This window comes from Promicromonospora alba, from assembly GCF_042654905.1.
Lineage (GTDB): Bacteria > Actinomycetota > Actinomycetes > Actinomycetales > Cellulomonadaceae > Promicromonospora > Promicromonospora alba.
The window spans coordinates 134,277-191,947 of the sequence record NZ_JBHSFI010000010.1 but is presented as its reverse complement, the minus strand read 5'-3'; the positions used below and the strand labels follow the sequence as shown (position 1 = coordinate 191,947).

General features: G+C 71.8%; 51 protein-coding genes and 1 pseudogene (2 of these 52 cut by a window edge). 36 read left to right on the top strand and 16 right to left on the bottom strand.

Going from position 1 to position 57,671, the window contains the following annotated elements:
* Positions 1-557, bottom strand: partial view of a glycosyltransferase gene (locus tag ACFO6V_RS27665; protein WP_377142282.1) — the 5' portion only. It extends 625 nt beyond the left edge of the window; the window shows 557 of its 1,182 coding nt (coding positions 1-557); it begins with the start codon at positions 555-557; the stop codon falls past the left edge of the window.
* Between the two features lie 352 nt (positions 558-909).
* Between ACFO6V_RS27665 and ACFO6V_RS27660 the strand changes: the two genes are divergently transcribed.
* Positions 910-1,893 carry an alpha/beta fold hydrolase gene (locus ACFO6V_RS27660; protein WP_377142279.1) on the top strand — a complete coding sequence of 328 codons (984 nt, stop codon included), beginning with the start codon at positions 910-912 and terminating at the stop codon, positions 1,891-1,893.
* 85 nt (positions 1,894-1,978) lie between these two features.
* Positions 1,979-3,169, top strand: coding sequence for an acyltransferase family protein (locus ACFO6V_RS27655; RefSeq protein WP_377142276.1), 1,191 nt, complete (start codon positions 1,979-1,981; stop codon positions 3,167-3,169).
* Positions 3,170-3,220: 51 nt separating this feature from the next.
* On the opposite strand, the gene ACFO6V_RS27650 is transcribed toward ACFO6V_RS27655, so the two are convergent.
* The gene (locus ACFO6V_RS27650) at positions 3,221-4,048 is read right to left on the bottom strand and encodes an RDD family protein (protein WP_377142273.1); all 828 of its coding nucleotides are present in this window, start codon (positions 4,046-4,048) and stop codon (positions 3,221-3,223) included.
* A 67-nt stretch (positions 4,049-4,115) separates the two neighbouring features.
* On the opposite strand from ACFO6V_RS27650, the gene ACFO6V_RS27645 reads away from it, so the two are divergent.
* The 6 genes from ACFO6V_RS27645 to ACFO6V_RS27620 all read left to right on the top strand — a co-directional run bounded on the left by ACFO6V_RS27645 (position 4,116) and on the right by ACFO6V_RS27620 (position 10,801).
* Positions 4,116-5,105 (top strand): stage II sporulation protein M, encoded by a 990-nt coding sequence (locus tag ACFO6V_RS27645; protein WP_377142270.1) that lies wholly within the window; start codon positions 4,116-4,118, stop codon positions 5,103-5,105.
* Between the two features lie 131 nt (positions 5,106-5,236).
* Positions 5,237-6,448: a DUF7544 domain-containing protein gene (locus ACFO6V_RS27640; RefSeq protein ID WP_377142268.1), complete on the top strand. Its 1,212-nt coding sequence runs from the start codon at positions 5,237-5,239 to the stop codon at positions 6,446-6,448.
* Between the two features lies 1 nt (position 6,449).
* Positions 6,450-7,073 (top strand): DUF4129 domain-containing protein, encoded by a 624-nt coding sequence (locus ACFO6V_RS27635; protein ID WP_377142265.1) that lies wholly within the window; start codon positions 6,450-6,452, stop codon positions 7,071-7,073.
* Positions 7,070-8,356 carry a DUF4350 domain-containing protein gene (locus ACFO6V_RS27630; RefSeq protein WP_377142262.1) on the top strand — a complete coding sequence of 429 codons (1,287 nt, stop codon included), beginning with the start codon at positions 7,070-7,072 and terminating at the stop codon, positions 8,354-8,356. The genes ACFO6V_RS27635 and ACFO6V_RS27630 overlap by 4 nt, the downstream gene beginning before the upstream one ends.
* Complete coding sequence (locus ACFO6V_RS27625; RefSeq protein WP_464718978.1) at positions 8,353-9,438, top strand: AAA family ATPase; 1,086 nt, start codon at positions 8,353-8,355, stop codon at positions 9,436-9,438. Before ACFO6V_RS27630 ends, ACFO6V_RS27625 begins: the two co-directional genes overlap by 4 nt.
* Positions 9,439-9,448: 10 nt before the next feature.
* Positions 9,449-10,801 (top strand): DUF58 domain-containing protein, encoded by a 1,353-nt coding sequence (locus ACFO6V_RS27620; protein WP_377142259.1) that lies wholly within the window; start codon positions 9,449-9,451, stop codon positions 10,799-10,801.
* On the opposite strand, the gene ACFO6V_RS27615 is transcribed toward ACFO6V_RS27620, so the two are convergent.
* The 4 genes from ACFO6V_RS27615 to ACFO6V_RS27600 all read right to left on the bottom strand — a co-directional run bounded on the left by ACFO6V_RS27615 (position 10,708) and on the right by ACFO6V_RS27600 (position 15,254).
* The gene (locus ACFO6V_RS27615) at positions 10,708-12,027 is read right to left on the bottom strand and encodes a glycosyltransferase (protein ID WP_377142256.1); all 1,320 of its coding nucleotides are present in this window, start codon (positions 12,025-12,027) and stop codon (positions 10,708-10,710) included. The two genes, ACFO6V_RS27620 and ACFO6V_RS27615, sit on opposite strands and share 94 nt — an antisense overlap.
* Entirely contained in the window at positions 12,024-12,947 is a 924-nt protein-coding gene (locus ACFO6V_RS27610; RefSeq protein ID WP_377142253.1) for a hypothetical protein, read from the bottom strand. Before ACFO6V_RS27610 ends, ACFO6V_RS27615 begins: the two co-directional genes overlap by 4 nt.
* 217 nt (positions 12,948-13,164) lie before the next feature.
* A complete protein-coding gene (locus ACFO6V_RS27605; protein ID WP_377142250.1) occupies positions 13,165-13,866 on the bottom strand; it encodes a response regulator in 702 nt (233 codons plus the stop codon).
* The gene (locus tag ACFO6V_RS27600; RefSeq protein ID WP_377142247.1) at positions 13,863-15,254 is read right to left on the bottom strand and encodes a sensor histidine kinase; all 1,392 of its coding nucleotides are present in this window, start codon (positions 15,252-15,254) and stop codon (positions 13,863-13,865) included. Before ACFO6V_RS27600 ends, ACFO6V_RS27605 begins: the two co-directional genes overlap by 4 nt.
* Before the next feature lie 194 nt (positions 15,255-15,448).
* Here ACFO6V_RS27600 and mtrA point away from each other — a divergent pair, with 194 nt between their 5' ends.
* The 3 genes from mtrA to ACFO6V_RS27585 are packed head-to-tail and all read left to right on the top strand — an operon-like array spanning position 15,449 to position 19,634.
* Positions 15,449-16,129, top strand: a complete 681-nt coding sequence (mtrA, locus tag ACFO6V_RS27595) for an MtrAB system response regulator MtrA (RefSeq protein ID WP_377142244.1) — start codon at positions 15,449-15,451, stop codon at positions 16,127-16,129.
* The gene (gene mtrB, locus ACFO6V_RS27590; protein ID WP_377142242.1) at positions 16,129-17,904 is read left to right on the top strand and encodes an MtrAB system histidine kinase MtrB; all 1,776 of its coding nucleotides are present in this window, start codon (positions 16,129-16,131) and stop codon (positions 17,902-17,904) included. The genes mtrA and mtrB overlap by 1 nt, the downstream gene beginning before the upstream one ends.
* Positions 17,904-19,634: an LpqB family beta-propeller domain-containing protein gene (locus ACFO6V_RS27585; protein WP_377142239.1), complete on the top strand. Its 1,731-nt coding sequence runs from the start codon at positions 17,904-17,906 to the stop codon at positions 19,632-19,634. The genes mtrB and ACFO6V_RS27585 overlap by 1 nt, the downstream gene beginning before the upstream one ends.
* A 91-nt stretch (positions 19,635-19,725) precedes the next feature.
* Here ACFO6V_RS27585 and hpf read toward each other — a convergent pair whose 3' ends face one another.
* Both hpf and ACFO6V_RS27575 read right to left on the bottom strand, forming a co-directional pair.
* A complete protein-coding gene (gene hpf / locus ACFO6V_RS27580; RefSeq protein ID WP_357511599.1) occupies positions 19,726-20,400 on the bottom strand; it encodes a ribosome hibernation-promoting factor, HPF/YfiA family in 675 nt (224 codons plus the stop codon).
* A 252-nt stretch (positions 20,401-20,652) separates the two neighbouring features.
* On the bottom strand, positions 20,653-21,414 hold the full coding sequence (locus ACFO6V_RS27575; protein ID WP_377142235.1) for a ComF family protein: 762 nt from the start codon (positions 21,412-21,414) through the stop codon (positions 20,653-20,655).
* Between the two features lie 208 nt (positions 21,415-21,622).
* Between ACFO6V_RS27575 and ACFO6V_RS27570 the strand changes: the two genes are divergently transcribed.
* Positions 21,623-22,846, top strand: coding sequence for a winged helix-turn-helix domain-containing protein (locus tag ACFO6V_RS27570; protein ID WP_377142232.1), 1,224 nt, complete (start codon positions 21,623-21,625; stop codon positions 22,844-22,846).
* A gap of 25 nt (positions 22,847-22,871) precedes the next feature.
* Positions 22,872-24,602 carry a cation:proton antiporter domain-containing protein gene (locus tag ACFO6V_RS27565; protein ID WP_377142230.1) on the top strand — a complete coding sequence of 577 codons (1,731 nt, stop codon included), beginning with the start codon at positions 22,872-22,874 and terminating at the stop codon, positions 24,600-24,602.
* A 21-nt stretch (positions 24,603-24,623) separates the two neighbouring features.
* On the opposite strand, the gene mnhG is transcribed toward ACFO6V_RS27565, so the two are convergent.
* The 6 genes from mnhG to ACFO6V_RS27535 are packed head-to-tail and all read right to left on the bottom strand — an operon-like array spanning position 24,624 to position 31,236.
* Positions 24,624-24,971, bottom strand: a complete 348-nt coding sequence (mnhG, locus tag ACFO6V_RS27560) for a monovalent cation/H(+) antiporter subunit G (protein WP_377142227.1) — start codon at positions 24,969-24,971, stop codon at positions 24,624-24,626.
* Positions 24,968-25,321, bottom strand: coding sequence for an MrpF/PhaF family protein (locus ACFO6V_RS27555; RefSeq protein WP_377142224.1), 354 nt, complete (start codon positions 25,319-25,321; stop codon positions 24,968-24,970). Before ACFO6V_RS27555 ends, mnhG begins: the two co-directional genes overlap by 4 nt.
* Positions 25,318-25,977, bottom strand: coding sequence for a Na+/H+ antiporter subunit E (locus ACFO6V_RS27550; RefSeq protein ID WP_377142221.1), 660 nt, complete (start codon positions 25,975-25,977; stop codon positions 25,318-25,320). The genes ACFO6V_RS27555 and ACFO6V_RS27550 overlap by 4 nt, the downstream gene beginning before the upstream one ends.
* The gene (locus ACFO6V_RS27545; protein WP_377142219.1) at positions 25,974-27,641 is read right to left on the bottom strand and encodes a Na+/H+ antiporter subunit D; all 1,668 of its coding nucleotides are present in this window, start codon (positions 27,639-27,641) and stop codon (positions 25,974-25,976) included. The genes ACFO6V_RS27550 and ACFO6V_RS27545 overlap by 4 nt, the downstream gene beginning before the upstream one ends.
* Entirely contained in the window at positions 27,638-28,153 is a 516-nt protein-coding gene (locus ACFO6V_RS27540; protein WP_377142216.1) for a Na(+)/H(+) antiporter subunit C, read from the bottom strand. Before ACFO6V_RS27540 ends, ACFO6V_RS27545 begins: the two co-directional genes overlap by 4 nt.
* Complete coding sequence (locus tag ACFO6V_RS27535) at positions 28,150-31,236, bottom strand: Na+/H+ antiporter subunit A (protein WP_377142214.1); 3,087 nt, start codon at positions 31,234-31,236, stop codon at positions 28,150-28,152. The genes ACFO6V_RS27540 and ACFO6V_RS27535 overlap by 4 nt, the downstream gene beginning before the upstream one ends.
* Before the next feature lie 299 nt (positions 31,237-31,535).
* Here ACFO6V_RS27535 and secA point away from each other — a divergent pair.
* From secA to nucS, 22 genes and pseudogenes are all read left to right on the top strand, one after another.
* Positions 31,536-34,061, top strand: a pseudogene (secA, locus tag ACFO6V_RS27530) (preprotein translocase subunit SecA); the annotation flags it as partial.
* Positions 34,050-34,520, top strand: a complete 471-nt coding sequence (locus tag ACFO6V_RS28790; protein WP_417715012.1) for an SEC-C metal-binding domain-containing protein — start codon at positions 34,050-34,052, stop codon at positions 34,518-34,520. The pseudogene secA and the gene ACFO6V_RS28790, both read left to right, overlap by 12 nt.
* 214 nt (positions 34,521-34,734) lie before the next feature.
* Positions 34,735-36,027, top strand: a complete 1,293-nt coding sequence (locus ACFO6V_RS27525) for a homoserine dehydrogenase (protein WP_377142355.1) — start codon at positions 34,735-34,737, stop codon at positions 36,025-36,027.
* Between the two features lie 16 nt (positions 36,028-36,043).
* Positions 36,044-37,159 carry a threonine synthase gene (thrC, locus tag ACFO6V_RS27520; RefSeq protein WP_377142353.1) on the top strand — a complete coding sequence of 372 codons (1,116 nt, stop codon included), beginning with the start codon at positions 36,044-36,046 and terminating at the stop codon, positions 37,157-37,159.
* Positions 37,159-38,175 carry a homoserine kinase gene (thrB, locus tag ACFO6V_RS27515; RefSeq protein ID WP_377142208.1) on the top strand — a complete coding sequence of 339 codons (1,017 nt, stop codon included), beginning with the start codon at positions 37,159-37,161 and terminating at the stop codon, positions 38,173-38,175. The genes thrC and thrB overlap by 1 nt, the downstream gene beginning before the upstream one ends.
* Before the next feature lie 299 nt (positions 38,176-38,474).
* On the top strand, positions 38,475-40,406 hold the full coding sequence (rho, locus tag ACFO6V_RS27510; RefSeq protein ID WP_377142205.1) for a transcription termination factor Rho: 1,932 nt from the start codon (positions 38,475-38,477) through the stop codon (positions 40,404-40,406).
* Positions 40,407-40,543: 137 nt separating this feature from the next.
* Complete coding sequence (gene rpmE, locus ACFO6V_RS27505; protein WP_116676698.1) at positions 40,544-40,762, top strand: 50S ribosomal protein L31; 219 nt, start codon at positions 40,544-40,546, stop codon at positions 40,760-40,762.
* A 182-nt stretch (positions 40,763-40,944) separates the two neighbouring features.
* Positions 40,945-42,036 (top strand): peptide chain release factor 1, encoded by a 1,092-nt coding sequence (gene prfA, locus ACFO6V_RS27500; protein WP_377142202.1) that lies wholly within the window; start codon positions 40,945-40,947, stop codon positions 42,034-42,036.
* 96 nt (positions 42,037-42,132) lie between these two features.
* Positions 42,133-43,098: a peptide chain release factor N(5)-glutamine methyltransferase gene (prmC, locus tag ACFO6V_RS27495; protein WP_377142199.1), complete on the top strand. Its 966-nt coding sequence runs from the start codon at positions 42,133-42,135 to the stop codon at positions 43,096-43,098.
* Between the two features lie 202 nt (positions 43,099-43,300).
* A complete protein-coding gene (locus tag ACFO6V_RS27490) occupies positions 43,301-44,008 on the top strand; it encodes an L-threonylcarbamoyladenylate synthase (protein WP_377142351.1) in 708 nt (235 codons plus the stop codon).
* On the top strand, positions 44,005-45,327 hold the full coding sequence (locus ACFO6V_RS27485) for an MraY family glycosyltransferase (protein WP_377142196.1): 1,323 nt from the start codon (positions 44,005-44,007) through the stop codon (positions 45,325-45,327). The genes ACFO6V_RS27490 and ACFO6V_RS27485 overlap by 4 nt, the downstream gene beginning before the upstream one ends.
* Entirely contained in the window at positions 45,324-45,782 is a 459-nt protein-coding gene (locus tag ACFO6V_RS27480; RefSeq protein WP_377142193.1) for a hypothetical protein, read from the top strand. Before ACFO6V_RS27485 ends, ACFO6V_RS27480 begins: the two co-directional genes overlap by 4 nt.
* A gap of 224 nt (positions 45,783-46,006) precedes the next feature.
* Complete coding sequence (atpB, locus tag ACFO6V_RS27475; protein ID WP_377142190.1) at positions 46,007-46,813, top strand: F0F1 ATP synthase subunit A; 807 nt, start codon at positions 46,007-46,009, stop codon at positions 46,811-46,813.
* Positions 46,814-46,928: 115 nt separating this feature from the next.
* Positions 46,929-47,162 (top strand): ATP synthase F0 subunit C, encoded by a 234-nt coding sequence (locus ACFO6V_RS27470; protein WP_377142188.1) that lies wholly within the window; start codon positions 46,929-46,931, stop codon positions 47,160-47,162.
* Complete coding sequence (locus ACFO6V_RS27465) at positions 47,162-47,740, top strand: F0F1 ATP synthase subunit B (protein WP_377142349.1); 579 nt, start codon at positions 47,162-47,164, stop codon at positions 47,738-47,740. The genes ACFO6V_RS27470 and ACFO6V_RS27465 overlap by 1 nt, the downstream gene beginning before the upstream one ends.
* Positions 47,740-48,552 carry a F0F1 ATP synthase subunit delta gene (locus ACFO6V_RS27460; RefSeq protein WP_377142186.1) on the top strand — a complete coding sequence of 271 codons (813 nt, stop codon included), beginning with the start codon at positions 47,740-47,742 and terminating at the stop codon, positions 48,550-48,552. Before ACFO6V_RS27465 ends, ACFO6V_RS27460 begins: the two co-directional genes overlap by 1 nt.
* 56 nt (positions 48,553-48,608) lie before the next feature.
* On the top strand, positions 48,609-50,237 hold the full coding sequence (gene atpA, locus ACFO6V_RS27455) for a F0F1 ATP synthase subunit alpha (protein ID WP_116676691.1): 1,629 nt from the start codon (positions 48,609-48,611) through the stop codon (positions 50,235-50,237).
* A 3-nt stretch (positions 50,238-50,240) separates the two neighbouring features.
* Positions 50,241-51,134: a F0F1 ATP synthase subunit gamma gene (locus ACFO6V_RS27450; protein ID WP_377142182.1), complete on the top strand. Its 894-nt coding sequence runs from the start codon at positions 50,241-50,243 to the stop codon at positions 51,132-51,134.
* A 58-nt stretch (positions 51,135-51,192) separates the two neighbouring features.
* Positions 51,193-52,668, top strand: coding sequence for a F0F1 ATP synthase subunit beta (atpD, locus tag ACFO6V_RS27445; RefSeq protein WP_357511484.1), 1,476 nt, complete (start codon positions 51,193-51,195; stop codon positions 52,666-52,668).
* 103 nt (positions 52,669-52,771) lie between these two features.
* The gene (locus ACFO6V_RS27440) at positions 52,772-53,032 is read left to right on the top strand and encodes a F0F1 ATP synthase subunit epsilon (RefSeq protein ID WP_377142179.1); all 261 of its coding nucleotides are present in this window, start codon (positions 52,772-52,774) and stop codon (positions 53,030-53,032) included.
* Between the two features lie 12 nt (positions 53,033-53,044).
* Positions 53,045-53,470 carry a DUF2550 domain-containing protein gene (locus tag ACFO6V_RS27435; RefSeq protein WP_377142176.1) on the top strand — a complete coding sequence of 142 codons (426 nt, stop codon included), beginning with the start codon at positions 53,045-53,047 and terminating at the stop codon, positions 53,468-53,470.
* Positions 53,470-54,165, top strand: a complete 696-nt coding sequence (nucS, locus tag ACFO6V_RS27430) for an endonuclease NucS (protein WP_377142173.1) — start codon at positions 53,470-53,472, stop codon at positions 54,163-54,165. Before ACFO6V_RS27435 ends, nucS begins: the two co-directional genes overlap by 1 nt.
* 61 nt (positions 54,166-54,226) lie before the next feature.
* Here nucS and ACFO6V_RS27425 read toward each other — a convergent pair whose 3' ends face one another.
* A complete protein-coding gene (locus ACFO6V_RS27425; RefSeq protein ID WP_377142170.1) occupies positions 54,227-56,254 on the bottom strand; it encodes a beta-galactosidase in 2,028 nt (675 codons plus the stop codon).
* Positions 56,255-56,326: 72 nt separating this feature from the next.
* Entirely contained in the window at positions 56,327-57,253 is a 927-nt protein-coding gene (locus tag ACFO6V_RS27420) for an aldo/keto reductase (RefSeq protein WP_377142168.1), read from the bottom strand.
* Between the two features lie 174 nt (positions 57,254-57,427).
* Here ACFO6V_RS27420 and ACFO6V_RS27415 point away from each other — a divergent pair, with 174 nt between their 5' ends.
* A protein-coding gene (locus ACFO6V_RS27415; RefSeq protein WP_377142165.1) for an N-acetylglucosamine-6-phosphate deacetylase crosses the window boundary here: on the top strand, positions 57,428-57,671 show its beginning. Its footprint extends 1,010 nt past the window's final position; 244 of the gene's 1,254 nt are visible here — the first part of the coding sequence; it begins with the start codon at positions 57,428-57,430; its stop codon lies beyond the right edge, outside the window.

Sequence of the window (57,671 nt, the reverse complement as noted above, 5' to 3'; positions counted from 1 at the left end):
TGCGTCAGGCCAGCGTGCTGCGCCAGCAGGTCGACGGCGCGGGGGGTCGGCGCCGTGACGACGTCGGCCTTCGCGTAGACCCGGCCGATGTCCCGCCAGAGCCAGCGGCCGACCGTGCGGTGCATCGAGCTGGGCACCAGCATGTAGCCGACCAGGTTCTCGGGCATCAGGTGGTTGGTGGCCACCAGGGGGATACCCGCCCGGTGGGTGGCGGCGACCAGCGAGCGGCCGACGATGAAGCTGCCGTTGGTGTGCACGACGTCGGGCCGTACCTCGTCGATGATCTCCGAGACCGCGCGGTGCGTCTCCCACGGCAGCGAGATCTGCAGGTTGTGGTGCGTCGGGTACCGGCTCGAACGCAGGCCGTGCAGGACGACTCCGTCGTGCACCTCGCGCACGGGGCGGCCGGTCGGCGAGGGGGCGACGACGTGGACCTCGTAACCCCGGCGGGCCAGGCCCGTGGCCAGGCTGCCGGCGAACCGGGCGGCTCCGTTCACAGCGGGCGGGTAGGTGTCCGCGCCGATCAGGATCGTGCGGCGGGTGTCGGGCAGGTTCACTGAGCTGTACCTCTCGATGGTCCGGTAAGTCTCGAAGTGGTCGTGCGCGCCGCGCGGCCCGTGTCGGAACTGGGGATCCGTCGAGCTCGGTGGCGCAGGAACAGGAAGCGGTCGCGGTGGGGCGACGGGCGGTGGAGGTCCGTGCCCACACGGTCCCTCACGACGGCGGTACCGGCGAGCGGTACGGTGCCGGGCCCGTCCAGGGCGACCGCTGTGGCTTGCATGGACCAACCGTGGCGCAAGAAGGGTCTTCACCGCCACCGGGTTTACCCCCGGAAACGAGATGGGGGTTTACCCCCATCTTTCGTGAACGTGTACCCCGGATGTCGTCACCATGCTTAAGGTCAGCGCGATGAACACCGACACGCCTTCGCAGCGCCCGGCGCCGCTGCCGTCCAGCAACCCGGACCGGGCGGCGGACGAGGCGCCCTACGCGGCCCTCGTCGCAGGCACGCCCGTGCGCGACGCGGACCGTGAGATCGGCGGGGTCCAGGCCCACGTCCGGGTGTACGGCGACCCTGCGGCACCGCACCGGCTGGTCTTCCTGCACGGGTTCCGGGGCGATCACCACGGCCTGGAGCTGATAGTGGCGCACCTCCTGCGGCAGCGCCCTGACCTGCAGGTTGTGGTGCCTGACCTGCCCGGATTCGGTGCTTCGGCACCGCTCGGGGAAGGGCGCCACGACGTGGCGGGCTACGCGGCCTGGACCGCCGAGCTGCTGGCCGCCGTCGCGCCGGAGGGCGATGCGGTGCTGGCCGGGCACTCCTTCGGGTCGATCGTCGCGTCCGCCACCTTGGCCGGCGACGACGCGCCCCGCGTGCGCGGGCTCGTGCTGGTCAACCCGATCGCCACGGCGGCGCTCGAGGGGCCGCGACGCGCGCTGAGCGCCGTGACGGTCGGTGTGCACCGGCTGGCCGCCGCGCTGCCGGAGGCCGTGGGAACCGGGCTGCTTCGTCACCCGATGTTCACCCGCGTAGCGAGTGTGGCGATGGTCACTACGGACGACCGGGTCCTGCGGCGCTGGATCCACGCCGAGCACGACAGGTACTTCTCGGGGTTCGCCGACCGGCGCACGCTGCTCGAGGCCTTCCACGCCTCGGTGGGGACCGACGTCGCCGGTTACGCGCCCGCCGTCGACGTGCCGACGCTCCTGATCGCGTCCGAGAACGACGACGTCGCCCCGCTGGCCTCCCAGCGCGTGCTGGAGCAGATGTTCCCGCGTGCCCGGCTCGCCGTCGTCCCGCGGGTGGGGCACCTGGCCCACTACGAGGCGCCCGACGTCGTCGCGGACCGGACCGCCGAGTTCCTCGCCACGCTGGAGGCCGCGCCGCGCTGACCGCCCGGGGTAGGGATGAGAGCTGAGCGCCAGTTTGATAAGGTGAAATTGACCGTTATCTTTCTGTGACCTAGGGTCTGCGGCGATGACGACGAGCAGCCAGCCAGCCACCGTGTCAGAAGCAACCCCCGTAACGACGAGCGACGAGAGCCGGAAACCGCCCGGCCGGCTCGTGGGGATGGACGGCCTGCGCTTCGGGGCGGCGGTCGCGGTGCTGCTCTACCACTTCACGGCGACGTCGACGGTGACCTCGTACTGGGGCGTCGACCCGGCCGACGCGTTCCCGCTGCTCAACGAGGTCACGCGGTACGGCTGGCTCGCGGTCGAGCTGTTCTTCATGATCTCCGGGTTCGTGATCCTGCTCAGCGCCGACGGCCGCGGCATCGCGGGCTTCGTCGCCTCTCGCGTGGGCAGGCTCTTCCCGGCCTACTGGGCGTGCATAGTGCTGACGGCGGGCCTGCAGCAGTTCTGGTCGGGCGGACGCCAGACGTCGCTGACCGAGACACTGGTCAATCTCACGATGGTGCAGGACCTGTTCGAGGTGACGGGCGTCCAGGTCGTGTTCTGGACCCTGCTGGTGGAGCTCAAGTTCTACCTGCTCGTGTTCGTGGTGCTGGCGTTCGGTCCGCTCACCCGCAACCGGGTGCTCGCCTTCGCGACGCTCTGGCCGCTGGTGGGCTGGGCGGCGCAGGATCTCGGCGCGCACTGGCTCGCCGACCTGCTGGTGCCGAACTACGCCCCGTACTTCGCCGTCGGCATGCTGCTGTACCTCGTGTACCGCGACGGCATCGACCTGCTCAGCAGCGTGCTGCTCGCCGGGGGAGTTGCCCTGTGCGTGGTGCGCGTCCTCGAGGCGGCCGGCCGGGCGTCCGACCTGCAGGGCGTGCCGGTGAGCCCGGTGATCACCGTGGTGCTCATGCTGGCGTGCGTCGCGGCCGTCTGGGCGACCACGCTCCCGGGCCGCACGGTCCCGCCCCGGCGGCTGGCGGCGGCGCTCGGCACCGTCGGCGGCCTGACGTATCCCATCTACCTGGTGCACACGCAGTTCGGGTACGCCGTGATCGACGTGCTGGCCCACGAGACCACCCGCACCGTCGCGCTCTTCGCCGCCGGCGCGCTGAGCCTCGGCCTGGCGGTCGCGATCCACTACGGCGTCGAGCGGCCGACGTCGGCCCGGCTGCGCCGGGCGGTGCAGGCCGGGCTGCTCCGCGCCGGAGACGCGGTGCGCTCGCTGTTCTCGAGGCTGTCGGACGCTCAGGCCACTCGTCTCACCTGACTCCGCCTCGTCCGGAGAGGGGGCCGACGAGGGGTCGGACGAGGTAACGGCTCAGCGCGGCGGGTCCGGCACGGCGAACGGCAGGCGGTGCAGCAGCTCCGACTGCTCCTCTGCCCGCTTGCGCTCCCGCTGACCGGCGACGAGCTCGCGCTCGCGGCGTTCGGCGAGGACGGCGTGCAGGAACGCCTCCGGGTGGGTGCCGGGCGGAGGCCCGGGCGCCACGTAGCGCTCGATCCGCCCGGCGAGGTCGTCGCCGAGCCGGGCCCGCGACTCGGGTGCGAGGCGGGCGGCACGGCCCAGGAGCTGGCGGGCGGCCAGCGCGAGACCGTCGGGCAGACGGCGCATGTCGGCGGTGTGCGCCCACGCGGCCAGGGACTGGGGCATCACTATCGGGGCCGACGGCTGCTTGCCGCCGCGCACCCGCACCGCGTACGTGCCCGCGGCGATGTCGCCGAGGCGCTTGCCCTTCGCGTTGGCCAGCGACGCGATGGCGGCGACACCGCCGAAGGTGAGCCACAGCTCGATCACCCCGACGAGGGCACGCACCAGCGCGTGCCGGAACCGGACCGGGCCACCGTCGTCCCGCACCACGCGGATGCCGCACGCGAGCTTGCCGATCGACCGGCCGCGCGACAGCGTCTCCACGGTGACGGGTATGCCCACCATGACCGTGACGGTCGTGAGGATGTAGACCACCGTCGCGATGTCCTCGCCCAGCACGGCGTTCTCGAGGAACCAGATGCCGCCGATGACCAGTGCGGCGACGACGACCGCGCCGATCACCAGGAAGTCGAGCATGGCGCCCATCGCGCGCGTGATGAACGACGCCGGGCGCGCATCCAGCACCACGCCCTCGCCGATGACTATGCCGTCCTGCACGGTTCCTCCGGTCGGGTTGCAGGGCCTTCGAGGTCACGCCGTAACTCCTGTGCGGCAGACTACCGCCGTGGACATCGACGCCTTCACCGCCGTGCACGCCGCAGAGTGGGACCGCCTCAAGGAGCTCTCGTCCCGTCGCCGCCTGGACGGCGCCGAGTCCGACGAGCTGGTGCGCCTGTACCAGTCGGTGGCCACGCACCTCTCGACGGTCCGGTCGGCCGCGCCCGACCCGGCGCTGGTCACGCGGCTGTCGGACGTGCTGAACCGGGCACGCACTCGCATCGCCGGGACGCACGAGCCGGCCTGGCGCGAGGTGGTGCGGTTCGCGGTGGTCTCGCTGCCCGCCGCGTTCTACCGGATCCGCTGGTGGTCGCACGCCGTGACGGCGGCCTGCCTGCTCGTCGCGATAGTCGCCGGCGTCTACATCGCCACCGATGTCGACGCGCTGAACGCGATGAGGACGCCGGCGGAGCAGGAGGAGTACGTGAACAACGCGTTCGCCTCCTACTACGAGCCGGGCATCGGGTTCGCCGCCGTGGTGGGGGTCAACAACGCGTGGATCGCCGCGCAGGCCATCGGCGGCGGGATCACCGGGTTCTTCCCCCTGATGGTGCTCTGGCAGAACGCGGTCCAGATCGGCGCCACCGGCGGCATGATGGCAGCCCACGGCGAGCTCGACCTGTTCCTCACGCTCATCGCTCCGCACGGTCTGCTGGAGCTGACCTGCATCTTCGTCGCGGGAGCCGCAGGCCTGCGGCTTTTCTGGACCCTGATCGATCCGGGGCACCGCAGGCGGTCCGTCGCGATGGCCGCCGAGGGGCGTGCCCTGATCACCATGGCCATCGGGCTCGCGGCGGCGCTCGGCGTCTCCGCACTCGTGGAGGGCTTCGTCACCGGATCGGCGATGTACTGGTGGCTCAAGATAGTGATCGGCGCGATCGTGCTCGCCGGGTTCTGGACCTACGTGTACGTCCTGGGCCGCCGGGCCGTCCGCGCCGGGGCCACCGGCGACCTCGCCGAGCACGAGGCGGGCGCCACCGTCGTCACCGCCGGCTGACGGTGGTCACGGCTGGGTGACAGTTGCGCGGCGCCCCGCCGTACCGACCGAATTCGGGGCCCGCTGTCAGCGACGCGTACTAGGGTTGCGGCGCAGGCACGACTTGAGACGACACCCGGGAGCACGCCCCCATGACGACGCCCGAGAGCGCACCCGACCAGCCGGCGCAGCCGACGCCCCCGCAGCCCGGCGCTTCCCAGCCCGCCGGCTGGGGCGAGCCGCCGCGGTACGGGCAGTACGCGCCCGGGTACGACCCGGCAGCGTCCCCCGCGCCGGCCCAGCCGCAGTACGGGACACCGCAGACGCTGCAGGGTGGGCCGGCGGCGCAGTACGGTCAGAGCCAGTACGGGCAGCACTCCCCGTACTCCGCGCAGATCCCGGGCTACCGCCCGCCGGCGGACAAGCCCGGCATCGTGCCCCTGCGCCCGCTCAGCCTCGGCGAGCTGTACGACGGCGCGTTCGGCGCCGTCCGGCACAACCCGGGGGTGACGCTGGGCCTGACAGCGGTCATCGTCGTCGCGGCCGTCGCGGTCGGCACGCTGATCAGCATCCCGCTCACCACGCTCTTCACCGACCTGTTCGGCGGCCTGTTCGCCGAGATCGGGACCGACCCCGCCTTCGAGGACCTCGGCTTCACGCAGGAGATCCTCGGCGTGACCTACGGTTCGGCGATCGGGACCGGAGTGCTGCTCACGCTGGCCACCCCGCTCGCCATGGGCGTCATGGCGATCTCCGTCAGCGACTCCGTCATCGGACGCAAGATCTCCGTGTCCGACGCGTGGAGCCGTACCGTCAAGCGCGCGTGGTTCCTGATCGGGTTCTCCCTCCTGAGCATGCTCGTGGTGCTCGTCGCCTACGCCCTGGCCGCCGGCATCGTCGTCGGCCTCTTCCTCGTCGACCCGACGGTCGGCGTGATCGGCCTCTTCCTCGTGATGGCGGCGCTCCTGGTGGGTGCCGTGTGGGTGTTCACCCGCGTCATCCTGATCCCGCCGGCGCTCGCGGTGGAGGGCGGCGGATTCTGGGAGACGTGCCGGCGCGCGTGGAAGCTGACCCGCGGCACGTTCTGGCGGGTGCTCGGCATCTACCTGCTGACCTCGGTCATCCTCGGGATCATCGGCCAGGTGGTCGCGGTGCCGGTCGGCCTCCTCATGAGCGTGTTCATGGTGATGGAGAGCGGAGCCGGCCTGGCGGTCAGCTACGGCGTCACGTACGTCATCACGGGCGGTATGAGCGTGCTGTTCCTCGGCGGTGTCATCGCCCTGCTCTACATCGACACCCGGATGCGACGCGAAGGACTGGACGTGCAGCTGCAGGCCGCGGCCGCTGCCGCGGCGGACAAGTGACATGAGGGCTGATCTGCCCGTCGTCCCGGACCGGGACACCGCACGTGAATGGCTCAGCAGCGAGCTGCAGCGGCCCGAGTACGCGGAGCGTGAGTCGCTGCTGCAGCGCCTGATCAACTGGGTGCTGGAGTGGTTCACGAGCATCGAGTGGCCCGCCACGTCGATGTCCGGCCCACAGCTGGGCATCGTCGTCGCGGTGATCGCTGCGGTGGTGCTCCTGATCGCCTGGCTGATCGCCGGGCCGGTGCAGCTCGGGCGCAACCGCGCGCGTTCGGCCGAGGTGCTCGACACCGACGACGCCCGCACGGCCGCGCAGATGCGTGCGGCGGCCGACGCGGCGGCTTCGTCGGGCGACTGGCGGACGGCGTCCGTCGAGCGCTTCCGGGCAGTTGTCCGCTCCATGGAGGAACGAGTGATCATCGAGCCGCGACCCGGCCGCACGGCCCAGGAGGCCGCGGCCGATGCGGGCCTGCGCCTGCCGGCCCAGGCCGCCGGCCTGCACGCGGGCGCGGACCTGTTCGACGGCGTCGAGTACGGCGACCGGGTCGCCACGGCGGCGGACGACGCCGACCTGCGCGCGCTCGACGCCGCGGTCACCGCCGCTCGCCCGGAGGTCGCCGCATGACGTCGCTGCCGCCCGACCTCGCGCCCGCACCGCCCACCCCGCCCACGGCGGTGTCCGGCGCGCCTGCCGGCCCGACGAACGACGCTCCGGTGATCATCGGCGACGACACGACCGGCCGGTCCCGCGCCGCGAGCAGGTGGCGCCGGATGCGCTGGCCGCTGACGGTCCTCTTCGTGATCGTCCTGCTCGTCGCGTTCCTCGCGGTGGTGCGCCCGGCGACGTCGGCCGACTCGTACGCCCCGGACAACCCGGAGGACGACGGCGGCATGGCCGTGGCCGAGGTGCTGAAGGACCAGGGCGTGCGGGTCACCCACGTGACCAGGGTGGCCGACGCCGTCTCTGCCGCGGGTCCGGACAGCACCCTCCTGATCGCGCCGAACCCGTCGTTCTTCGCCGACGACCAGATCTCCGCGCTGAACCGCACGGGCGCCGACCTCGTGGTGCTCGAACCGGACTTCGACATGGTCGGGTCGATCAGCCAGGACACGCTCGAGGCCACGTACGGCGAGTCGGGCGATCCTGTCGCCCCCCAGTGCGACGACCCGACGGCGCGCGCGGCGGGTGAGCTCGCGCTGCGGCCCGGCCTGACCGAGACGTCCACCGGTGCCGACGGCGTGCGCCCCGCCCTCTGCTGGCCCGACGGCCTGGGCGGCTACGCCTACGCACGCCTGGAGTTCCCGGACCGGTCGGTGACAGTGGTCTCCGACGCCGCGGTGCTCCGCAACGGCACGGTCCTGGACGAGGGCAACGCGGCGCTCGCCCTGCGCATGCTGGGCGAGCACGAGGACCTGGTGTGGCTGGTGCCGGACCCGATGGACGTCAGCACCGGAGACGACGAGCCCACGCCCGCCCAGCGCGGCCAGGTCAACGCGCTGATGCCGCCGGGTTCCGCGCCCGTCGCCCTGATTGCCGTGCTGGCGGCGGTCCTGCTCGCGCTGTGGCGCGTGCGACGCATGGGGCCGCTGGTCGTCGAGGACCTGCCCGTTCTCGTGCGGTCGGCCGAGGCCACCCGTGGCCGCGCCCGGCTGTACCGGGCGGCCCGCGCCCGCGGGCACGCCGCCGCAGGGCTGCGCGCCTCGGCCGCCGACCGGGTCGCCACACGCCTCGGCCTTGCCCGCTCGTCCGATGCCAACACCGTGGTCGACGCCGTAGTGGCCGCGACCAACCGCCCGTCGCAGCAGGTGGCAGACCTGCTCTACGGCCCACCCCCCGCTGACGACGCCGCGCTCGCCGAGCTCGCGCGCCGACTCGACATCCTGGAGAGCGAGGTCCACCGACCGTGACCGAACCAGCCGTCCCCCACCAGAGCGCACCTGCGCCCACGCCTCAGACCGCTGAGCCGGCTCCGCAGCCGAGTGCCCAGCAAGCCCCCGCAGCACCGGCCCCGGCGGCACCCGCTCCACCCACCGCCCCGTCGCAGGAGCTGCGTGCCGCCCTAGCGGCGGTTCGTACGGAGGTGGGCAAGGCCGTCGTCGGGCAGGACGCGGCGGTGACGAGCCTGCTCATCGCGCTGCTGTGCCAGGGCCACGTGCTCCTGGAGGGTGTGCCGGGTGTCGCGAAGACACTGCTGGTCCGCACCCTCGCGGCGGCCCTGAACCTGGACACCAAGCGCATCCAGTTCACGCCCGACCTCATGCCGGGCGACGTGACGGGCTCGCTCGTGTACGACGCGCGGACCGCCGAGTTCTCGTTCCGCGAGGGCCCCGTGTTCACCAACCTGGTGCTGGCGGACGAGATCAACCGCACGCCCCCCAAGACCCAGGCGTCCCTGCTGGAGGCGATGGAGGAGCGGCAGGTGTCGGTGGACGGCACGCCGCGGCCGCTGCCCGACCCGTTCCTGGTGATCGCCACCCAGAACCCCGTCGAGTACGAGGGCACCTACTCGCTGCCCGAGGCCCAGCTCGACCGGTTCCTGCTCAAGCTCGTGCTGCCCCTGCCCGAACGCGAGCAGGAGGTGGAGGTCCTCGCCCGGCACGCGGCCGGCTTCGACCCGCGCAACCTCGCCGCCGCCGGCGTCACGCCGGTCGCCGACGCCACCGTCCTGGAGCGGGCGCGTGCCGAGGTGGCCCGCGTCCAGGTGTCGCGCGAGGTGCTCGGCTACGCGGTGGACGTCTGCCGTGCCACCCGCTTCTCGCCCTCGCTCTCGCTCGGCGTCTCGCCGCGTGGCGCCACCGCGCTGCTGCGCACGGCGCGCGCGTGGGCCTGGCTGTCGGGCCGCTCCTTCGTGACCCCCGACGACATCAAGGCGCTCGCCCACCCGACGCTGCGGCACCGCGTGCAGCTGCGCGCGGAGGCCGAGCTCGAGGGTGTCACCGCCGAGGGCGTGCTGGACACGGTGCTGGCCTCCGTGCCCGTGCCGCGCTGAGGCCGCGCGCATGGTCGTGACGTGGCGGGCCGCCGCCCTGATGGGGCTCGGCGTGGTTCCGGTGCTGCTCCTCCCGGCGAACGGGACGGTGCTCGTATGGGCGACGGTGGTGGTCCTTGCCTGCGTCGTCGACGCCGTGCTGGCCGCCTCGCCGCGACGGGTGGCGGTGCAGCGGCGGGTGCCGGGTTCGGTCCGGCTGCGCTCCGAGGCCACCAGCGAGCTGGTGGTCCGGAACGCCTCCGGACGGCGGCTGCGTGCAGTGGTCCGGGACGCGTGGGGGCCGTCGGCCGGCGCGGGTCAGGGCAGGGGGACGACCGAGCGGGTACGTCCGGCGTCGGGCGGATCGGGTCGCCACCACGTGGACCTGCCCGACGGTGAGGCGGCACGCCTGCCCACCACTCTCGTGCCGACCCGACGCGGCGACCGCACGGCCGGCGGGGTGACGATCCGCAGCCTCGGCCCGCTCGGTCTGGCGGGCCGCCAGGTGACCCTGCCCGTGCCGGGCCGACTGCGGGTGCTGCCGGAGTTCGCGAGCCGCAAGCACCTGCCGTCCCGCCTGGCGCGGCTGCGGGAGATGGACGGCCGCGCGGCGGTGCAGATCCGCGGCGAGGGTACGGAGTTCGACTCGCTGCGGGAGTACGTGGTGGGTGACGACGTCCGCTCGATCGACTGGCGCGCCACCGCCCGCCGCCGCGAGGTCGTGGTGCGCACGTGGCGTCCCGAGCGGGACCGGCGCGTGCTGATCGTGCTGGACACGGGGCGTACGTCGGCCGCTCGGGTGGGCGCCGCCGACTCCACCGGCGCACCCCGGCTGGACGCCAGCATCGAGGCGGCGCTGCTGCTCGCGGCGCTGGCCGGCCATGCGGGCGACCGCGTCGAGCTCGTGGCGTTCGACCGCACGGTGCGCTCCCGCGTGGTGGGAGCTGCCGGTCCGCGGCTCATGCCCGCCATGGCGGAGTCGCTGGCCACCGTCGAACCGGTGCTGCTGGAGACCGACTGGCCGGGCGTGGTGGCTCAGGTGCGCACGCGCATGACGCAGCGCGCGCTCGTGGTGCTGCTGACGACCCTCGACCCGGCGGCGGTGGAGAACGGCCTGCTGCCGGTGGTCGACCAGCTCGCGCGCGACCACACGGTGGTCGTCGCCTCGGTCGCGGACGAGGAGGTGGCCGGGCTGCGCGCCGGCCGCGACACGGTCGCCGAGGTGTACGACGCCGCGGCCGCCGCGCGCGGGGACCTGGAGCGCACGGCGGTGACGACGATGCTGCGCCGCTACGGGGCCGACGTCGTCGAGGCGTTGCCGGACGACCTGGCCCCGCGCCTCGCGGACGAGTACCTGGCGCTCAAAGCGGCGGGACGGCTCTGAGAGCGGGCTGTACCCAGGGCCTCCGCGTAGACCGCCAGCAGTCGCTCGGTCTGCGCCGACTGGAGCAGCCCGGTCGAGAACGAGCGCGGAACCCGTGGGCCGTCCTGCGCACGGACGGCCCGCGCGGCGGTGCCGAGCGCGTCGGCCAGCGAGCCCGGCTCGGGGCCCTCGGCGCACCAGACCCACGGCGCGTCGTCCCCGCCCAGCTCGTCGGCGATCGCGCGGTCGCACACCACTACCGGGACACCGAGGGCGAGGGCTTCGTAGACCGTCATGCCCTGCGTCTCGAACCCGCGGGACGTCTGGACCAGCAGGTCTGCTGACGCGATGGCGCGGAGCGCCTCCGTGTGGTCGACGGCGCCGTGCAGCCGGACCCGGTCCGTCAGCCCGAGCGCCCGCACCTGACGTTGCGCGCGGTCGAACAGCGTGCCGGTGCCGTACAGGTCCGCCACTGTGCGCTGGTCGGTGGCCGCGATCGCCTCGATGAGCTCCAGCGGACGCTTCTCCGCGCTGAACCGCCCGAGCCACACGAGGCTGACCTGATCGTCCTGCCGGGAGTGACCGTCCTGCCGGGGGCCGCGGCCGGCGGAGGCGGCGACGTCGTCGTCATGGACCCCCGTGGGTATGACGGCGGTGACGGGCAGGCCCGCCTCGCGGAGCCGTGCGGCGAAGTGGCCGCTGGGCGCGACCACGGCGTCGGCGCCGGAGGCGAGCGCGCGCAGGTAGTCGTATCCGCTGCCGTGGCCGGACCGCCGGGCGCGGTCTCCGGTCGCCTGGCGCTGCCATGCGGCGACGGTGCGGAGGCCGAGCCCGGCCGCCGGCCCGGCGACCGCCCGGAACGAGGCGTCGACGTTGGTGTGCGTGGTGAGCACGAGCGGGAGCCGGTGCCGCGCCGCGTACCGCTTGCCGAGCCAGGCGCCCCAGAAGTCGCCCTGCAGGTGCACGACGTCGACCGGGCCGCGGGCCTCGAGCGCGTGGTCCACCCTGGCGTCCATCCTGCTCGAGGGCAGGACTGCGGAGTACTGGCCCTGCGCGACGGTCAGCGCGGGCAGGGCGACGACGCCGGGGTCGTCGCTGCCGCCTGCCGGATCCCGCGGGGCGACGATCGTGACGGTGTGCCCGGCGCGTTCCAGGAAGGTGCGCTGGAGGAGGACCGACGCCTGGGCGCCCCCGAGCGTGCGCGGGTGCTGGTCGGTGAAGAAACAGACGTGCAGGCCGTCCGTCACGGCCGGCTCGCCTCGAGGAGGACCTCGACCGGTGTGGCACGGGTGGTCGCGTCAGGGTGGTGCTTGGCCAGGGTGATGACACCGGCGACGGCCGCAGCGGTCGCGGCGCCCATCACGAGCCAGAGACCGAGCGGGGTGTGTGCGCCCTCCCCGAGCAGCACCGCGCCGAGCAGCACGGCGACGATCGGGTCGACCACGGTCAGGGAGGCGACGACGACCGCGGGGGCGCCCGCCGCGTAGGCCTGCTGGACGAGCCAGCCGCCACCCACGGTGACAACGAGGATCACGGCGCCGGCGAGGAGCGTCCCGGTGTCGAGCAGCTCGGCCTCGCCGGATGTGACGCTCAGGGAGACGGCTCGGACCAGGGCCGAGACGAGGCCGAAGGCGGTGGCCGCCGCGGTGGCGTAGGCGACGCAGCGCAGCCAGCCGCGTGAGGCCAGCCCGGCGAAGGTCAGCAGCACCACCAGGGCGGCGACCACCAGGCAGGCCGCCACGACCGCCGAGCCCCTGGGCGGGTGGCTCGTCACGGAGCCGGCGGAGACGATCACGAACGAGACGACGCCCGTCACGGCGAGGGCCGCGCCGAGCACGACCCCGCGGGGCGGCCGGAGCCGCACGCGGGCTGCGGTGAGCAGCACGGCGATGGGGACGGCGAGCACGCCGACGGGCTGGACCACGCGGAGGGGCGCGAGCAGCAGGGCGATCGCGTGCAGCAGGACCGCGAGACCGCCGAGCGCTATGCCCGCCTGCCAGCGTCGTTGCTTGACGACGCTGAGCAGGCCGCGCATCGTCAGGTGTCCGTCCGCCTGCTTGTCCGACACCGCGTGGTGCTGCAGCGTGGCGCTGGCGGCGAAGAGCATGGCGTCGATGAGGGCCAGGCCGACGGCGATGCCCGTGACGAGCGTGACGGTGTCGTTCACGCTCCGCTCCGGGTGCGGGGTTCCTGGTTCATGGCCGATAAGCCTATGGGCTCGATACGGGCGTCCGGCTTCGCACTGGTGAACGTGGGGTGTCGATCCGGGCTCAACGCGGTCATGGGAAAACTATGGCGGACCCTCACCGGGCCCGATATCGGGTGAACCCCCGAGCCCACCCCCAGACAACCCGACCCCGACGGGGGGTAAACCCCCATCGTCGTCATACCCCGAGGTGCCGGAGCACCGCCAGGACGCGGCGGTGGTCCGCGGCGTCCTGGGGCAGGTCCAGCTTGGTGAAGATCGCCGCCACGTTCTTCTCGACGGCGCCGTACGACAGGTGCAGCAGCTCTGCGATCGCCCCGTTGGACCGGCCCTGGGCCATGAGGCCCAGCACCTCCCGTTCGCGGGCGGAGAGGCGCTCCAGGTCGTCGTCCTGCCGGGCGGAGCCCATGAGCTGCGAGACGACCTCGGGGTCCAGCACCGTGGCGCCGCCGGCCACGCGCCCGAGGGCGTCGACGAAGTCGCGCACGTCCGCCACCCGGTCCTTGAGCAGGTAGCCGACGCCACGCGCGTCGCCGGCCAGCAGCCGGCTCGCGTACCGCGTCTCGACGTACTGCGAGAACAGCAGCACCGGCAGGCCCGGGTGCCGGGTCCGCAGACCCAGCACCGCACGCAGGCCCTCGTCGGTGAAGCTCGGCGGCATGCGGATGTCCGCGACCACGACGTCGGGCAGCTTCTCCTCGCGTGCGAGCTGCACGACCGCACGCTCCAGGGCCGCGCCGTCCCCGACGGTGGTCACGGTGTGGCCGCGCCGGGTCAGCAGGGCGGCGAGCCCGTCCCGGAGGATCGCCGAGTCCTCCGCGAGGAGCACACGCAGGCTCGGCGCCGGCGGGTCCGACACAGGCAGGTTCGGCCCGGTCATGCACGGTCCGCCGGGCTCGTGGTCGGCAGGATCACGGTCACTACCGTAGGCCCGCCGACAGGGCTGGACAGGTCGAACGTGCCGTCGACGGAGCGCACCCGCTCGGCAAGACCCGCCAGCCCGGAACGCAGGCCGGAACCGTCGGGCGACACGACGGTCGCGCCGCCGCGGCCGTCGTCCCGCACGCGGATCCGCACGGAGCCACTCGTGTCGCCGAGCGGCTCGACCAGGACGTACACCCCGGTGGCGCGGGCGTGCTTGGCGGCGTTGGTCACGAGCTCGGCGACGCTGAAGTAGGCGATCGACTCGAGGGCCGGGGCCAGGCGGCCGTCCGCCTCCACAGCTGGGTCGACGTCCACGTTGACCGGCAGCGCCGAACGCGCCGCGAGCGTCTCGAGCGCGACGGTGAGGCCGCTGTCGAGCGCGGGCGGGTGGATGCCCCGCGCCAGCTCGCGCAGCTCGACGAGCGCCTCCTTGGTGGAGGAGTGCGCGGTGTCGACCAGCTCGGCGGCCTGCTCGACGTCGCCGCCGTCGGCCAGGTGCTCGCGTGCCTCGCCGAGCTGCATGGCGACGGCGACCAGCCGGGCCTGCGTGCCGTCGTGCAGGTCCCGCTCGATGCTGCGCAGGCGGGCGTCGGCGTCGTCAACCGTGCCGGTGCGGGACCGCTCGAGCTCGGCGACGCGCAGGCTCGCACGGGTCGGGCTGAGCAGGCCACGCGTCAGCGCGCCGAAGAGCATCGTGAACATGCGGGTGATCCACGGCCAGCACAGGACGAAGCCGAGGCCGACCAGCGCGGCCAGCGCGAGGCGCGGGGGCGTGTCCAGGAAGTACGACGAGCCGAACTGCGCGCCGCGGTGCAGCTCGCCGTCGGAACCGAGCTGCAACGGCAGGAACCGGTACCAGAACCAGTAGGTCAGGCCGCCCAGGCCGGTCGCGAGGAACGTGATGCTCACGACGAACGACAGGATGGAGAGGGGGAACGCGATGAACATGAAGAGCAGGGCGCGCCAGCCGGTGGAGTCGCCGAGCATGGACCCGATGGTCCGCCAGAAGCCGCGCGGCCGGACGTACGAGGTGGGCGCCGCGACGTCGAGGTCGAGCAGCTCGCGGGCCAGGCTGCGGTAGGCCGCACCCCAGCCGCGCGCGCCGAGGACCACGGCACCGGCGACGAAGAGCCCGACCACGGTGACGGCGATGCTCGCCGTGAAGCTCACGGCGAAGATCGTGTAGGTGAACGCGAACGGTGCGAGCAGGAGCACCAGTGCGAGGTAGCCCTGCTCGCGCCAGGTGCGGCCCGCGAGGGGAGCAGTGAGGAAGTTCGGGCCCGGACGGGCGGCCCGCCCGGTCACGGAGCCGGCTGCTGGCCGGTCGGCGGTCATGGTTGTCATGGTGCCAGGTTCGCCCCTGGCCAGGGCCTCGCGACATGGTGCCCGCCGCCACGTCCGACGGGGGTTGTCCCCCTCGGGACGGTCGTGCCGGCCAGAGCCCTGCGGGGTGCTCCGGGCGGGTGAACCTGCGGTGAGCGCGCCGGTCACGGGCTGAAAGGCCGGGTTTGCTGGACCAGCCTGGCACACTGGAGGACATGAAGGTACGAGTTCTCGTCGTCGACGACGACACAGCACTGGCGGAAATGATCGGCATCGTCCTCAAGGGCGAGGGGATCGACGCCGTGTTCTGTGCCGACGGCGACTCCGCGCTGGGGATGTTCCGCACCCATCAGCCGGACCTCGTGCTGCTCGATCTCATGCTGCCCGGCAAGGACGGCGTGCAGGTCTGCCGCGAGATCCGGGCCGAGTCGGGTGTGCCGATCATCATGCTGACGGCCAAGGCCGACACGCTCGACGTAGTGGTGGGCCTGGAGTCCGGCGCCGACGACTACGTCTCGAAGCCGTTCAAGCCCAAGGAGCTCGTCGCGCGGATCAAGGCCCGCATGCGCCGCAGCGAGGACCCCGGTCCGGAGCGCCTGGCGGTGGGTGACGTGGAGATCGACGTCACCGGCCACACGGTGACGCGCGACGGCGAGCGCATAGCGCTCACCCCCCTGGAGTTCGACCTGCTCGTGGCGCTGGCCCGCAAGCCGTGGCAGGTGTTCACGCGTGAGGTGCTGCTGGAGCGGGTCTGGGGCTACCGGCACAGCGCCGACACGCGCCTGGTCAACGTCCATGTCCAGCGCCTGCGCTCCAAGATCGAGCGTGACCCGGAGAACCCGGAGATCGTCCTGACGGTGCGCGGCGTCGGTTACAAGGCGGGCGCGACACGCTGATGCCGCACGGCCTGGTCACACGGCTGCGCCGGGCGGTGCACCGGGCCCGGGTGGTCACGGTCCGGTTCACACGGCGCTCGGTCGCGCAGTGGCGCTCCTCCATGCAGCTGCGCGTGGTCACCACAGCGCTGGCCATCGGTCTCGCGGCGATCGTCGTGCTCGGGCTGTACCTGTCGACGTCGGTCCGGGACGGCATCTACGAGCAGCGGCTCGCCGCGATCGACCGGGAGGCCGCCCGACTGACCGAGCAGGTGGCGGAGAGCTTCTCGGACACCGCGACGACGTCGGACGGTGCCCTGCAGATCCTCCTGAGGGACTCCATCGCGACGCTCGCCTCCACGGGCGGCTCCACGGCGGAGGCGTACTTCCTGCTCCACGAGATGGGCACCACCGTCCGGGTGAGCGACATCGTCACGCGGCCCGACCTGACCGACGTGATCATCACCGACGAGGTGCGCACGGCGAACCTCGCCTCCGACGACGACCAGGTGCTGCAGGCGGTGGGCATCCCGTCGCGGCAGGCCAACGGCATGGTCCTCCCTGGCGTCATCGTGGGCTCCACGGTCCAGGCCGCTCCTGGCGCCAGGTACGAGATCTACTACCTCTACTCGCTGGAGCCGGAGCAGGAGACGCTGTCGTTCGTGCACCGCGTGCTGCTGGCCGGCGGGTTCGGGATGCTTGCGCTGCTCGGGGTCGTCACCTGGACGATGGCCCGGCAGACGGTCACCCCGGTGACCCGCGCCGCGACCGTGGCGGAGCGCCTCGCCGAGGGGCACCTCTCCGAACGGATGCCGGGCGCGCGGGGCACCGACGAGATGGCGAGCCTCGCGCGCTCGTTCAACGAGATGGCCGAGAGCCTCCAGGACCAGATCCGGCGCATGGAGGAGCTCTCGGCCATGCAGCGCCGGTTCGTCTCCGACGTGTCGCACGAGCTGCGCACCCCGCTCACGACCATCCGGATGGCGAGCGAGATCATCCACGAGTCCAGGCACCAGATGGACGAGGACGCCGCCCGCTCCGCCGAGCTGCTCCTCGGCCAGATCGACCGGTTCGAGTCGCTGCTGGCCGACCTGCTGGAGATCAGCCGGTTCGACGCCGGCGCCGCGGTCCTCGACGCCGAGCGCCGCGACCTGCGCGACGTGGTCATGTCGGTGGTGGAGCAGGCCGCCCCGCTCGCCAAGACCAAGGACGTGCAGGTCTCGGTACGGCTGCCCGACTCCGACGCGGCGGCCGACTTCGACCCCCGCCGGATCGAGCGCATCCTGCGCAACCTCGTGGTCAACGCGATCGAGCACGCCGAGGAGCGGCCGGTCGAGGTGACCGTCGCCGAGGACGACCGCGCGGTCGCCGTGGTGGTGCGGGACTACGGCGTCGGCATGACCAAGCAGGAGGTCGAGCACGTCTTCGACCGCTTCTGGCGGGCAGACCCGGCGCGCGCCCGCACCACCGGCGGGTCCGGCCTCGGGCTGGCGATAGCGCTCGAGGACGCGCACCTGCACGCCGGGCGTCTCGACGCGTGGGGCCGCCCGGGACAGGGTGCGAGCTTCCGGCTGACGCTGCCCCGCAGCGCCGGTGTGCAGATCGCCGAGCCGCCGGTGACCATGGCGCCCGCCTCGCACGAGCCCGGGCTCCGGACCGGCCAGATCCCGGTGGTCAATCCGTCGGCAGGCCCCACGCCGACGGCGATCCCCGACCTGTCCGACCCCGGATGCGACGGCGCCGAACGGCTGGCCGGCCCGGAACAGCCGGCAGGCAACGACGTGGAGGTGCACTGATGCGTAGGACGACCCGCGTGGTGGTGGCCGCCGTCGCCGCGCTCGCCTGTGTCGCCGGGCTCGGGGCCTGCGCCCAGATCCCGACGTCGGGCCCGGTACGGGTGAGTACCGCCGACCAGGACCCGCAGGCCGACCTGGCGCTGCTCCCGCAGGGCCCGACGCCCGGCGCCGAACCGAACTTCATCGTGCAGGGATTCCTCGGCGCGGTCGTCGCCGCACCGACGTCGCCGAAGGAGTACCAGACCGCCCGGGAGTTCCTCACCGAGGACGCCGCGGAAACATGGGACCCCTATGCGTCGGTGCGAGTGGTCCGCGAGCCGCCCATGCCGGATCCGTTCGAGACCGGCACCGACATCGAGGGCGCCGAGACCCTGGACGTCGTCGTGCGCGCGACCACCATCGCGACCCTCGACACCGCCGGCGCGTACACCGAGGCGGCGGAACCCGGGAAGGTGAGCTACCAGTTCACTCTCACCAAGGTCGGCGAGGAGTGGCGCATCTCAGTGCTCGACAACGGCGTGCTCGTGCCGGCCAACCTGTTCCCCACCCAGTTCCGGGCGACCCGGCTGTACTTCTCCGCCGAGGGCGAGGACGCCAACAGCCTCATCCCGGACCTGCGCTGGTTCCCCCGGAACTCCTGGCGGTTGGACGCGGTCGAGGAGCTCCTCGCCGGACCGCCCGAGTGGCTGCAGGGAGCCGCCCGGTCCCTGTTTCCCGAAGGCACCCAGCTCGCGTCGCCGACGATCCAGGAGGCGGACGGCGACGAGCCGGTCGCCGTCCGCCTCAGCGAGCAGATCAGCAGCGCTACCGGCGCCCAGCGCTCATCGATCGCCGCACAGATCTCGGCGACCTTCTCGGAGGGAGCAGGCCGCACGGTGCCCGTCGACCTGTACAACGGCACCAGCCGCCTCGCGGTCGACGCGGTCAACGTCAAGCTGCCCGCGACGATCGTCCAGGCGATGTTCCTGAAGGACGATCAGCTGTACCGCATCGACGAGGACGGCCGGCCCGTCGAGCACGACCTGCCGGTGGACCTGGCGACGCTCGATCCGACGGCGCTCGCGGTGAGCCCGGCGACCAAACCGATAGTGGTGCGGGACGGCACCGACCGGATAGTGAACGTCTCGGTCGACGGCGAGGACCGTCCTGACATCGAGGGGCCGGATCTCGCTGCCCCCTCGGTCGACAAGTTCGGCAACACCTGGACCAGCGGCGGGACGAACGACCTGCGGGTGCTGCCGGCGTCGGGCACAGAGGTCACCGTGCCGGCCGAATGGCTGGGCGGTCGCAAGGTGCTGAGCGTTTCCGTGTCGCCGGAGGGGGCCCGCATAGCGATCGTGAGCCATGCGCCGTCGGGCACCCAGGTGCAGGTGGCGGGAATCGTGCGGAACGACGACGACGTGCCGGTCGGCCTCGCGCCGCCGCTCACGGTCGCGGGGCCGGTGGACGGTGTCGAGGAGGCCCGGTGGTCGGGGCTCACCACGCTGTCGCTCCTGACGCGGGACCGCGACGGTGTGTCCGGCGTCTGGACCGCCGGGGTCGGCGGGCAGCCGGGTGCCGGGGGCCAGTCACGACAGCTGCCGGGCCTGACGGACGTGCAGCAGCTGGCGGCCGGGGTGACGGACCGGGGACTGCTGGTCGTCACCAAGGACGGGGACCTCGAGCACGAGGAGACCGGCGTCTGGCAGCCGCTGGTCGAGGACGTGGACCTGGTTGCCTACCCAGGCTGACCTGCCCTTCCGCGAAGTAGAGCGCCTGTCCGAGTCTCCCTGATGTCTCCAGGGAGACGCGGACAGGCGCTCTACTTCGCGGGAGGGCCCGTCACGCCAGGTCGGTGACCGGTGCCGCGCCGCACGGGTTGTCGAGCTGGATCACACCGAACGACCAGCCCTTGCGCTTGTAGAGCACCGAGGGGCGCGACGTCTCCTTGTCGATGAACAGGTAGAAGTCGTGACCCACCATCTCCATCTCGTAGACGGCGTCGTCCAGCGTCATCGGGTCCGCGTGGTGGAGCTTCTGCCGGATCACCACCGGTGAGTCACCGATGGTGGTCTCCACCGAGTCGCCGGGCGCGGACAGCGCTGCCGGGGTGGAGATCTGCGGCTCGGGTGCGTTGGCGGACGCGTTGCCCTCCTCGGTCAGGATCTCGTCGAGGGGCCGGACGTCCACGGGCGCGAGCACCTTGTTGTTCCGGTGGTCCTTGCGGCGGTCGCGGTCGCGGCGCAGTCGCTCGTTGAGCTTGTCGATGGCGAGGTCCAGGGCGCCGAAGCGGTCGTCCGCTGCGGCCTCCGCGCGGATCACCGGGCCCTTCGCGCGCAGCGTGAGCTCCACTCGCTCACGGTTCTCGGAGAGTCGCGGGTTGTTCTCGTGCGTGACTTCCACGTCCACCCGACGCACGTAGGGGGACAGCAGCTCGACCTTCGCGAGCTTCTCCTCTACGTGCTGGCGGAACCGGTCCGCCACGTCCGTGTGCCTGCCGACAACGACAATTTCCATGTGCGTATCTCCGCTCCGGGAACTCTGGGCCACGCCGTCCCTTGCCGGCGGCGCGCGCCCGTCTCTACTCGTCATGGCACCCCCTGCTACCGGTGCCGGGCGCGAACCACCTCCCGTCGCGTATGCCCCGTCAACCTCGGCGGGACTCCGATCCAGCGTGGAACGTTCAGGCTAACTCCGTCCCCTGGGTAACGACAGCCCCAACGGTCAGTGAACAAGAAGACAGAGATCTGTCAGACTTTCAGGTTCTGCTCAGTCACCCCGCAGGCGTCCGGGTGCGGGGGTCGCGCCGGGCTCGGTCTCGTGCGCCGGAGGCGGCGTCGCTGCCAGCACCGTTGCGCCAAGGACGTCGTGTCCGGCGTGCTCGAGCGTCCGCTCGACGGCGGCCAGGGTGGCCCCCGTCGTGAGGATGTCGTCGACAAGAATGCAAACGGAACTTTCTCCGAGCGCGTACACCCCGCGTCTCGTCATGCGGACGGCACCCGCGAGGTTGCGTCCACGGGCGCGGGCGCCGAGACCCACCTGGTCCCGCCCGGCACCCCGGCGGGCGAGGGCGGGGACCTGGTGGGCGCGGAGCCCGGCGTCGTGCAGGCCGCGGGTGACCGCACGGGCCAGGACCGCCACGGGTTCGCGGCCACGTGCCCTGCGTGCCGCCCCGGTGGAGGGCACGGGGACGACGGCGACCGGCGCACCGCCGAGCGCGGCGGCGAGCACCGGGCCGACGCGGACGGCGGCGCGCCGCAACGCGGGCGCGAGGAGCCGGTCGAGGTCTGACCGCCCGCGATCCTTCCAGTGCACGACGACGTCCCGTATCGGCCCGGTGTACGGCGTGAGGGCCCACACGGGCACCGGCGGGACCCCGTCGAGCCGGTCCAGCCGGGGTGCGCCGCGCTCGGCGCGGACGGGCGGGCCGGCGAGGAGCGCCGCGCACCTGGCGCACCACCGCACGTCGAGCTCGCCGCACGGGCAGGCGACGGGCAGCAGCAGGCGGACGAGCTCGCGAACAGGTTGCACCGGACCACCCTCCACGACAACCCGGCCCCGGGCGGGTTGTCCACACCCCCAACCCACCCCGACCGCTGAGTGCTGGGTATTTGCGCTGCAGGGCCGTCACGATGCACAAATACCCAGCACTCAACGGGCTGGGCGGGGGAGTGTCAGTGGGGGCGGGCACGATGGTCCTGTGCAACCGATCTCGTTGTCTCTCGACCAGGCTCGCCGGGTGGCTGTCGCGGCTCAGGGCCTGAACCGCCCGCGCGCCGCCGGACCCCGCACCATGCGGCACGTGCAGGGGGTGATCGACCGGCTGGGCCTGCTCCAGATCGACTCGGTGAACGTCCTCGCGCGGGCGCACCTGCTGCCCCTGTTCTCGCGGCTCGGCTCGTACGACACCGGTCTGCTGGACCGGGCGACCGCGTCCGGTAGGTATGCCCGCCGGACGGGCAAGGCGGCCACCGCCGACCGTCGGCTCGTGGAGAGCTGGGCGCACGTGGCCGCCTACGTACCGCCGAGCACGTGGCCGTTGCTGGCCTTCCGCCGCAGGTGGTTCGCCGAGGAGTACGACTGGCGCGAGCTGGACGGCGTACGCCTGCCGGACGCCCCGCAGGTCACCGAGATCCGCAACCTGGTAGCGGCCGAGGGGCCGCTCTCGGCGTCGCAGATCCACGACCGGTTCGTGTCCGAGGGGCGGTCGGTGCGCCGCAAGCGCGGCACGTGGTGGGACTGGAGCACCGAGAAACGTGTGGTGGAGCACCTGTTCTTCACGGGGGAGGTGGTCTCGGCCGGGCGCAACGCGCAGTTCGAGCGGCTGTACGACCTGCCGGAGCGCGTGCTGCCGGCCGCGGCCCTGGGGGAGGTGCCGGAGCTGGAGGCCAAGCGGGCGCTGCTGGAGCTCGGGGCGCGGGCGCACGGTATCGGGGTGGCGCGCTGCATCAAGGACTACTACCGGCTGAAGGGGCCCGTGGCGGACCGCGCCCTGGCCGATCTCGTGGAGGAGGGAGTGCTGCTGCCCGCTCGTGTGGCGGGTGGCTCCGAGCAGTGGTTCCTGCACCGCGACGCCGTCCGGCCACGGCAGGCCACCGGGCAGGCACTCCTCGCTCCGTTCGACCCGCTGGTGTGGGAGCGCACGCGGCTGGAACGCCTCTTCGGGATGCGGTACCGGATCGGTATCTACACACCCGCCGCGCAGCGCGTCGACGGGTATTACGTGCTGCCCTTCCTCGAGGACTCGCAGCTCACGGCCCGCGTCGACCTCAAGGCGGATCGGGCCGCCGGGGTGCTGCTGGTGCAGTCCGCGCACGCCGAACCGACGGTGACCGCGGACACCCCGGCGCGCCTGGCGGCGGAGCTCCACGAGATGGCGGGGTGGCTGGGTCTGGGAGGTGTATCCGTGCAGGCCAAGGGCACTCTTTCACCCGCTCTGCACGCTGCGGTGGCCGCTGTCTGAAACATACGCCAACTAAACTCGGCCCATGGGAACCGCTGCGATCTTCCTGCTCGTCACGGTCGCGGCCGGGCTCGGGGCGGTCCTGCTCCGGCTGCCGCCGCTCGTGGGGTTCCTGGTGGCCGGATTCGGGCTGCACGCGATCGGTCTTTCCGAGCCGGGCTATCTCGGGACCGTCGCCGACCTGGGCGTGACTCTGCTGCTCTTCGGTATCGGGCTCAAGCTCGACGTCAAGACGCTGCTGCGCAAGGACGTGTGGTTCACCACGATGGCGCACCTCGTGGTGAGCGTCGCGATCGCGGTCGGGTTCCTCGGCCTGCTGGGGGCTGTCGGGTTCTCGATGCTGGCCGACGAGGGCCTGGGAGTCCTCGCGCTGCTGGGGCTCGCCCTCTCGTTCTCCTCCACGGTCTTCGTGGTCAAGGTGCTCGACGGCCGCTCCGACCAGTCCGCCCTCTACGGCCGGATCGCGATCGGTGTGCTCGTCATGCAGGACCTGATCGCCGTCGTCTTCCTCTCCGTGTCCTCGGAGCACCCGCCCAGCCCGTGGGCGTTCGGCCTCGTGCTGCTGGTCCCGGGCGCCTGGGTGCTGCGCAAGGTGTGGTCGAGGGTGGGCCACGGCGAGCTGCAGGCCCTGTTCGGCGTGGCGGTGACGCTCGGCCCCGGCTACGCGCTGTTCGACGCCGTCGGGCTCAAGGGTGACCTCGGCGCGCTCGTCATGGGCATGCTCCTGGCGGGCCACCCGGCGGCCACCGAGCTGTCGCGCAACCTGTTCACGCTCAAGGAGCTCCTGCTCGTCGGCTTCTTCGTGTCCATCGGCTTCTCCGGCGAGCTCACCTGGCAGGCGGCGGCGATCGGGCTGCTCCTGCTGCTGATGCTCCCGCTGCAGGGCATCGTGACGGCGGTGCTGCTGCGCCTGATGCGGCTGCGCAAACGTACGGCGATCCTGTCGGGCCTGGTGCTGGCCAACTACTCCGAGTTCGGCCTGATCGTCGTCGCCGTCGGCTCGCAGACCGGGCTGCTGAACGACGAGTGGCTGGTGGTCCTGGCCGTCGCCGTCGCGGGCAGCTTCGTGCTCTCCTCGGCGGTCAACACCCGCGGCAACGAGTACGCGATGGCGCTCGCCAAACGCTTCCCGTCCAAGCCCAACGAGTGGCTGCACCGGGAGGAGCGGCTCATCGACGTGTCGGGTGCGGAAGCGCTGGTGCTCGGGATGGGGCGCGTCGGCCGCGGCGCCGTCCGCCAGCTGCGCGAGGACTACGGCATGAACGTCGTGGGCGTGGAGCACGACCCGGCGCGTGTCGCGTCCTTGCGTGCCCAGGGCTTCACGGTGGTGCAGGCCGACGCCACGGACATCGAGTTCTGGGGCCGGGTGCGCAGCGCCGGTGCCGTCCGACTGGCGATCCTCGCCATGCCGTTCCACGCCGCCAACCTCATCGCGCTGTCCCAGCTGCGCGCGAGCGGCTTCGAGGGCACCGTCGCCGCCGTCGCGCGGTACGACGACGACGTTGCCGAGCTCGAGCGGCACGGCGCCGACGCGGTGTTCCACCTGTACGGCACCGCCGGGCTGGCGCTGGCCGACGAGGCCGCCGAGGCCGCGTTCGGCTACGTCGCGGCCGAGCGGATGCGTGATCTGCAGGCGGGACACCGTGGGGATACCGAACCGGTGCCTGAGCTCGCCGCGGGGCCGACCACCGGGCCTGCCACGGAGCCGGAAGCCGAACCCGTCACCGAGCCGGCCGCCGGAGCGGGCACCGCCTGAGCAGTCGCGCGGCGCCGGGCCTCAGCGCCCGGCGTCCGGCCCCGTGGCACCGCCGTCGTCCGTCTTCAGGAGCTCCGGGTCGACCTTGCCCGTGCGCAGGCCCGCGCTGCCGACCATGTGCGCGGCCACCGGGGAGGTCATCAGCTGGAACACCGCGACCAGCACGAGCATGGTCACCGAGCCGCGGTCCTGCAGCCGGAGCGCGACCCCGGTCAGGAGCAGGAGCATGCCGAGCACCTGTGGCTTGGCCACCACGTGCAGCCGGGCGAGCAGGTTGTCGAACCGCACGACGCCGACGCCCGCCGAGAACGAGAAAAAGGCGCCGAGCAGCAGACAGATCGCGGCGGCGGCATCGGTCAGCACGCTCATGGTGCCTCCTGACCCGGCATGTCCTGGCCCGGAGCGTCCTGACCGGGCGGACCGGCCTCCGGTCCTGTGCCGTCCGTCCGCCGGCCCTCGGGCGGCTCGACGGCGGCGAAGCGGGCGATCGCCACGGACCCGATGAAGCCCACCATCGACAGCACCACGAGGATCGGTACCGACTCGGTGCGGCGGGACAGCGCGGCCTCGACAGCTATCGCGCCCACGAGCGCCGTGGTCAGCACGTCGAACGCCACCGAGCGGTCCAGCATCGACGGACCGCGCTCCATCCGGACCACGGCGAGCAGCGCGCCAGCGGCCAGCAGCGCCGTGGCGACGATCCCGACGACGAGCATCATGGCTGTCCCTCCTTGCCGGGCGAGGCTACGGGGTGGCCGGACGGGTCGGCGAGGCCGAGCCGGACCAGCTCCGTACGCGTCGCGAAGGCACGCAGCAGGCGCTCCTCGAGGGCCCTCGTCGACTCCCGGACGCCTTCGGGGCCACCCGAACCGGCGAGGTCGAGCACGTGCAGCCGCAGGATCCCGTCGGACCGGTCGAGGTCGATCACGACAGTGCCCGGCACCATGGACGACAGCCCGGCGGTGGTCGCGATGAACAGGTCCGACGTCGAGCGCAGCGGGACCGACACCAGCCCGCCCCGGGGCGGCGGTGCCGGCCGGACGGCAGTCCACGCCACCTGGAACGACGCGAGCACGAGGTCGCTGGCGAACCGGCCGACGAGGCGGGCCAGCGGGCCGGGACGCAGCGTCCCGTCCGTACCGGCGGACGGCAGGGGGAACGCGAGCGCCACCAGTGCGCCGAGCGCCACACCGGACAGCACGTTCGCCCAGGACAGGTCACCCCAGAGGAGTACCCAGATCACGGCGCCCACCACCGTCGTCGGCCACAGCGCGGTGAGCCGCCGCGCCCGCCGGCGCCACGGCCGCTCGGACTGCTGCTCGGCGTCGGCGTCGGTGTGGGCGCTCTCGTCCGCGCCGGATCCTGTCCCCGTCATGGCGATCCCTCCTCCCCGTCGTCGGTCACCTCGTTGGACGTGCCGGTGCCGCGCGGTGCTCCGTCGGGGAACACCGCCTCGACGTACGTGCGCCCGTCTAGGGCCATGTAGGCCGCCCGCGCCGCGTAGTCGTACAGCGGCCCCGCCGCGACGGTGAGGCTCACGCTCACGGCCACGAGCGCCGCCGTCGGGCCGACCATGCCCCAGGGCAGGGGAGACGGGTCAGGTAGCTTCCGGTCGTCGGGACAGGGCTGCCAGAACGCCTTGTTCCAGGCCCGGACCACGGCGTACAGGGTCAGCAGCGAGGTGACCACCGAACCGGCCACCAGGGCCCAGGCCAGCCCTGAGCCGTTCAGCACGCCGGCCTCGAGCAGGCCCACCTTGCCGAGGAACCCGGACAGCGGCGGGATGCCCGCCAGGTTCATCGCGGGTACGAAGAACAGGATCGCCAGGCCGGGGGCCAGGGTCGCGAGGCCGCCCAGGCGGTCGAGCGACGTCGTCCCGCTGCGCCGCTCGATGAGCCCGACCACCAGGAACAGGGCCGTCTGCACGGTGATGTGGTGGACCACGTAGAAGATCGCCGCCGCAGTGCTCGCCTGGGTCGCCAGCGCGACGCCGAAGATCATGTAGCCGATATGGCTGACCAGCGTGAACGAGAGCAGCCGCTTCACGTCGTCCTGCGCCACCGCACCCAGGATCCCGACGAGCATCGTGGCGAGCGCCAGGACGAGGAGCACCGCCTCCAGCGCCTCGTTCGGCGGGAAGAGCAGGGTCTGGGTCCGCAGGACGGCGTAGACGCCGACCTTGGTGAGCAGGCCCGCGAACACCGCGGTGACCGGCGCGGGCGCCGTCGGGTAGGAGTCGGGGAGCCAGGCGGACAGCGGGAAGATGGCCGCCTTGATCCCGAACGCGAGCAGCAGCAGGGCCTGGATGCCCAGCCGGACGCCGGGATCGATCTCGGGCAGGCGCTCGGCGAGCTGGGCCATGTTCACGGTGCCCGTCGCCGCGTAGACCAGGCCGACGGCGAGGAGGAACACGATCGAGCTGAGCAGCGCGACGACCACGTAGACGCTGCCCGCCCGGATGCGCTCGCTGGTGCCGCCGAGCGTGAGCAGGACGTACGAGGCGGCGAGCAGGATCTCGAACCCCACGTAGAGGTTGAACAGGTCCCCGGCGAGGAAGGCGTCCGCCACCCCGGCGGCCAGGATCAGGAACGTCGGGTGGAAGATCGCCACGGGCAGGACGTCGCGGCGTCCGGACTCGTCGGCGTCCGGGTCCTGTGCCACCAGCGCCTTGCGCAGCTCCTCGGCGTCCTTGGACGCGGGCACGGTCCGGTCGTCGCGGTCGGCGATGCCCTGCGCCATCGAGTACAGGAGCACGCAGAGCAGCACGACGCTGCTCACGAGCAGCATGAGCGAGGCGAGGGGGTCGGCCACCAGGTTGACGCCGACCGGCGCCGCCCAGCCGCCGAGGTCGATCACCACCGGTCCGTCCTGGGCCGCGACCACCAGGCCCACGGCGGCGGCCACGACCACCGACAGGGCGACCACCGAGATGATCCGCTGGGCTCGTTCGTACCGGTGCAGCGCCAGGGCCAGCCCCGCCGCGAACAGCGGCACCAGCACCGGCAGCGGCACGAGGGTCTGCACGGTCCACGGGTTCACGTGCCGTCACCTCCGCCGCGGGCCCGCGGGTGCACCGCGGGGTCGGGGAGCGCCACCTCGTCGCGTACGCCGACGGCCTCCTCGTCCAGGGTGGTCCCGGACTCCAGGGCGTCGCTGTCCGCGTACGACGGCGCGTCCTCGCCGGCGAGCTGCGCGATCCGGGTGTCCTCCACGTCGTCCTGCACCTCGTCGTGGCCGTGCAGCTGCCACGAGCGGTAGGCCATGGCCAGCACGAACGCGACCAGCGCGAGCGTGATGACCACGGACGTCAGGATCATCGCCTGCGCCAGCGGGTCGCTCATCGGTTCAGCGGTGCCGGACCCGGTGATCGGCGGCGCGCCCGCCCGGCCACCGGCCAGCAGGATCGCGAGGTTGGTCCCGTTCCCCAGCAGCACGAAGCCGAGCAGGACGCGCGTCAGCGACCGTTCGAGCAGCAGGTACACGCCCGCCGCGAACAGCACGCCGACGGCGAGGAGCAGTGCGCCGGAGGGGACGTTGTCGAGCACGATCATCCGCGGTCACCGCCAGTCTGCTGACCTGCGCCGCCGCGCGAGGCGACGGCGCGCGAGGCGACGGCGCGGGAGGCGACGGCGCGGGAGCTCGGTTCGGCCTGCCGGTCGAGCTCGGCGCCGAAGGTGCGCAGGATGTCGATGACCAGGCCGATGACCACGAGGAACACTCCGACGTCGAAGAACAGGCTGGTGACCAGGTGCACGTGCCCCAGCACGGGGAGGTGCAGGTCGAGGATCGTGCTCTCGAGCGCCGCCTGGCCGGCGATCAGCGCGACCAGGCCCACGCCCGCCGACAGGAACAGCCCGGTGCCGAGCACGAGACCCGGGTGCACGGGGGCCGCCTCGCCGAGCTCGTACCGGCCGCCGGCGAGGTAGCGGACGGTCAGCGCCAGCCCGGCGACCAGGCCCGCGGCGAATCCGCCACCCGGCGAGTTGTGCCCGCTGAACAGCAGGAACAGGGCGAACAGGATCATCGGGTGGAACAGCAGGCGGGTGAGGATCTCGAACAGCATCGACCGCTTGCCCGGGTCGAGCGTGGGGCCCGCGAGCAGCCAGGTGCCCGGCCGTACCTGCCGGGTGCCGGCGCGGGCGGTCCGCTCGCCGGGCTCGCCTTCGCCCGGCTCGCCTTCGCCGGGATTCCCGGCGGGTTCCAGGCGCAGCACGTCACCGCTGCGCTGGCGCAGGAAGACGAGCGAGGCGACGCCGGTGGCCGCGACGAGGAGCACCGAGATCTCGCCGACGGTGTCCCAGGCGCGGATGTCGACGAGGGTGACGTTGACGATGTTGTGCCCGCCGCCGAACGTCTCGGCCTCCTCGGGGAAGTCGACGGACACCGGCGGGTGCACCCGGACGAGCGGCGCGGCCGCGACGAACATCATCACGACCAGGCCGGTGAGCACGCCGATCGCGAGCCGGACCCAGCGGCTCGCCGCCAGCGGCCGGTCCGAGAAGTACGGGGGCAGGCGGCGCAGCACGAGCACCATGACGACCAGCGTCAGGGTCTCGCACAGGATCTGGGTCAGCGCGAGGTCGGGCGCACCGTGCAGCAGGAACAGCGCGGCGTTCCCGTAACCCGCGACGCCGGCGAGGAACACCGCCTTGAGCCGACGGCGGGCGCGGGCGGCCAGTACTGCGGCCACCACGACCACGAGGACGACGACGAGCTGCGCCGGACGGTCCCACGGGACCACCGCGAACGGCCCGAGGCGGAGGACGTCGTCGCGCCCTGCGGCGTCCGCCACCACGGGCAGCGGCCCGGTACCGGCCTCGCCCACGAGGCCCGTCGCGAGGGCGATCCCCGGGCCGACCGCGAGCACCAGGAGGATGACGCCGAGGTAGAACGGCAGGGAACCGCGCTGGGTCCCGGCGGTGACGTCGCTCGCGAACCGGTCCAGCGCGCGCATGAGACGCCGGTAGACGACGTCGGCGCCGTCCGGGAACCACAGCGCAGCCTGCAGCCGCTCGACGCGCTCACGTTGCCAGAACATCCATGCGCCCACCAGGAGCACCGCGCCGGTGACCGCCAGGACCGGGGTGAAGCCGTCCCAGAGGGTGAGGTGCCCCGGCTCGCCGGCCGGATACGTGTTCGCGTACGGGCCGAGCAGGTCCTGGCCGACGTGCGGCACGAGCGCCACCGCGAGACCGAGGACCGCGAGGACCAGCGGCGGCGCGACCATCCAGAACGGCTGTGGGTGGACGGCGTCCGGCGTCCCGTCCTGCTCGGACTCGCCCTGCGCTGCCCGCTCGGCCCCGACCCGCTCGGCGCCGACCCGCTCCGCGCCGGCCGGCAGACGCGGCTTGAAGGCGCCCCACAGGAACCGGAGCCCATAGGCCACCGTCAGGGCGGAGCCCACGGCGACCACCGCGATCATGGTCTTGCCGAGCGGGTCCCCGTCGTGCGCCCACGCGGCGAGCGCCGCCTCCTTGGCGACGTAGCCGGCGAACGGTGGCAGGCCGATCATCGACGCGGTGGCGAGCGTCGCGGCGAGCGCGGTCACCGGCAGGCGGCGTCCGACGCCCGCGAGCTTGCGCAGGTCGCGGGTACCCGTCGCCGCGTCGACGACGCCGGCCACCAGGAACAGCGAGGCCTTGAACAGGGCGTGGGCGCCCAGCAGGGCCAGCCCGGCGAGCGCCGTCGCCCGGGTCCCGTAGCCGAGCAGCAGCGTGAGCAGCCCGAGCTGGGAGACCGTGCCGAACGCGAGCACGAGCTTGAGGTCGTGCTGGCGCAGCGCGCGGTATCCGCCGAGCAGGAGCGTGGCGCCGCCGAGCACGAGCACCACAGTCCGCCAGACCGCGAGGTCCGAGAAGGCGGGCGCGAACCGTGCGATCAGGTAGATGCCGGCCTTCACCATCGCGGCGGCGTGGAGGTATGCCGAGACGGGGGTGGGCGCGGCCATCGCGGCGGGCAGCCAGAAGTGCGTGGGCACGAGCGCGGACTTGGTGGCCGCCCCGGCCAGCAGGCAGACCACCGCGACGGTGACCGCCGGGCCCGACGGCGCGTCGGTGATGACCGCGGAGACGCTCCAGGTCCCGGCGCCCACCCCGAGGATCACGACGCCGACCAGCATGGCCAGGCCACCGGCAGTGGTCACGATCAGCGCCTGCATGGCGGCCCGGCGGGACGACGTGCGGTCCGCGTAGTGGCCGATCAGCAGGTAGGAGAACACGGTGGTGAGCTCCCAGAACACGAACAGCAGGAGCAGGTCGTCGGCGACCACCAGGCCGGCCATCGAGCCGGCGAACGCCACGAGGAAGCCGCCGAACCGGCCGAGGCCGTGGGCCTCGCGGGAGAAGTAGGCGCTGCAGTAGAGCATGACCAGGGTGCCGACGCCGCCGACCACCAGCAGCATCACCCAGGCCAGGAGATCCAGCCGGAGGTCGATCGCGAGCCCGAGCGCAGGGATCCACCGCAGGTGCTCGGTAGGTGGGTCGCCGCCCAGGACCGCCATGGTCCGGGCGAGCGCGTAGACCGTCGCACCTGCCGGGCCGAGGGCGAGCACCCAGAAGGCGCGCCGGCCCAGGGCCGCGACGAGAGCGGGGGCGGCGAGAGCCAGGACCCCGTGGGCAAGCAGTACCAGGAGCACGTCCGGGCCGTCCTGTCAGGGCTCGTCGACAGGACGTCGTGGCCGGTCTCGGCGGGGATGGACCCGGGTCGAGCACGGGACGCCATGCCGCGCGAGCGCGGGCGGGTGGGCGATGCCTGTCACTTTATCCGCTGGTGGCGGACGGGGCCGGGGAGCGGCTGGCTGGAACCCTTCGACGGCCGTGGTCGTTACCCCTGGAGCGAACCCACCGGTCCGCCTTCCGTCTTTGGGCCACAGGCGCAGGTTTACGGCCTACGATGGACGACGGCGAAACTTGACGACGACCTGGGAGAACCCGCGTGTCCATCCTCGACAAGGTCCTACGCATAGGCGAAGGACGTGTCCTGAAGAAGCTGCACAACGTGGCTGAGCAGGTCAACCGCTTGGAGCCCAGCTTCGTCGAGCTGAGCGACACCGAGCTGCGTGAGGAGACCGCACGGTTCCGGGAACGACTGGAGCACGGCGCCACCCTGGACGAGCTCATGCCGGAGGCGTTCGCGGCGATCCGCGAGGCGGCTCACCGCACCCTCGGCCAGCGGCACTTCGACGTACAGATCATGGGTGGTGCGGCGCTGCACCTCGGCAACATCGCCGAGATGCGCACCGGTGAGGGAAAGACGCTGGTGGCCACGACCGCCGCGTACCTCAACGCCCTGACGGGCGACGGCGTCCACGTGATCACCACCAACGACTACCTGGCCAAGTACCAGGGTGACCTGATGGGCCGTGTCTTCCGGTTCATGGGCATGACCACCGGGGTGATCCTGTCGGGTCAGACGCCCGCGCAGCGGCGCGAGATGTACGCCGCGGACATCACCTACGGCACGAACAACGAGTTCGGCTTCGACTACCTGCGCGACAACATGGCGTGGTCGGTCGACGACCTGGTGCAGCGCGGCCACAACTTCGCGATCGTCGACGAGGTCGACTCGATCCTCATCGACGAGGCGCGGACGCCGCTGATCATCTCGGGCCCCGCGGCCGGTGACGCGAACCGCTGGTACAACGAGTTCGCCAAGGTGGTGCGGACCCTGCGGGCCAAGACCGGCGAGGCCGACACGAGCGCCCACTACGAGGTCGACGAGAAGAAGCGCACCGTCGGCCTGCTCGAGCCGGGTATCGCGAAGGTCGAGGACTACCTCGGCATCGACAACCTCTACGAGTCCCTCAACACGCCGCTGATCGGGTTCCTGAACAACGCGATCAAGGCGAAGGAGCTGTTCAAGCGCGACAAGGACTACGTCGTGCTGAACGGCGAGGTCATGATCGTCGACGAGCACACGGGCCGCATCCTCGCGGGCCGGCGCTACAACGAGGGCATGCACCAGGCCATCGAGGCCAAGGAGGGGGTGGACATCAAGGCGGAGAACCAGACGCTCGCCACGATCACCCTCCAGAACTACTTCCGCCTGTACGGCAAGCTCTCCGGGATGACCGGTACCGCCGAGACCGAGGCGGCCGAGTTCCAGGGCACGTACAAGCTCGGCGTCGTCCCGATCCCGACGAACAAGACGCCGCAGCGCATCGACCAGTCCGACCTCGTCTACAAGAACGAGGAAGGCAAGTTCAACGCGGTCGTCGCCGACATCGTCGAGCGGCACGCCTACGGCCAGCCGGTGCTCGTGGGCACCACCAGCGTCGAGAAGTCGGAGCTCCTGAGCGCCAAGCTCAAGAAGGCGGGCGTACCGCACAACGTGCTGAACGCCAAGGAGCACGAGCGCGAGGCCGCCGTCGTCGCGATGGCGGGCCGCAAGGGCGCCGTCACGGTCGCCACGAACATGGCCGGCCGCGGTACGGACATCATGCTCGGCGGCAACGCCGAGTATCTCGCCGTCACCGACCTCGCCGAGCGGGGTCTCGACCCGGTCGAGACGCCCGACGAGTACGAGGCGGCCTGGCCGCAGGCGCTCGAGAAGGCGAAGGAGCTCGTCGCCGCCGAGCACGACGAGGTCAAGGAGGCCGGTGGCCTCTACGTGCTCGGCACCGAGCGCCACGAGTCCCGCCGCATCGACAACCAGCTGCGCGGCCGCTCCGGTCGTCAGGGTGACCCGGGCGAGTCCCGGTTCTACCTGTCGATGCAGGACGACCTGATGCGGCTGTTCAACTCCGGCCTCGCCGAGTCGATGATGAACCGGGCGGGGTTCCCGGACGACATGCCGCTCGATTCCAAGATGGTCACGCGCGGCATCATGTCCGCGCAGGGCCAGGTGGAGTCGCGCAACTTCGAGATCCGCAAGAACGTCCTGAAGTACGACGACGTCCTCTCGCGCCAGCGCAGCGTCATCTACGCCGAGCGTCTGCGCGTGCTCGAGGGCGAGGACCTGCGCGAGCAGGTGCAGCACTTCCTCACGGACACGATCACGGAGTACGTCACCAACGCGACGGCCGACGGCCCCACCGCGGAGCAGTGGGACCTCGACGCCCTGTGGACGGCCCTCAAGGCCGTGTACCCGGTGTCGCTCACGCCCGAGGAGGTCGCCGAGGAGGCCGGCGGTATCGACCGGCTCACCGGCGAGATGCTGCTGGACGAGATCCTGTCCGACGCGCGCGTGGCGTACCAGGCCCGCGAGGACGAGCTGGGCTCCGCGGCGATGCGCCAGCTCGAGCGCCGCGTGGTGCTGTCGGTGCTGGACCGCAAGTGGCGCGAGCACCTCTACGAGATGGACTACCTCAAGGAGGGCATCGGGCTGCGTGCCATGGCGCAGCGCGACCCGCTCGTCGAGTACCAGCGCGAGGGCTTCCAGCTCTTCCAGGCGATGACCGACGCCATCAAGGAGGAGTCGGTCGGCTTCCTGTTCAACCTCGAGGTCACGGTGCAGCAGCCGGACGCCGAGCAGGCGGCGGAGGGTAGCCCGGAGCTGCCTGCCGCCGGTCCGGTACCGCCGCGCGGCAGGCTCGGCACGGGTCAGCCCGATGCCCCGCCGACCGCGCAGATCCCCGCGGTGTCGCCTGCGGCCGCACCTGCTCAGGACCGGCCGGGTCAGCTCCCGCCGCCGCGGCAGCGCCGTGCGGCGGGTGCCGCGACGGAGCCGATCCTGCTCGCGAAGGGTCTCGACACCCCGAGCCGCCCGCAGTCGCTGACGTACTCGGCACCGAACGAGGACGGCTCCGGCTCGGCGTTCGTGCAGTCGGCCGACGGCGCCCGCCGTCGCGCGGCTCTGCACGGCGAGGCGACCGCCGCCACGAGCGACGGCCGGACGTTCCCCGGCACGCCGCGCAACGCGCAGTGCCCGTGCGGCTCGGGCAAGAAGTACAAGGTCTGCCACGGGGTCAACGAGGCATAGCCCTCCCCGGTGGTGTCGAAGTAGAGCGGGTGTCCGAGTCTCCCTGGTATCGCCAGGGAGACTCGGACACCCGCTCTACTTCGACGACCTCGGTGAGACGGGTGAGTCCGTGTGGGGGGCTCCGGGTACCCTGATCGCAACGTCCGGAACTCCCGTGTGGACCTCGCACCGGACCGGACCGTTCCCCGAAGACGAAAGCAGGATCGCTGTGCCTGTGCACGTTCCCGAGCCCGCACGCGGGCTGCGTGTTGCCCTGCTCGGCTGTGGCGTCGTGGGCACGGAGGTGGCCCGGATGCTCCTCGACCAGGGTGCGGATCTCGCTGCCCGTGCCGGCGCTCCGCTGGAGCTCGTCGGGATCGCGGTCCGCGACGCGGACCGTCCCCGCGAGGCGTTCATCCCCCGTGAGCTCCTGACCCAGGACGTGGACTCGCTGGTGGACGGCGCGGACATCGTCATCGAGGTCATGGGCGGTATCGAGCCCGCGCGCGGCCTCCTGCTGCGTGCCATCGAGAGCGGCGCGGCCGTCGTCACGGCCAACAAGGCGCTCCTGGCCGCGGACGGGCCCACGCTCTACAAGGCCGCCGACTCCGCGGGCGTCGACATCTACTACGAGGCCGCCGTCGCGGGCGCCATCCCGATCGTGCGCCCCGTACGGGAGTCCCTCGCGGGCGACCACGTGCGCCGTGTCCTCGGCATCGTCAACGGCACCACGAACTACGTGCTCGACCAGATGGCCACGAGCGGCCTCGGCCTCGAAGAGGCGGTCAAGCAGGCGCAGGACCTCGGCTACGCCGAGGCGGACCCGACGGCCGACGTCGAGGGGTACGACGCCGCGGCGAAGGCCGCGATCCTCGCCAGCCTCGCCTTCCACACCCGCGTCTCGGCGGACGACGTCGCCCGCGAGGGCATCACGGGCGTCACCGCCGACGACGTCGCCTGGGCCGCCCGGACGGGCCACGCCGTGAAGCTGCTGGCCATCGCCGAGCAGACCGGCGAGGGCGTCTCCGTGCGGGTATACCCGGCGCTCGTGCCGCTGGAGCACCCGCTGGCGGGCGTCAAGGGCGCGTTCAACGCGATCTTCGTCGAGGCGGACGCCGCCGGCCCGCTCATGTTCTACGGCCAGGGTGCCGGCGGCCGCCCCACCGCCTCGGCAGTCGTGGGCGACGTCGTCTCGGCGGCGCGCCATCGCGTGCTCGGCGGCAAGGGTCCGCAGGAGTCCACCTATGCGGCTCGCCCGCTGCTGCCGGCGGACGCCGCGGTCACGCGCTACCAGGTCCGCCTCCTCGTCGCCGACCTGCCGGGCGTGCTCGCCCAGGTCGCGGGGGTGGTGGGCGACCACGGCGTGTCGATCGACACGATGCGCCAGACTGGGCCCTCCGAGGGCACCGCCGAGCTGCTCCTGACCACCCACGCCGCCCGTGAGGCGTCGCTGGCTGCCACCATCGCGGCGGTGCGCAAGCTCGAACCGGTCCGCGAGATCACGTCCGTCCTGAGAGTCGAAGGCTGAACCCGTGCCTCCTGTGCTGCCTGCTGAACCGAACCTTCCGCCCGCCGCTCCCGGCGCGGCCCCCACGTCGCGCCTCTGGCGCGGGGTGATCGCCGAGTACGCCGACCGCATGCCCGCCCACGTGCAGCAGAAGATCGTGACGCTGGGCGAGGGCGGCACGCCGCTGGTGCCGGCGCCCGCGCTGTCCGAGCGCACGGGCGCCGACGTGTACGTCAAGGTCGAGGGCATGAACCCGACCGGCTCGTTCAAGGACCGTGGCATGACCGCCGCGATCTCCGCGGCGGCCGGGCGTGGCGCCCGGGTCGTGGTGTGCGCGTCGACCGGCAACACGTCGGCGTCGGCCGCCGCGTACGCGACGCGCGCGGGCATGATCTGCGCGGTGCTCGTCCCGGACGGCAAGATCGCCATGGGCAAGCTGAGCCAGGCGGTCGCGCACGGCGCGCGCCTGCTCCAGGTCGACGGCAACTTCGACGACTGCCTCGTGGCGGCCCGCAAGCTCGCGGACACCCACCCGGTGGAGCTCGTGAACTCCGTGAACCCGGACCGCATCGAGGGGCAGAAGACCGCCGCGTTCGAGATCGTGGACGCGCTGGGCGACGCTCCCGACATCCACCTCCTGCCCGTGGGCAACGCGGGCAACATCACCGCGTACTGGAAGGGTTTCCGGGAGTACGCGGAGTCCGGGGCAGCGAGCCGGACGCCGGCGATGTGGGGCTTCCAGGCCGCGGGCGCCGCACCGATCGTCAAGGGCCACCCGATCGACCAGCCGGACACCATCGCCACCGCCATCCGCATCGGCAACCCCGCCTCCTGGCAGCTCGCCGAGGAGGCCAGGGACACATCCGGTGGTGTCATCGAGGCGGTGACCGACGAGCAGATCCTCGCGGCGCACCGCATCCTCTCCGCCGAGGTGGGCGTGTTCGTGGAGCCCGCCTCCGCGGCGGGCGTCGCGGGCCTCCTCGCGCGGCACGAACGCGGCCTGGTGCCCGCGGGCGCGCGCATCACGATCACCGTGACCGGCCACGGGCTCAAGGACCCGGGCTGGGCGCTGCGTACGCCCGACGGCGGCGAGGTGGAACCCGTGCGGGTCTCCGCCGACGTCGTCTCGATCGCCGACGCGCTCTCGCTCTGATGCAGCTCGGCGCCGACCACGTGCGGGTCCGGGTGCCCGCCACGAGTGCGAACCTCGGGCCTGGGTTCGACGCCCTGGGTCTGGCACTCGCCCTGTACGACGAGGTGGAGGTACGTCTCGTCGCGAGCGACGACGTAGTGGTGGACGTCCACGGCGAGGGCGCCGGCCAGGTGCCCCTCGGGGAGGACCACCTGGTCGTGCGCGCGCTGCGGCGCACCATGGACCTCGCCGGTGCCGTACCCACGGGGATCCACATGACCTGCCACAACGTGATCCCGCACGGCAGGGGGCTCGGGTCGTCGTCCGCGGCGGTCGTGGCCGGGATCGTCGCCGCGCGGGCCCTGCTCGCCGAGCCGCGGGCCATCGACGCCGCCATGGTGCTGGCTCTCGCCACCGAGTTCGAGGGACACCCGGACAACGCGGCGCCCGCCATCCAGGGCGGTGCCACCGTCGCGTGGACCACCGACGACGGCCCACGCGCTGTCGGCCTCGACGTCGACCCGACGATCGAGGCCACCGTGCTGGTGCCGGACGCGCGGCTCGCGACGGCCCGGGCACGGGCCGCCCTGCCGGAGCACGTGTCGCACGGCGACGCGGCGTTCACCGCCGGCCGGGCCGCCCTCCTGGTGGAGGCCCTGGCCAGACGGCCGGAGCTGCTGTTCGACGCCACCGAGGACCGCCTCCACCAGCCCTACCGCGCGGCGGTGCTGGGGGCGTCCAGCGAGCTGCTGCGCGCTCTGCGGGACGAGGGGGTGCCGGCCACCGTCTCGGGCGCCGGGCCGACCGTCCTCGTGCTGGCCGGGCCGGACCATCGGGAGCGGCGCGACGCGGTCCTCGCGGACCTCGTCGACGAGACGGCCGGGTGGCGGCGGCTCACCCCGGGAATCGACACGACAGGCGCGCGCGCCCGGAGGATTTCAGGTAACACGGGTGCGCTATCGTCCGGGTCGTCAGGTGCAACGGGGAGTCAAGTCTTACCAGGATCACCAGCTATACGGGGTGGTAGTATGCAGTGAACCTTCGGGATCGCACGTCCTGAGCCATGGTGGCGAGAACTCGGATTCAACATCGGTTCTTCATCGCCTAAGCCGGCAGAGCTGCTTCACAGAGTCTCAGCCGGTCGGTCGTGCCCGTTGCAGGCCGTGATCAGCGGCCACCGCATCTCGCGAGAAGGCAGACAACGCCCCCGTCAGCCGTCGTCGTCGTACCACGGATGCGAGGTTTTCCGCGTTCCGGCCATTCAGCGCCGGGCGCCCACACATCCCGCGGCCCGCGATCACGCGACAAGCCGCAGTTCGAGGGGGAAGGGTCCTTCGTGACAGACACCACCGAAAACGCTCAGTCAGCCGCCGGCCGTGCGGCCGGGACCGGAGCACTGAGCAGCATGCGCCTCGCCGAGCTCCAGGCACTCGCCGGAGACCTGGGCGTGAAGGGCACTTCCAGGATGCGCAAGAGCGACCTCGTGGACACCATCCGTGAGAAGACGGGCGGCGCGACGAAGCGTCCGGTCCGTGCCGCCTCCGCTACCGAGAAGCCCACCACCAACGACAAGCCTGCTCGCGCCGAGGCGCCGGTCGCCGCCGCCGGGGTCGCCACCTCGGGTGTGCGCGCCGACGCGAACGCGGAGGCTGACAAGGCCGCCCGTCTGGCCGAGCTGGCCGACGCCGTCGCCGCCCCGCGCGAGAGCAGCGGACGCCGTGCCAGCCGCGGGCAGAGCGCCCCGGACGGGACCGCCGAGAAGTCCGGCGAGGGCCGTAACGGCCAGGCCGGCCGGCAGAGCGCCCGCGGCGGCGACCGCGCCAACGCGACCGACCGTGCGAACGAGCGGGGTGCCGACCGCGGCAACGCACGCGCCGCGGGCGCTGCCGGCACAGCTGCCGGCGCTGCCGAGCGGAACAACGAGCGTGCCGGCGCCAACGAGCTTGACGAGGACCGCAACTCGCGCCGCCGTCGGGGCCGCGACCGGGGCCGGGACCGCAAGCGTGGTCGCGGCCGTACGGGCCCGGACGTCGCGGGGCTCGAGAACGTCCCCGAGGTCCGCGAGGACGACGTGCTGCTGCCCGTCGCCGGCATCCTGGACATCCTCGACAACTACGCGTTCGTGCGGACCTCCGGGTACCTGCCGGGCAACAACGACGTCTACGTCTCGCTGAACCAGGTCAAGAAGGCCGGCCTGCGTCGCGGCGACGCCGTCGTGGGCGCCGTGCGCCAGCCGCGCGAGGGCGACGAGCTGCCGACGCAGCAGCCGACCGGGCGCAACGCCAAGGTCAACAAGGTCAACGCCCTGGTGCGCCTCGACTCCGTGAACGGCATGACGCCGGAGGAGGCGCGCGAGCGCCCCGAGTTCACCAAGCTGACGCCGCTGTACCCGCAGGAGCGTCTGCGCCTGGAGAACCCCGAGGCGACCAAGCTGACGCCGCGCGTGATCGACATCGTCGCCCCGATCGGCAAGGGCCAGCGCGGCCTCATCGTCGCGCCGCCCAAGGCCGGCAAGACGCTGATGATGCAGCAGATCGCCAACGCGATCTCGCTCAACAACCCTGAGGTCCACCTCATGGTCGTGCTGGTCGACGAGCGTCCGGAAGAGGTCACCGACTTCGAGCGCTCGGTCAAGGGCGAGGTCATCTCCTCGACGTTCGACCGGCACGCCTCCGACCACACGCTGGTCGCCGAGCTCGCCATCGAGCGGGCCAAGCGCCTCGTGGAGCTGGGCCAGGACGTCGTGGTGCTGCTCGACGGCATCACCCGCCTGTCGCGCGCCTACAACCTGGCCGCCCCGGCGTCGGGCCGGATCCTCTCCGGTGGTGTGGACGCCGCGGCGCTCTACCCGCCCAAGAAGTTCTTCGGCGCCGCCCGCAACATCGAGGACGGCGGCTCGCTGACCATCCTGGCCACCGCCCTGGTCGAGACCGGGTCGAAGATGGACGAGGTGATCTTCGAGGAGTTCAAGGGCACCGGCAACATGGAGCTGCGGCTCTCGCGGTCCCTTGCCGAGAAGCGCATCTTCCCGGCGATCGACGTCAACGGTTCGAGTACCCGGCGCGAGGAGATCCTCATGTCGAAGGACGAGCTCGCGATCGTCTACAAGCTGCGCCGTGTCATGGGCGCGCTCGACCAGACGCAGGCCGCCGAGCTCCTGCTCGGACAGCTCCGGAAGACCAAGACCAACGTCGAGTTCCTGCTGCACGTGCAGAAGACGACGCCGGGTGGTCTCACGGAGGACGACAACGTGGGCGAGACCGTCTAGCAGCTCGGTCCGACCTACGTCACACCGCTCTTCCTCGCCCGCACGGGCGAGGAAGTGGCAGAATGACTTGCTGGCTCGCTGGTTCACGTCACTGCTGTTCTGCAGGGCGACCCAGCGGCATCTCACCAAGGAGCAACATGAGGGCTGGAATCCACCCCGAGTACGTCGTCACCGAGGTCACCTGCACCTGCGGTAACACCTTCACGACGCGCAGCACCGAGACGTCCGGCAAGATCAGCGCCGACGTCTGCAGCGCCTGCCACCCGTTCTACACGGGCAAGCAGAAGATCATGGACACCGGTGGCCGCGTGGCCCGGTTCCAGGCGCGCTACGGCAAGAAGGACGCCGACAGCTAGCGATTTCGCAGCGCCGGTGGTCCGGCCCGACAACCTCTCCAGGGGCAGTCGGGTACCGGACCACCGGCGCTGTCGTTTCCCCACAACCTGTTTCGCCCGCCGGTTGAGTGCGTGATATTCGCCCTCTCGACGCGTGCGAGAGGGCAAATATCCCGCACTCAGCGGTGTACCTAGGAGAGATCGTGAGCGAGTCAGCGTTCGCAGGGGTCGGGCCCTTGATCAGCGAGCATGCCGAGATCGAGGCGGCGCTTGCCGACCCCGCCGTGCACGCGGACGCTGGGCGCGCGCGGACCCTTGGCCGCCGGTACGCCGAGCTCAACCAGGTGGTCGGCGCGTACCGTGCGTGGGAGCAGGCGCACGACGACGCCGAGGCTGCCGCCGAGCTGGCCACGGAGGACGCGTCGTTCGCCGAGGAGCTGCCGAGCCTCCGGGAGGCCGAGGCGGTCGCGGAGGAGAAGCTACGCCGGGTGCTCGTGCCCCGCGACCCCGACGACGGCCGCGACGTCATCCTCGAGATCAAGGCGGGCGAGGGCGGCGAGGAGTCCGCGCTGTTCGCGAGCGACCTGCTGCGCATGTACCTGCGCTACGCGGAGCAGCAGGGCTGGTCGACGCAGCTGCTGGAGGCCACGGCGTCCGACCTGGGCGGCTACAAGGACGTGCAGGTCGCCATCAAGGCGAAGAACGTGCAGGGCCCCGAGGACGGCGTCTGGCACAGCCTGAAGTACGAGGGCGGCGTGCACCGCGTGCAGCGCGTGCCGGTCACCGAGTCGCAGGGCCGGATCCACACGTCGGCGGCCGGCGTGCTCGTGTTCCCCGAGGTCGACGACCCGGGGGAGCTCGAGATCGACCAGAACGACCTGCGGATCGACGTCTACCGCTCGTCCGGTCCCGGCGGGCAGTCCGTCAACACCACGGACTCCGCGGTCCGCATCACGCACATCCCCACGGGCATCGTCGTCTCGATGCAGAACGAGAAGTCGCAGCTGCAGAACCGTGAGCAGGCGATGCGCGTGCTCCGCGCGCGCCTGCTCGCCGCTCAGGCGGAGGCCGCGGCGGCGGAGTCCGCGGAGCTGCGCCGCTCGCAGGTCCGCACGGTGGACCGTTCCGAGCGGATCCGGACGTACAACTACCCGGAGAACCGGATAGTGGACCACCGCACCGGGTACAAGGCGTACAACCTCGACCAGGTGCTCGACGGCGACCTCGGCGCAGTGGTGCGGTCGGCGATCGAGGCCGACGAAGCGGCGCGGCTCGCGGTGGCATCCGGTGCGTGAGGTCCCGGCCAGGGCAGTATTGCCAGGTGGATTGCTGAGTGTCTTGCTCGGTGGGACGGCGTGGCGGCAGGCTTGGGGTGCAGGGGGAGGAGTGCGGTGAGTACACAGCTGTTGAAGTGGGCCTACGAGGAGCTGGCGGACGCCGGGGTCGCGTCGCCCCAGGCCGACGCCGAGGTGCTGCTGGCGCATGCCCTCGGGGTGGACCGGAGCGAGCTGCGGCGCCTGATGGTGCTGGGCCGTGAGGTGCCCGACGACGCGGCGGCAGTCTTCGCCGGGCTCGTCTCCCGGCGGGCCGCCCGCGAGCCCCTGCAGCACCTGACCGGGGTCGCCGCGTTCCGGCACCTCGAGCTCGCGGTGGGCCCCGGGGTCTTCGTGCCGCGGCCCGAGACCGAGGAGGTGGCGCAGGTTGCCATCGACGAGGCGGCCAAGGTGGTCGGCGAGCGGGGGAGCGCCGTCGTCGTCGACCTGTGCACCGGCACCGGGGCGATCGCGCTCGCGGTGGCCACCGAGGTGCCCGGCACGCGGGTGCACGCGGTCGAGCTGGACAAGGACGCGCACGCCTGGGCGGAGCGCAACGTCGACGCCCTGAGCGCCGAGGTCGCGAGCGCGAGGGCGGGCACGAAGGCCGGCACCGGGCCCGGCGAGACGCCGGAGCGGATAGTGCGCCTCGTCAAGGGCGATGCCCGCACCGCGCTCTACGGCATAGACGGGCTGGCCGACGTCGTCGTCTCGAACCCGCCGTACGTGCCGTCGGACGCCGTGCCCGTGGACCCGGAGGTCGCCGAGCACGATCCCGCCGTCGCGCTGTACGGGCTGGGACCCGACGGGCTGGAGGTGCCGCGGGGCATCACGGACGCGGCGGCACGGCTGCTGCGACCCGGCGGGCTGTACGTCATGGAGCATGCGGAGGTCCAGGCGGAGGCTGCGCGCGACATGGTCCTCGCGGCGCGCGATGCCGACGGCCTGCCGGTATTCGGCGAGCCCGAGACCCGCAAGGACCTGACGGGCAGGCACCGTATGGTCGTCGCGCGCCGCCTGGGACCAGAGCGCAGCGCAGGGTGAGGGCCGAGCTTGCGAGGCACTCGCCCGGAGCGGAGCGCCGGTCCCTGGCGGTGAAGGGATCGCCTGGGACCAGCGCGCAGAGCACGGTGAGGGCCGGGCTCGCGAGGCACTCGCCCGGAGCGGCGCGCCGGTCCCGGGCGACACAGGGATCGCCTGGGGCATCAGGGAGGCCCCGGATCGTGAAAGACTGTTCCGCGTGAGTGTGCCTGTGCAGCCCGTGCTCGACGCCACCGACCCGCAGACCTGGGGCCCGGCGATCGACGAGGCGGTGAATGCGATCTCCCGTGGGGGCCTCGTGGTCCTCCCCACCGACACCGTGTACGGCATTGCTGCCGACGCGTTCGACGAGGCAGCCGTCGCCGCGCTCCTCGCGGCCAAGGGTCGCGGCCGGCAGATGCCGCCGCCGGTCCTGGTGGGTGAGGTGGCGACCCTCGACGGCCTGGCCATCGACGTGCCCGACGACGCCCGCAAGCTCGTCGAAGCGTTCTGGCCCGGCGGTTTCACGATCATCCTGCGTGCGCAGCCGTCGCTGCAGTGGGACCTCGGCGACACGGGCGGTACGGTCGCCCTGCGGATGCCGGACCACCCCGCGGCCCTCGCCCTGCTCAAACGCACCGGCCCGCTCGCCGTCTCCAGCGCGAACAAGTCGGGCAGCCCGGCCGCGCAGGATGTCGCGGACGCCGAGCGTCAGCTCGGCGGCTCGGTGGCGGTCTACCTCGACGGGGGCGAGGCGCCGGGTGGCGTCGCCTCCACCATCGTGGACGCGACCGGCCCGACGCCGCGCATCGTGCGCGAGGGTGCCGTGTCGCTCGAAGCGCTGCGCGCCGTCGCGGACGTCGAAGGAAAGCAGGCGCCGCCCGAGGACGACCCGATCGATCCCCCGGCCGGTGCCGCGGAGGACGACGAGTGAGGGTGTACCTGCTCCTGATGCTCGTGGCCGCTGCGGTCACGTTCCTGACCACGCCCTTTGCCCGCTGGGTGGCCATGAGGACCTCGGCGATCTCCGCCGTGCGGGCGCGTGACGTGCACTCCGTGCCGACGCCGCGCCTCGGCGGGCTCGCCATGCTGATCGGCATCGTCGTGCCGATGCTGCTGGCCTCGCAGATGCCGTTCCTGTCGGGGGTGTTCGACGATCCCCAGGTGTGGGGCATCGTCGGCGGCGCCGCCATCGTGTGCGCGCTCGGCTGGGCCGACGACAAGTGGGACCTCGACTGGGTCACCAAGCTCGCGGGCCAGGTGCTGGCCGCCGGCTTCATGGCGCTCCAGGGCGTCCAGCTCATCACCATGCCGATCGCGGGCGTGACCATCACGTCGTCGCGCGTGTCGCTCCTGGTGACCGTGCTGATCATCGTCATCGCGATGAACGCCGTGAACTTCGTGGACGGCCTCGACGGGCTGGCCGCAGGCATAGTCGCCATCGGCGGCACCGCGTTCTTCCTCTACACCTACGGGCTCACCCAGCAGGTCTCGGCGGACGACTACGCGACGCTGCCCTCGGTGATCCTCGCCGTGATGGTGGGGGTGTGCATCGGCTTCCTGCCGCACAACTTCCACCCGGCGCACATCTTCATGGGCGATGCCGGGTCGATGCTGATCGGCCTGGTGATGGCGGGCGCGGCGATCAGCGTGACCGGCAACATCCCGCCGGGCATCATGACCGGTGCCCAGGCGCTGCCCGCCTTCATCCCGCTGCTGCTGCCGGTGGCGGTGCTCATGCTGCCGCTGCTCGACATGGGGCTGGCCGTCATCCGGCGGCTCGCCGCGGGCAAGTCGCCGATGGCACCCGACCGGATGCACCTGCACCACCGGATGCTGGCCCTCGGCCACTCCCACCGCCGCGCCGTGGTGATCCTGTACGTGTGGACCGCCGTGTTCGCGTTCAGCGCCGCGGCGCTCGTGCGGTGGGACTGGGAGATCGTGCTGATCTGGACCGGCGTGTTCGTGGTGCTCGCGCTGCTGGCCACGCTCGGCCCGCTGCGCCACCGCGGCCGCTTCCTGGACGACGACGTCGCCGCGCTCTCCGGCCAGACGCCGAAGGTTCCCGCAGCCGTCGGGGCCGCTGCCGCCGCAGGCGTCGGGCTCGAGGCCAAGGTGCCGGTCCAGGTCGTCGTGCCGCAGGTCGTCGCTTCGCAGACCGTCGCTCCGCAGAGCGGGTCCCGCCCGAGCGTCGCTCACCAGGGCGCCGCTCACCGGAGCGGCGTGTCCAAGACCAAGGAGACCATCGAATGACCGAGCAGAATTCCGCGGCCGCGGAACCCCCCAACGAGAGCGTGGTGGCCGAGCGTGCGGTGCTGCGCACCGCCGGCCGGGACGGGCTGATCCTGGTGGCCGGCCTGGCTGTGCTGGGCTCGGTGGTCGGCTACCTGATCGGCGGCATGCCGGGCGTGTGGGGAGCACTGGTCGGGGCGGCCCTCGCCGGTCTGTTCTGCGGCGCCACGGTGGTGTCGATGATGCTCACCGTCGGCAAGGGCGCCGCGGCCACCGGCGCCGTCGTGATGGGCGGCTGGCTCGTGAAGATGGCCATCCTCATCGCGGTGCTCGCCGTGCTGTCCAGGCAGGACTTCTACGACCGCTGGGTGCTCATGGTCGTCGTGATGATCGGGGCCGTCGGATCAGCGGTGCTCGACTACCGCGCCGTCAAGGACGGTCGCATCCCGTACGTCCAGCCGGACGCCAGGGCCTGAGGGCGCCGTAGCCGGGCCATGACCCGGTGCGGGATTGCGCAATAAGTCACAAGGGGCCTTGTCAGGCCGATCTGCGGCCAGATCCACGTGGGATATAGGTTAGGCTTACGACGAATCCATGACGGCCAGGCCCGATGGCGCGCCCGTACCGCCCGTATACGCGGTGTTGCGAGCCAGGGCCACCAGACCACCGGGAGATCGTCCTGTCCAGTCTCGCGACCTCCATGTTGCTCAGCGCGTCCGAGAGCACTCACGAGGGTGAGAGCGTCTTTCACGCGCCGACCATTGCGGACTTCTTTCCTCCGGGCTTCCTGTTCGAGGGAACCCCGTTCGAGATCAACCGCATCATCCTTGTCCGTCTCATCGCGGCTGCTGTCCTGCTGACGATCTTCGTCATCGCGGCCTACCGCGCGAAGGTGGTCCCGGGCCGGTTCCAGAACGCCATCGAGATGATTCTCGGGTTCGTGCGCAAGAACATCGCGGTCGAGGTGCTCGGCGAGCACAACGGCGCCAAGTACTTCCCGCTCCTGGCCACGCTCTTCTGCACGGTGTTCTTCATGAACATCACGGGTGTCACGCCATTCCTGAACATCGCGGGTACGTCACTGATCGGTATGCCGATCGTCCTGGCGCTCTGGGTGTACGTGATGTACCTCGGCGCCGGTATCAAGGCCCAGGGCGTCGGCGGGTTCCTCAAGAGCTCGCTGCTGCCGCCCGGTGTGCCGAAGGCGCTCTACGTCCTGCTGGTGCCGATCGAGTTCCTCCAGGTGTTCGTCCTGCGTCCCGCGACGCTCGCGATCCGACTCCTGGCGAACATGATGGCCGGGCACCTGATGCTCGCCATCTGCTTCGCCGCCACGTCGTTCTTCTTCTTCGACGCGGTGGGTGGCATGAAGGCCTTCGGCGCCGGAACCCTTGTGGCCGGATTTGCGTTCTACGCCTTCGAGGTGTTCGTGGCCGCGCTGCAGGCGTATGTCTTCGCCATCCTGACGGCGGTCTACCTGAACATGTCGGTCGAGGCCGACCACTGATCTTGACGGCGGCGCCCGGAAGCCCGGGTCGGCCGCTGTCACCCCAGCTCTACCTGCACACCAACACACACGACGCCGGACCGAACAGGGCCGGCGCCAACCGGAAGGAATCCCAGTGGACGCCACCTACCTCGCCGAGGTCACCGGCAACATCGGCACCGTCGGCTACGGCCTTGCTGCCGTGGGCCCGGGCATCGGCCTCGGCATCCTGATCGGCAAGACCATCGAGGGCATGGCCCGCCAGCCCGAGGTCGCCGGCCAGCTCCGGACCACCATGTTCATCGGTGTGGCCTTCGTCGAGGTGCTCGCGCTCCTCGGCCTGGTCGCCGGCTTCATCGTCCCGGCGTGATGACGGCCCTCACCTTCGGCTCCGCCGCGGTGAGCGCCGCCGCCGAGGAGCCTGCGAACAACGTACTGCTGCCGCACACCTACGACCTCGTCTGGTCGCTGGTGATCGTGGTGGTCATCGGCCTGGTGTTCTACAAGGTGGTCCTGCCCAAGTTCCAGACGGTGCTCGACGAGCGCACCGCCCAGATCGAGGGTGGCATCGCCAAGGCGGAGAAGGCGCAGGAGGCTGCTGACGCGGCCGTCGCCGAGCAGCAGAAGCTGCTCGCCGAGGCCCGCGCCGACGCCGCGCAGGTCCGTGAGGAGGCGCGTGCCGAGGGCACCGCCATCATCAAGGAGCTCAAGGCCAAGGCGAGCGAGGAGGCGGAGCGCATCGCCGAGACCGCCCGTCGCCAGATCGAGGCCGACCGTCAGGCCGCGTCCGTGTCCCTGCGCAACGAGGTCGGCGCGCTCGCGACCGACCTGGCGTCGAAGATCGTGGGCGAGTCCCTCGAGGACTCGGCCCGTCAGTCGCGCGTGGTGGACCGCTTCCTCGACGAGCTCGAGGCAAGCCAGGCCGTGGCAAGCAACAAGGAGGCGTGATGCGGGGATCGAGCGGGGCATCGCTGACGGCGGCGCAGGAGCGCTTCGAGCCGGTGCTGCGTGCCGCAGGTGCGGACGCACTGACGCTGGGTGAGCAGCTGCTCACCATGGTGTCGGCGCTGGACGACTCCGCTGCGCTGCGCCGCTCGCTCGCCGACCCCTCCCGCGAGGGCGAGGCCAAGGCCGGCCTGGTGGCCAACCTGCTGAGCGGTTTCGACGAGCGCGTGGTCGACCTGGTGTCCGGACTCGTCCGGTCACGCTGGGCGAGCGACGCGGACCTGGCCGACGCCATCGAGCGTCTCGGTGTGGACGCCGTGCTGGCTTCCGCCGAGGCGCGCGGGGCGCTCGAGACGGTGGAGGACGAGCTGTTCCGGCTCACCCGGTCGCTCGGCGGCCAGCGTGAGGCCAAGCAGGTCCTCTCGGACGGCACCACCGCTCCCGAGCGCCGGGTGGCGCTCGTGGACGCGCTGGTCGGCGGCAAGGTCGACACCGTGACCCAGAGCCTGGCCAGGCGGGCGACGTCGTCGCTGCGTGGCCGTCGCTTCGTGCAGACGCTCGGTTGGTTCGGCGAGGTCGCGGCGGAGCGTCGCAAGCGCCTCGTCGCCTCCGTGACGAGCGCGACGGTGCTCACCCGCGAGCAGGAGCAGCGCCTCGGCGCGCTGCTCGAGCGCTCGTACGGGCGGCCCGTGCAGCTGAACGTCACCGTGGACCCGGCAATCGTCGGGGGCATGCGCATCCAGGTCGGCGCGGACGTCGTCGACTCCACTGTCCTGTCGCGCCTTGCTGACGCCTCGCGTCGTCTGGCCGGCTGAATACGTGAACAAGAACCTTCCGCCGCGGCTTTCGCGGCCACGACAGGAGATAAGCAATGGCTGAGCTGACGATCCGGCCGGACGAGGTCCGGGCCGCGCTGGACAGCTTCGTGAAGTCCTACGAGCCCCAGGAAGCGGTCGCCGAAGAGGTGGGCCGCGTCTCGTACGCAGCGGACGGTATCGCCCGCGTCGAGGGCCTCCCTGGCGTGATGGCGAACGAGCTGCTGCGCTTCGAGGACGGCACGCTCGGACTCGCGCAGAACCTGGATGTCCGCGAGATCGGTGTGGTCGTCCTCGGCGAGTTCACCGGCATCGAGGAGGGCCAGGAGGTCCGCCGTACCGGTGAGGTGCTCTCGGTCCCCGTGGGCGAGGGCTACCTCGGCCGCGTGGTCGACCCGCTGGGTACCCCCATCGACGGCCTCGGCGCCATCGAGACGGACGGCGTCCGTGCCCTCGAGCTGCAGGCGCCCGGCGTCATGCAGCGTAAGTCGGTGCACGAGCCGCTGCAGACCGGCATCAAGGCGATCGACTCGATGATCCCGATCGGCCGTGGCCAGCGTCAGCTGATCATCGGCGACCGCCAGACGGGCAAGACGGCGATCGCGGTCGACACGATCATCAACCAGAAGGCGAACTGGGAGAGCGGCGACCCGAAGCAGCAGGTCCGCTGCATCTACGTCGCCATCGGCCAGAAGGGTTCGACCATCGCCGCCGTGCGTGGCGCCCTCGAGGAGGCCGGCGCCCTGGAGTACACGACGATCGTCGCGGCTCCGGCGTCCGACCCGGCAGGCTTCAAGTACCTCGCGCCGTACACCGGCTCGGCCATCGGCCAGCACTGGATGTACCAGGGCAAGCACGTCCTGATCATCTTCGACGACCTGTCGAAGCAGGCCGAGGCCTACCGTGCCGTGTCGCTGCTGCTGCGCCGCCCGCCGGGCCGCGAGGCCTACCCGGGTGACGTCTTCTACCTGCACTCCCGTCTGCTCGAGCGTTGTGCGAAGCTCTCGGACGAGCTGGGCGCGGGCTCGATGACCGGTCTGCCGATCATCGAGACCAAGGCGAACGACGTCTCGGCGTACATCCCGACGAACGTCATCTCCATCACGGACGGTCAGATCTTCCTGCAGTCCGACCTGTTCAACGCCGACCAGCGTCCCGCCGTGGACGTCGGTATCTCGGTCTCCCGAGTCGGTGGTGACGCGCAGATCAAGGCCATGAAGAAGGTCTCCGGCACGCTCAAGCTGGAGCTGGCGCAGTTCCGCTCGCTCGAGGCGTTCGCGATGTTCGCGTCCGACCTCGACGCGGCGTCCCGCGCACAGCTGCAGCGCGGCGCCGTCCTGACGGAGCTGCTCAAGCAGCCCCAGTACTCGCCGTACGCGGTCGAGGACCAGGTCGCCTCCGTGTGGGCCGGTACCAAGGGCAAGCTCGACGACGTCGCGGTCGAGGACGTCAAGCGGTTCGAGTCCGAGCTGCTGGACCACCTGCGCCGCAAGACCGACGTCCTGGAGACGATCCTCAAGTCCGGCAAGCTGGAGTCCGACACGGAGGAGGCGCTGAGCGCCGCCGTGGACGACTTCCGGGCGGGCTTCCAGAAGAGCGACGGCACGCCGCTCGTCGGTGGTGAGGTCGAGGGTGGCCCTGTCGACGTCGAGCAGGCGCAGATCGTCGTCAAGAAGAAGGCCTGACCCGTGGCCGGTGGAGCTCAGCGCGTCTACAAGGCGCGGATCAAGTCGACGCAGTCGCTGAAGAAGATCTTCCGCGCGCGTGAGCTGATCGCCGCGTCCCGCATCGGCAAGGCTCGCGCGGCGGCAGCGGCGGCCGCGCCGTACGCACAGGCGATCACCCGTGCGGTGTCGGCTGTCGCGTCGCACACGGACATCGACCACCCGCTCACGCAGGAGGAGGGCGGCAACCGCGCAGCGGTGCTCGTCGTCTCCTCCGACGCGGGCATGGCCGGCTCCTACCCGATGGCGATCGTCCGCGAGGCCGAGAAGCTCATCGGGCAGCTGACGGCCGAGGGCAAGGAGGTCGTGCTGTACGTGGCCGGCCGCCGTGCGATCGCGTACTACACGTTCCGCGGGCGGGAGATCGCCAAGAGCTGGTCGTACGGCTCGGAGAAGCCGACGCCCGAGGCGGCCCGCGACATCGCCGAGACGCTGCTCGAGGTGTTCCTCGCGGAGGAGCCCGACGGCGGTGTCAGCGAGCTGCACGTGGTCTCCACGCTGTTCGTCAACATGGTGTCGCAGCGGGCCCGCGTGGTGCGCATGCTGCCGCTCGAGGTGGTCGAGGGCGTGTCCGAGGCCGACGAGCACGAGGCCCTGCCGCTCTACGACTTCGAGCCGTCGCCCGAGGCCGTGCTGGACGAGCTGCTCCCGCGCTACATCGAGCAGCGCATCTACGCGATGCTGCTCGACGCCGCCGCGTCCGAGCTCGCTGCCCGTCAGCGGGCCATGCACACGGCGACGGACAACGCCGAGGACCTGATCCGCACGTACACCCGACTGGCCAACCAGGCACGTCAGGCTGACATCACCCAGGAGATCAGCGAGATCGTCTCCGGGGCCGACGCCCTGGCGTCCTGAACCGACCCGTAAAGACTCCCCGCCGGAGGACCCTCCGGCCCACCGAAGCGAGGCAAGTATGACCGCCACCACCGTGGAATCTACGGTCGAGCACACGAGCGGCCCCGGCACCGGCCGGGTCGCTCGGGTGATCGGACCCGTCGTGGACATCGAGTTCCCCGATGACGCGATCCCTGAGATCTACAACGCGCTGACCGTCGAGATCGACCTGTCCGGCAAGGGCGAGAACAAGTCCGTGCTGACGCTCGAGGTCGAGCAGCACCTGGGTGACTCCCTGGTGCGCGCCATCGCCCTGAAGCCGACCGACGGCCTGGTCCGCGGCGCCGTCGTGACCGACACGGGCGAGCCCATCAGCGTGCCCGTCGGTGACATCACCAAGGGCCGGGTCTTCAACGTGACCGGCGACGTCCTGAACCTCGCCGAGGGCGAGAAGTTCGAGGTCACCGAGCGCTGGCCGATCCACCGCAAGGCGCCGGCCTTCGACCAGCTCGAGTCGAAGACGACGATGTTCGAGACGGGCATCAAGTCCATCGACCTGCTCACCCCGTACGTCCAGGGTGGCAAGATCGGTCTCTTCGGTGGTGCGGGCGTCGGCAAGACGGTCCTCATCCAGGAGATGATCCAGCGTGTCGCCCAGGACCACGGTGGTGTGTCGGTGTTCGCCGGTGTCGGCGAGCGCACCCGTGAGGGCAACGACCTGATCGCCGAGATGGACGAGGCGGGCGTCTTCGACAAGACCGCCCTCGTCTTCGGCCAGATGGACGAGCCGCCGGGCACGCGTCTGCGCGTGGCCCTGTCGGCCCTGACGATGGCGGAGTACTTCCGTGACGTGCAGCAGCAGGACGTGCTGCTCTTCATCGACAACATCTTCCGCTTCACGCAGGCCGGTTCCGAGGTCTCCACGCTGCTCGGCCGTATGCCGTCCGCCGTGGGCTACCAGCCGAACCTGGCCGACGAGATGGGCCTCCTCCAGGAGCGCATCACCTCGACGCGTGGTCACTCCATCACGTCGCTGCAGGCCATCTACGTGCCTGCTGACGACTACACCGACCCGGCCCCGGCCACGACGTTCGCCCACCTGGACGCCACGACCGAGCTCTCCCGCGAGATCGCGTCGAAGGGTCTGTACCCGGCGATCGACCCGCTGGCCTCGACGTCCCGCATCCTCGACCCGCGTTACGTGGGCCAGGAGCACTACGACGTCGCGACCCGCGTGAAGTCGATCCTGCAGCGCAACAAGGAGCTGCAGGACATCATCGCCATCCTCGGTGTGGACGAGCTCTCGGAAGAGGACAAGACGGTCGTCGGGCGTGCCCGTCGTATCGAGCAGTTCCTCTCCCAGAACACGTACATGGCCGAGAAGTTCACCGGTGTGGTGGGCTCGACGGTGCCTCTGTCGGAGACCATCGAGGCATTCAAGAAGATCGCTGACGGTGAGTTCGACCACATCGCCGAGCAGGCCTTCTACAACATCGGTGGCCTCGAGATGCTCGAGGAGAACTGGGCACGGATCCAGAAGGAGTACGGGGCCTGAGGCTTCGTCCATCCTCCGTGCGTGATGCCGTCCCGCCGGGCATGCCAGAATCAGGCAGTCCGGCAGGGACGGCATCGCGCCCGCTACATCGGAAGGAGCTCTCGTGGCAGAGCTGAGCGTGGACCTCGTGTCCAGGGACCGCAAGGTCTGGAGCGGTGCGGCGACGCAGGTGAGCGCGCCGTCCGCGGACGGGCAGATCGGCATCCTGGCGAACCACACGCCGCTGCTGGCTGTGCTTCGCCCGGGCGTGATCAAGGTGGACACAGCTTCGGGGACGGCCGTTGAGGCGCAGGTCACCGGTGGTTTCGTGTCCGTGGACAACAACCTCGTCACCCTCGTGGTCGACGAGATCTCCCTGGTCTGAGGGAGAGCGCGAGTGCCCGGCGTCATATGGATCGCGATAGCGGTGCTCGGCGCGCTCGCGCTGGTGCTCGCACTGGGGATCTCCCGGCTGCGGACGCTTTCTCGCAGGGTAGGTTCGTTCAACTGCAATGCCCGGCCGACCGGGAATCCTGAGGGTTCCTGGACGCCGGGCATCGCGCAGTACGCGGTGGGCCGGATCGAGTGGTGGCGGTGCTGGTCGCTGGCGCCCCGTCCGGCCCGCACGTGGTACCGGGAGCGGCTCACCGTGACCGGTCGCACCCCGCTGGACCCGGACGAGCGTGGTCAGGGTGACCACTACCTCGTCCAGTGCCGGTACGACGGGCTCGACTTCGAGCTCGACCTCGCTGCCGGCGACTACTTCGGCCTCGCCTCCTGGCTCGAGGCCGCCCCTCCCGGACGACAGGATCTGGTTCTCTGATGCGGCTGGTCGTCGCCGACTGCTCCGCCCTCTACACGGGCCGCCTGACCGCGATGCTCCCGCCGGCTACCCGGCTGCTCGTCGTCAAGGCTGACGGAAGCGTCCTCATTCATTCCGACGGCGGCTCGTACAAGCCGCTGAACTGGATGAGCCCCCCGTGCACCCTCGCCGTGCGCGAGCCCTCCGAGGAGGCCGCCGCACGCGGCGTCACCGAGGTGTGGACCGTCCAGCACGCCAAGTCGGACGACCGGCTCGAGGTCGAGCTGTTCACCGTGCACCACGACTCCGCGCACGACCTGGGCATCGACCCGGGTCTGGTGAAGGACGGCGTGGAGGCGCACCTGCAGGAGCTGCTCGCCGAGCAGATCGCCCTGCTGGGTGCCGGGCACACCCTGGTCCGCCGCGAGTACCCGACGGCCATCGGCCCGGTCGACATCCTCGCGCGCGACGCCACCGGCGCGTCGGTCGCGGTGGAGATCAAGCGCCGCGGCGACATCGACGGCGTCGAGCAGCTCACGCGGTATCTGGACCTGCTGAACCGCGACCCGATGCTGGCGCCGGTGCGCGGCGTGTACGCCGCCCAGGAGATCAAGCCGCAGGCCCGCGTCCTGGCCCACGACAGAGGCATCACCACCCTCCTCCTGGACTACGACACCATGCGCGGCGCGGACGACCCGACCACCCGCCTCTTCTGACATCTGCCGTCGGCCGGGCTTGTCGAGACCGGTCTCGACAAGCCCGACCAACGGTTGAGAGCTACTGGACCGTCACGGACCACTTGGCGTCTGGCGTCTCCCGGATCACCGCATACCCGCCGGCGGGCACCACGATCCCGGCATCGGCCGGCGCGTCGGTGACGAGGTCGTGCCCCTGCCCGGCGATCCGGACCGGTCGGTCGCCGTGGTGCAGCAGGAAGAGGTACGTGCCCGCCGCGCCGCGCCGCCGGATCGCCTCGAGCCCGGTACCCACCGCCTCGGGGACCACGGGGCCGACGCCGTGCTCCGCGAGCCGTGCGGCGACGAAGGCGTCCCACGACTCCTGGACCATCCGCGCCGAGACGTACGTGGCGCTGCCGCCGCCGACGGGGTGGCGGGTCACGGCGGGCAGGCCCGCGAGCGAGCCCTGCGTGTAGGTGGCGAGGACCTCCGCCCGGGGCGGGTCCATCCGCTCCGTCCACTGGTCGACGGTCGACCCGTCGCTGAGCTCCTGGGTCTCTGCCGGGTCGAGCGGGCGGTGCTCGGTGACCCGGATACCCAGGAGGTCCCGCAGCCGGCCCGGGTAGCCACCGGGGGCCACTCGCTGATGCTCGTCCGCGATCCCGGTGAACCGCCCGACGACGAGATGCCCGCCCGCCTCGACGTACCGGGTGAGCCACTCGACGGTGCCGGAGTCCATCGCCATGAGGGTCGGGACGAACAGCACCCGGTAGCGGGCGGCGTCGGCGCCCGGCCGCAGGAAGTCGACGGCGACCCCGGCCCGCCACAGGGCGCGGTGCGTCGCACGGACCTCCTCCGTGTAGTCGAGGTCGTCGTTCGGCAGGTGCGGCGTCTGGAGCGACCACCGGCCGTTCGCGTCCCACAGGATCGCGACGTCGGCCTCGACGACGGGTCCGTCGTGCGGCGGTTCCGCGATCTCCTGGAGGCGGCCGAGGAGCGCCCCGAGCTCGACGACGCCCTCGAACGTCCGGCTCTCGGGGCCGACGTGCGGGACCATCGCGCTGTGCCACGTCTCGGAGCCGCCCGCCGAGGCGCGCCACTGGAAGAACAGCGCACCCTGGGAACCCCGCGCGACGTAGCCGAGGGAGTTGCGCAGCATCCGGTCGGGGTCCTTGAACGCCTGCCGGGCGCCGTCCCGGATGCCGGAGGCGCTCTGCTCCATGAGCAGCCAGGGGCCGCCGCCCCACGAACGGGTGAGGTCGGCGCCGTACGCGACGTGGGCCTCTCCGTCCGGGCCGGTCGTGTCGAGATAGTGGTCGACGGAGGCGAGGTCCAGCTGTTCGCTCCAGTCCCACTGGTTGAGGTGGTCCCAGGTGGGCTGCATGAAGTTCGTGGTGACCGGAGCCGTCGAGCCGGTCGCGCGGATCTCGTCCCGCTGCTCGACGCAGGCCGCGAGCATCTCGTCGGAGCAGAACCGCTTGAAGTCCACTGCGTGCGCGGGGTTGGCCAGGTACTGCGTCGTGCGCGGCGGCAGGATCTCGTCCCAGTCGTCGTACCGCTGGGACCAGAACGCCGTGTACCAGGCGTCGTTCAGCGCATCGAGCGACACGTACCGCTTCCGGAGCCAGCGGCGGAAGGCTGCCGCCGAGTGCGGGCCGTGGTCGACCGTCCCGTACTCGTTGTGCACGTGCCAGCCACGCAGCCGCGGGTGCGCGCCGTACCGCTCGGCGAGGAACCGCGCGACGCGCCGCGCGGCCTGGCGGTAGGCGGGGGCGCTGATCGCGTACGTGTCCCGCGAGCCGTGGGACACGTAGGTCCCGTCGGCCCGGACGGGCAGCGCGTCCGGGTGCGCCCTGGTGAACCACGGCGGCGGGGACGCGGTCGGGGTCGCGAGGAAGAACCCGATCTCGTTCTCGTCGAGGAGTGCGACGACGTCGTCCAGCCAGCCCGGCTCGAACTGTCCTTCGCGGGGCTCGATCGCGGCCCACGAGAACACGCCTATCGTCACCGTGTTCACGCCTGCCCGGCGCATGAGCGCCATGTCCTCGGCCCAGACCTCGCGCGGCCACTGCTCAGGGTTGTAGTCGCCGCCGAAGAGCAGGCGGTCGGGTACGAACGGAACCGTCATTGGTCGTCCTCGGGTCGGTGGAGCGTCGGGTCGGTAGAGAAGCAGGTCAGCAGGGCAGGTCGGCAGAGCCGGTCAGCGGCCGAGCTCCCCGGCCCAGTGGGCCGGGTCGGGCAGCGCGGCGTCGAGCTCGGGCCAGACGTCGTCCGGCACGTCGGCGTCTGCCCACGCGGTGACCTGGGCGAGCTGGGCGGCGCTCGTCACGCCGACTATCGTCCCCGCGACGCGCGGGTCACGGTCGCCGGTCCGGAGCGCGAGGGCGCCCACGGGGACGCCCGCCGCACGTGCGATGCTGCGGATCCGCAGGATCGCGTCCCGCTGCACGCCGTCGACGTCGCGGTAGTGGTAGTGCCGCACGGGCCCGTCGTCGTCGGCGAGAGCACCGCCGCCGAACGGGGCGGCGTTGAGGACGCCCACGCCGCGTTCGGCGCAGTCGTCCAGCAGCGTCTCTGCCGACCGGTCCAGCAGCGTGAGGCGGTTGTGCGTCACGACCGCCTCGAACTCGCCGGTGCGCACGTACTGCCGCAGCAGCCCGATCGGCCCGCCGGCCACCCCGAGGTGCTCGATCACGCCCGCCTCGCGCAGCTCCAGCAGGGCGCGGACCGGACCGTCGGGCGCCACGGCGTCGGCGAACGTCATGCGCTCCGGGTCGTGCAAGTGCACCAGCGGCAGCCGGTCGAGGCCCAGGCGTTCGCGGGACTCGGTGACGGACGCGCGCACACGATCACCCGAGAAGTCGCCGGATCCGGGTAGCGGGTCCACCTTGGTGAACACCTGGACCGGACCGGCGAGCCCGTCGAGAGCCGACCCGATGTACGCCTCGGCGTCGCCGTACTCGTTGCTCGTGTCCCACGTGCGCCATCCGGCGGACGCCGCGGCGCGCAGCAGGCTGGTCGCAGCGGCGGCGTCGAGCCGGCGGCCGATCCCGGACGTCCCGAGCACTACCGAGGGCACGAGCAGCCCGGTCCTGCCGAGTGCCTGGTGGGGGAGGGTGGCGGTCATCCTTCAGCCGGCCCGGACCTGCGAGAACGTGGCGACGACCAGGGCAGGCATACGCATCATTCACATCTTCCTTGACGTGCGGTGAGCGTCCCCGCCGTAGGCGAAGCGCTTCGATGATCAGGTGGCATCATTGCCAGGCGAAAAGCGGCCTGTCAACCCTGGCAGGATGTCCGCATGACTGATTCCGGTGCACTGGTGGTGCGCGGTCGCCTGGTCCAGCCCTCCGCAGTCGTGGACGACGGCGTCGTCGTCGCCTCGGGTGGTCGCGTCACGTTCGCGGGCTCGGTGTCCGACGCCCTGGCGACCGGGTACGGCCCCGCCGTCGAGACCGTGCCGCCCGCCCCGGGGACGTACCTGCTGCCCGGTCTCGTGGACCTGCACAACCACGGCGGGGGCGGAGTCTCGTTCCCGGACGTGA

Excerpts from the sequence above, each read along its gene's own strand:
- ACFO6V_RS27465 (WP_377142349.1), top strand. The coding sequence starts at position 47,162 with ATGACGGCCCTCACCTTCGGCTCCGCCGCGGTGAGCGCCGCCGCCGAG.
- ACFO6V_RS27480 (WP_377142193.1), top strand. The coding sequence starts at position 45,324 with ATGACCGAGCAGAATTCCGCGGCCGCGGAACCCCCCAACGAGAGCGTG.
- ACFO6V_RS27630 (WP_377142262.1), top strand. The coding sequence starts at position 7,070 with ATGACGTCGCTGCCGCCCGACCTCGCGCCCGCACCGCCCACCCCGCCC.
- ACFO6V_RS27605 (WP_377142250.1), bottom strand. The coding sequence starts at position 13,866 with ATGACCGGGCCGAACCTGCCTGTGTCGGACCCGCCGGCGCCGAGCCTG.
- mtrA (WP_377142244.1), top strand. The coding sequence starts at position 15,449 with ATGAAGGTACGAGTTCTCGTCGTCGACGACGACACAGCACTGGCGGAA.
- atpB (WP_377142190.1), top strand. The coding sequence starts at position 46,007 with ATGTTGCTCAGCGCGTCCGAGAGCACTCACGAGGGTGAGAGCGTCTTT.
- mtrB (WP_377142242.1), top strand. The coding sequence starts at position 16,129 with ATGCCGCACGGCCTGGTCACACGGCTGCGCCGGGCGGTGCACCGGGCC.
- ACFO6V_RS27540 (WP_377142216.1), bottom strand. The coding sequence starts at position 28,153 with ATGATCGTGCTCGACAACGTCCCCTCCGGCGCACTGCTCCTCGCCGTC.
- nucS (WP_377142173.1), top strand. The coding sequence starts at position 53,470 with ATGCGGCTGGTCGTCGCCGACTGCTCCGCCCTCTACACGGGCCGCCTG.
- atpA (WP_116676691.1), top strand. The coding sequence starts at position 48,609 with ATGGCTGAGCTGACGATCCGGCCGGACGAGGTCCGGGCCGCGCTGGAC.
- hpf (WP_357511599.1), bottom strand. The coding sequence starts at position 20,400 with ATGGAAATTGTCGTTGTCGGCAGGCACACGGACGTGGCGGACCGGTTC.
- ACFO6V_RS27420 (WP_377142168.1), bottom strand. The coding sequence starts at position 57,253 with ATGACCGCCACCCTCCCCCACCAGGCACTCGGCAGGACCGGGCTGCTC.
- ACFO6V_RS27550 (WP_377142221.1), bottom strand. The coding sequence starts at position 25,977 with ATGACGGGGACAGGATCCGGCGCGGACGAGAGCGCCCACACCGACGCC.
- rpmE (WP_116676698.1), top strand. The coding sequence starts at position 40,544 with ATGAGGGCTGGAATCCACCCCGAGTACGTCGTCACCGAGGTCACCTGC.
- ACFO6V_RS27600 (WP_377142247.1), bottom strand. The coding sequence starts at position 15,254 with ATGACAACCATGACCGCCGACCGGCCAGCAGCCGGCTCCGTGACCGGG.
- ACFO6V_RS27620 (WP_377142259.1), top strand. The coding sequence starts at position 9,449 with ATGGTCGTGACGTGGCGGGCCGCCGCCCTGATGGGGCTCGGCGTGGTT.
- atpD (WP_357511484.1), top strand. The coding sequence starts at position 51,193 with ATGACCGCCACCACCGTGGAATCTACGGTCGAGCACACGAGCGGCCCC.
- thrB (WP_377142208.1), top strand. The coding sequence starts at position 37,159 with ATGCAGCTCGGCGCCGACCACGTGCGGGTCCGGGTGCCCGCCACGAGT.
- ACFO6V_RS27655 (WP_377142276.1), top strand. The coding sequence starts at position 1,979 with ATGACGACGAGCAGCCAGCCAGCCACCGTGTCAGAAGCAACCCCCGTA.
- mnhG (WP_377142227.1), bottom strand. The coding sequence starts at position 24,971 with ATGAGCGTGCTGACCGATGCCGCCGCCGCGATCTGTCTGCTGCTCGGC.
- ACFO6V_RS27635 (WP_377142265.1), top strand. The coding sequence starts at position 6,450 with ATGAGGGCTGATCTGCCCGTCGTCCCGGACCGGGACACCGCACGTGAA.
- ACFO6V_RS27660 (WP_377142279.1), top strand. The coding sequence starts at position 910 with ATGAACACCGACACGCCTTCGCAGCGCCCGGCGCCGCTGCCGTCCAGC.
- ACFO6V_RS27640 (WP_377142268.1), top strand. The coding sequence starts at position 5,237 with ATGACGACGCCCGAGAGCGCACCCGACCAGCCGGCGCAGCCGACGCCC.
- ACFO6V_RS27460 (WP_377142186.1), top strand. The coding sequence starts at position 47,740 with ATGCGGGGATCGAGCGGGGCATCGCTGACGGCGGCGCAGGAGCGCTTC.
- ACFO6V_RS27585 (WP_377142239.1), top strand. The coding sequence starts at position 17,904 with ATGCGTAGGACGACCCGCGTGGTGGTGGCCGCCGTCGCCGCGCTCGCC.
- ACFO6V_RS27555 (WP_377142224.1), bottom strand. The coding sequence starts at position 25,321 with ATGATGCTCGTCGTCGGGATCGTCGCCACGGCGCTGCTGGCCGCTGGC.
- ACFO6V_RS27565 (WP_377142230.1), top strand. The coding sequence starts at position 22,872 with ATGGGAACCGCTGCGATCTTCCTGCTCGTCACGGTCGCGGCCGGGCTC.
- ACFO6V_RS27425 (WP_377142170.1), bottom strand. The coding sequence starts at position 56,254 with ATGACGGTTCCGTTCGTACCCGACCGCCTGCTCTTCGGCGGCGACTAC.